Consider the following 44,735-nt stretch of genomic DNA (forward strand, 5'->3'; position numbering starts at 1 on the left):
GAGATGACCATGCTTGCCCTGCATCCGGTGCCTCCCGAGATCAGCGTCTGCCCCATCTCACAGCACCCATTGCACTGACCGGTTGAATCCGCCATCTCGTTCGCGCGGCGTAGCTCAGCGTTCTCCCTCTTCAACCGGCGGATCTCCTCGCCGGCATCCGAGGTCACGCCCGGCTTGGTACCGGTGTCGATCTCGGCCTGCTCGACCCAGCGGCGCAACGACTCGATCGAGATGTTCAGCTTCGGCGCGACCTGCTTGATCGCCTGGAACCGGGACAGGCCCTCTTCGGCCTCCAACCGTTCGACCACCATCCGCACGGCACGGTCCCGGAACGACTGCGGGTACTTGCTCGGCATCGTCCAATCCTCCTCATATCAGGATCGGAACGAAACCCAGGACGGTTCAGTTGGCGGCGGTCACGAGGCCGGGGCGGGCGCCGCGGGTGACCGTGACCGGTGCGGGTGGCCGCTCATCCGGCGGTCAGTCCGGAGTAGGAGTGCTTGCCGTTGATGATCAGGTTGACGACCGTGAAGTTGAACACCACGCAGGCGTAACCCACCAGCACGAACCAGGCGGCCTTGCGGCCGGCCCAGCCGCGCGTGGTGCGGGCGTGAAGGTAGGCCGCGTACACGACCCAGATGATGAAGCTCCACACCTCCTTGGGGTCCCAGCCCCAGTACCGGCCCCAGGCGCTCTCGGCCCAGATCGCTCCACCGATGAGGGTGAACGTCCAGGCCACGAAGCCGATGGCGTTGAGCCGGAACGACAGCGACTCGAGCGTGCCGGCGGGAGGAAGGTTCTCCAGCCAGCGCCACGCGCGACGCCCCGCCAGCGCACCGCCTTCGTCGCGGGAGTCGCGCAGGAGCTGCAGCGAGGAGAGGAGGAAGCTGACGGTGAAGATCCCGGCGGCACCGACGGCGACGCCGACATGGATGACCAGCCAGTAGGACTGCAGGGCCGGGAACAGGCCGGTTGCCGGTAGGTAGAACGCGTTGACGGCCAGCACCAGGAACAGTGCCGCGGTACCGGCAACGAAGGTGCCCAGGAAGCGCGCGTCGCGGCGCAGGTTGAGCAGGACGAACGCGAGCAGGGCCGCGCAGGTCCCCACCAGCGTGAACTCGTACATGTTCGACCACGGTGTACGGCCGGCCGCGACGCCGCGCAGCACGATGGCCAAGATGAGCAGGCTCGTGGCCAGCCACGTCGTAGACACGCCGACGGCCGCAGCACGCCGGGGCGCGACTATCGTGGACACGCCGGTGAAAGCAGGTACTGCGCGATGCTCGGCCTGTCGCGAGAGGTCGATCGCGAACGCGATGAGCGCCACCACCAGTGCGGTGGCCGCCGACCAGACAAGGAGCACGCTCAGAGCAGAGATTTCCATCCAGGGGTCCCTTCCAGGAATCAGCCCTGTCCGCTGCCATGGGCGGACAGGCGATGCAGTCATTAGTGGCGCGCCGACCGGCAGCGGTGTTGCCGGAAGGGCGCGCGGAGCGCCTGCGACGGCGTGTGCCGACGTTAGGCAGGAATCAGGCACAGACCAGGCCGCCCCTGAGTGCGGGGGCGGTTTCGGGTTCAGCGATGCGGGAGAGCGTTCACCATCGAAACGCTCGCGGCATCTACCGTCGGCACACGCCCCACGACAACGGGTCCGTCAAGGTCACCGGAGCGAAAACACGCATCGCGCGCGACGGCCACGCGGTCGCCTGGACACGTCGACGCAGCCTGTGCAGCGGCGCACCCCGGCTGGTGACGAGGAGGACACCGGCCGCGACAAGGGCGCACAGGCACAGCAGGCTGATCGCGTCATGGACATGGGCCCGGGCTTCTGACCCAGCGTCATGGGCAGAGATCACGCTCTCGCCGCCGGGCCACGCCACCGGGTCCAGACCCGGCACCGCCGGGACTGCAGTCGTCGTCGCCGGTGGGACGGACGACGCGCCTGCGCAAACACCGAGCACACCGGTCAGCGCGAGCAGCACGATCACGAGCACACGCTGCACAGCGCTCGAACCTGCTCGACGTCGGACCGGGACACCCATAGTGGGAGCATCCTAGAGGCACAGCCTTGACGCTCCGGGCGCAGCATGAGATCCAGCAACAGCGAAGCCCGTCATCGAGGCGCGTGCACCGCCAGGAGACCCGACCCGGTCGTGTCGGGGCGTGCTGCATCACAGCGCGGTGTTGCCCAGCACCGTGTCCGTTCCGTTACTGTTGGCTGGCCATGAGCCTGACACGTCGCCTCCGCTGCCTGCTCGCCGGTCCCCGGCGAGAGACTGCGAGCGTCCTGACGGTCATGCTCCTGGTACTCGCTGTCGTCAGTGTGCATGTCCTGTGCAACGTCCACCTGGGCGCGCCGCCCCAGAGCGCGGGGCACTCGCATCAGGCCGTGCTGGGCTCGGAGCAGGAGCCCGCGACCGCCCAGGCGCCCGGGGTCGAGTCGGCTCCCGCACCACTGGGTGGCGGATCACATGGCTGTTCCGACCACCATTCGGCGACGGCGCAGTGCGACCCGGTCACGCCCGCCCCTCCCGGGCCGGCCATGGCGTCCGACCTCGCCGTCCACTGGCTCGTGTCAGACATGGCGCACCCCGGGCCTGCGGCCCGGCCCATCGGGACTGTCGCGGCGGCGCCGTCGCTGACCGCCCTGGGGATCTCTCGGACGTAGACCACCGCATCCCGTCGACACCACCCCCTTCGGTGCCGACCGGTTCAGCGCACCTCGGGCCCCGGGGCGCGTGCGTGGTCCTACTGCGATCCGAAAGGTCCCAGCTTTCATGGAGCCCAGCTTCAACCCGACGACCACGTCCAGTCGTGGTCGTCACCGGGCGGTCCGCCGTCCCCTCCTGGCCAGCGTCGCCCAAGCCACGTCGGAGCACGTGACCGCGTTCGCCGGACGCACCGCAGTGGTCGCCGCGGCCGGTTCCGGTGTGCTGCTGTCCCTGGTCGCCGGCCCGGCACAAGCGGCCCCGGCCACTACGGCGGTCACCACCTCGCTGGCCGGTAAGCCCGTTCAGGGCACGCTCGACTCGGCAGGCCTGAACGCCCTGACTGCACAGGCCCGCCAGGCGGTTGCCGCGGCCCCCGTCGTGTCCGTCGCTCCCGATGCGGAGCTGAAGGTCGAGAGCACGGCCGTCTCGGTGACTTCCGCCTCGGAGAACGAGGAGTACCAGGCGCAGGCCGCCGCCAGGGAGGTCGCCGAACGGGGTTCGGCGGTGGTATCGATCGGGATGCGGTACCTCGGGGTGCCGTACCTCTGGGGCGGGTCGACCCCCGCGGGGATGGACTGCTCCGGGTTCACCTCGTACGTGTACGCACAGGTCGGGATCAACCTGCCCCGGACCTCGTCCGAGCAGCGGTACGCCGGTCCCGAAGTGCCCTGGCCCGAGGCGCAGCCCGGCGACCTGATCTGGTCGCCCGGGCACATCGCGATCTACGCCGGCGACGGCATGCAGATCGAGGCCCCCGTCCCGGGCCAGACCGTGCGGTACTCACAGATCTGGCAGTCCAACCCGACGTTCGTCCGGGTCGGCTGACCCGCTCGCGTGAGGGCCGGGCACCAGCTCGCCCTCACGCTCCTGCGGCGCGTCGGCTCGACGTGCCGCCCGATGCCTCCTGCACTTGAGATGAAAACCCGATGCACTCCCGCGAGACTCTCCACCCGACAACCGGCACGACACCGACACCGCGCCTCGGCTCGCAGCTACGACTGGTGGGAACCGCGCTGGTCACGCTGCTGCTACTCACCCTGGCCCAGGCACCGGCGTCCGCCCACGATCAGCTGCAGTCCTCCACCCCGGCCGACGGCACGGCCATCACCGCCCTGCCGCCCGAGATCATCCTGACTCTGTCCGACGCGCCGCTGGCCACCGGCGCGCAGGTCGTCATCACCGCGGCGGACGGCAGCATGGTCCCCACCGGCACGGCCCGTGTCGATGAGGCCACCGCGACGGTGACCATCCCCGTGACCGGGCAAGGACCAGCGGGTACCTACACGGTGGCTTGGCACGTGGTCTCCTCCGACGGGCACCCGATCGAGGGCGCCTTCGAGTTCAGCCTCGAGCCGGCGGCCCCCTCGACCGGCGAGGCGTCGTCCCCGGTACCCACCCGGACGACGCAGACCGACCCCGGTACGGCACCCACCAGCACCGCCCCAACCCAGGACGCGCGGGAGACACCCGCGGCAGGTCAGGGACAAGCAGCCGCGGCGGACTCGCACGACAACGGGCGAACCTCCGACCCGCTCGTGGTGGTGGCCGTCGGGATCGCCGTCGCAGTCGCGATCCTGGTCGTGGTCACGTACGCCACCCGACGCCGAGACCGCAGCGCCGAGCCGGCCGACTCCGCCAGCGGTCCCGACGCACAAGAATGATCCCGGCGAGCGCGTCGGCCGGAGCGACGACCCAGGCGATGAATGCAGTAGTGACCGGGCTCGGGACCCATGTCGACGGCCCGGTCTGGATCCCGACCGCGCCGCCGTCCTGGGAGACGTATCTGGCGCCCACACTCCAGCCGGTCCCGGTGATCCCGGTGATCGGGCTGGTCCTGGCTGTCCTGTACCTGGCGGGTGTGATCCGGGTCTGGGCCACGGGCAGGCGGTGGTCGCCGTGGGCGACGCTGTCGTTCCTGACCGGGTGCGCGGTCCTGGTGGTCGTCATGGGCGCCGGGGTGGAGGGGTACGGGCTGGAGATGTTCTCCGTGTTCATGTTCCAGCAGCTCACCTTGATGATGGCCATCCCGCCCCTGCTGGTGCTGGGCCGGCCCGGCACGCTCCTGCTACGCGCCGTGCCCCACCACGGACCTGGCAGGGCGGTGCTGGTCGCGGCCCGGTGGGGGCTGCGGTCGGGGGCCGGGCGTGTGCTGCTGCATCCGGCGCTGATGATCCCGGTGTTCCTGCTGTGCTTCTACGCCCTGTACTTCAGCTCGTTGGCCGGGCGTCTGCTCAGTACCTGGACTGGGCACCTGGGCCTGGAGCTGCTGTTCCTTGTCTCCGGGATCCTGTTCACGGTCCCGGTCCTGTCCCGTGATCCGCTGCCCAGCCCGCAGGGGCACCTCGGTCGGGCAGCCGATATGTTCATTGAGATGCCGACCCACGCCTTCTTCGGCGTCATCGTGATGATGTCCACCACGCCGATGGTCAGCGCCTTCACCCACCCACCGGCGTCCTGGGGCATCGACGTCCTGGCCGACCAGGTCACCGCCGGTGGCCTGGCCTGGTCCTACGGCGAGCTGCCCGCCCTGATCATCCTGCTGATCATCTTCGTCCGCTGGCGCAAGGACGAGTCCCGGCAGACCGCCGCCGCCGACCGCCGGACCCTGCACGACGATCCGGAACTGGATGCTTACAACGCCTACCTCGAGCATCTGGCCGAGCGTGACCAACGGCTCTGACCCCACGCTACGTGCCCACCCTGCAGGGCGCCCGGACGCGCCTCGGTCGGCGTCGGGCTCGTGGTTGCCGCTTGCCCCGCGCCTCTTGCCCCCGCCCCCTGAACCCGCCAGGTCTACGCCGCGAAGGTGAGGTAGAGCAGGGTGACGTTCAGCGCGACGATCACCCCGGCGACCGTCCAGGCCAGCACCTGGGTGGTCACGGCGTTGCGGTGCTCGCCCAGCAGCTCGCGGTCCCGGGTGAGTCGCACGAGCGGGATCATCGCGAAGGGGATGCCGAAGCTGAGTACCACCTGGCTCACCACGAGCAGCCAGGTGGGCGAGATCCCGGTCATGAGCAGCGCGATAGCGGGCAGCAGCGTGACCAGGCGGCGGGTGAGCAGCGGCACGCGGATGTGCAGGAGACCGGCCATGATCTCCGCGCCGGCGTAGGCGCCGACGGAGGTCGACGCCAGCCCCGAGGCCAGCAGCCCGACCGCGAACAGCACACCCACCACCGGCCCGAGCGTCCCGGCGATCGCGGCGTGCGCGCCCTCGATGGTGTCGGTCCCGGCCCGGCCGGGCAGGTTCGCGGCGGCGAGCACGAGCATGGCGATGTTCACGCTCCCGGCGAGCACCAGCGCCAGCACGACGTCGATGCGCGTGGCACGGATCACCCGCGGCACCGCCGTCGTGGCCGTGCGCACGTCGCCGCCGGCCAGCGCGGGGTGCAGGTGGTCACGGGCCAGCGCGGAGTGCAGGTAGATCGCGTGCGGCATCACCGTGGCGCCGAGCATGGAGGCGGCCAGGAGCACGGAGTCCGCGCCGGCCAGGCGCGGCACCAGGCCCGCCAGCATGCCCGCCGGGTCGGGCGGGGAGAAGAACAGGCCGGCGCAGAAGCCGACGGTGAGCACGGCGAGCATCGTGGTGACCACGCCCTCGAAGGCCCGCTGCCCGCGGGTCTGCTGTACCGCCAGGACCAGCAGGGACACGACTCCGGTGATGATCCCGCCGAGCACGAGCGGCACGCCGAACAGCAGGTAGAGGGCGATCGCGCCGCCGATCACCTCGGCGAGGTCGGTCGCGGCGGCGACGATCTCGGCCTGCACCCAGTACGCCAGGCGCGCCGGGCGGGGCAGCCGGTCCCCGAGCACCTCGGGCAGCGACCGGCCCGTGACCACGCCGAGCTTGGCCGAGAGGTACTGCACCAGCACGGCCATCGCATTGGCGGCCACCAGCACCCAAACGAGCAGGTAGCCGTACCGGGCACCGGCGGTGAGGTTCGCGGCCACGTTGCCGGGGTCCACGTAGGCGATGGACGCCACGAAGGCGGGGCCCAGCAGGGCGATGAGGCGGGCGCGGCCCATGCGTGGCTCTGCGACGGTGCGAGTCATCCGGATCTCCAGAAGTTCGGGTACCCAAACTCTAGCGCGCGGGTGACCGGACTTGTGCCTCTACCGACCGCGTCGTCGACGAATCAGCGCGAGCGACCCAGGCTCAAGATCGGGACTCCCACTGAACAGCCGTGAGGGACAGTGCCGCTCAAGACCGTCACTCTTGGACATCTCGTCGGATAGCGATAGCATCGGCACATGGCGATGAATCAGAAGGCTCAGGACTCAGTGGGGCTCGATGCCCCCCTGGATGAAGCCGCGACGGTGGCACCGGCTGCCGCGCTCTACCGGGCGCTGGGCGAGCCGACACGGTTGCTGATCGTGCAGCACCTGTTCTCGGGCGAGCACCGGGTGCGGGAGCTGACCGAGCATCTCGGCCTGGCGCAGAGCACCGTCAGCGCGCATCTGGCGTGCTTGCGCGAGTGCGGGCTCGTCACCTCGCGGGCCGAGGGCCGGGCCTCGGTGTTCTCGCTGGTCGAGCCCGAGCGGCTGGTCTCGCTGTTCGCCGTCACCGAGGGGCTGCTGGAGGCCACCGGTTCGGCCGTGACGTTGTGCACCCACCTCGGGCCGCAGGAGCGTGCCGAGCAGGAGCGTGTCGGATGAGTCACGACCACGACCACGTCGCCCTGGGCGCCGAGGACCACCGCGGACGGCTGGCGGTCGCGTTCTCGATCACCGCCGCGATCCTGGTCGCGCAGGCGATCGGTGCGCTGCTGACAGGCAGCCTGGCGCTGCTGGTGGACACCGCGCACATGCTCACCGACGCCTCGGGCCTGCTGCTGGCCCTGGTCACCGCGTCGCTGACCCTGCGGCCGGCCTCCTCCCACCGCACCTGGGGCTACCGGCGTGCAGAGGTCCTGGCCGCGCTCGGGCAGGCAGCGGTCCTGCTCGCGGTAGGGGTCTACGTCCTGGTCGAGGGTGTCCAGCGACTGTTCGGCCCACCGGAGATCCCGTCCACCGAGCTGCTCATCTTCGGCATCATCGGCCTGGTCGGCAACGTCGCGTCGATGCTGGTCCTTGCCAGCCGCCGCACGGCCAACTTCAACCTGCGGGCCGCGTTCCTGGAGGTCCTCAACGACGCGCTCGGATCGGTCGGCGTGATCATCGCGGCGATCGTGATCGCCACGACCGGCTGGCAGCAGGCCGACGCGATCGCCGGGCTGCTCATCGGCGCCCTGATCCTGCCTCGCGCCGTGAAGCTGCTGCGCGAGACGGCGTCGGTGCTGCTGGAGACGACACCACCCGGCCTGGACCTGGACCAGGTCAGGGCCCACCTGGTCGAGATCGACCACGTGCGCGAGGTGCACGACATGCACGCCTCGCTGATCGCCACCGGCCTGCCCATCATCAGCGCCCACGTCGTGGTCGAGGAAGGGTGCTTCAACGACGGCCACGCCCCACGGATCCTGGACGACCTCCAAGAATGCGTCGCCACCCACTTCGACGTCCCCGTCGAGCACTCGACCTTCCAGATCGAACCGGTCGCGCACCGCGACCACGAAGCCCCCAGCCACGCCTAGCCGACCACGGCCCCGCCGCGGGCTCCGCGCCACCGTGGCCGGACACCGTTGCCGCACTCGGGAGATGCCCTTGTCCGACCAGCACACCCTGACCATCCTCGTCGTGCCCGACTGCCCGCACGTGGATGCCTGAGGCGATCGCCGCCGATCACAGGGTCGTCGTGGTCGGCGGCGGACAGGCCGGACTGGCGATCAGCTACTACCTGACCCGCGCCGGCGTCCAGCACCTGGTGCTCGACGCTGACGACCAGGTCGGGGCGAGCTGGACGAACCGGTGGGACTCCCTACGTTTGTTCACCCCCGCCGCCTACAGCGCGCTTCCCGGCCTCCCGTTTCCCGGTCCGGGCGATCGGTACCCCGGCGGCAGGGATGTCGCCCGATACCTGATCGACTACGCCGAGCGCTTTGGCCTGCCCCTGCGCACCGCGTCACCGGTCCGATCGCTCGTGAAGGACGACACGTTCACGCTGGACACGCCCACCGGACCCATCACCGCGGCCCGGGTCGTCGTGGCGACCGGAGCCTTCGGCACCCCGGCCACGCCCGCGTTCGCCCACCACCTCGAACCCGACCTGCCGGCGTCGCACTCTCACGACTACCGACGACCGGACGACGTCCCTCAGGGCGTGGTCCTGGTCGTCGGCGCCGGAAACACCGGATACCAGCTCGAGCTCGCACGCGCCGGTCGGACCGTCCACCTGGCCCACGGCGCCACCGCCCGCACGGTCCCGCAACGGATCGCCGGCCGCGACATCTTCTGGTGGCTGACCCGTACCCGCCTGGTCAGCGCCCCGCCCGACACCCGCATCGGGCGGCGCCTGCGCGCGAACGACCCGATCATCGGCACCAGCCGCGCCGCGCTGCACGCTGCCGGCGTGCAGTTCCGGCCTCGCGCACTAGCCGGCGCCTGCCGGACCATCTCCTTCGCCGACGGGACCACCCTGCAGCCTGACGCGATCCTGTGGGCTACCGGCTACCGGCACGACGACCGCTGGATCCACATCCCCGGCGCCCTCGACGAACACGGCGCACTACAGACCACAGGGCTCAACACCCCCACTCGGGGTCTGCACGTGCTGGGCCGGCCCTGGCAACGCAGCCGCGGCTCCGCCCTGCTGGGATTCGTCGGCCAGGACGCGCACCGCCTGGCCACCCGCATCACCACGCAGGAGCAGCTGTCCGACCGTGGCGGACGTCGATCACAACCCAGGTAGGTCGTCGGACGCCGCACCCTCGGCACCACCCCCGATACGTCAGCGATCACTGTATAGTCATCCCATGCTGACTCTTGCTTCGAGGCTGGACGTGATGAACCGGCTGGGCCGGGCGATGGCCGACCCGACCCGCTCCCGGATCCTGCTGAGCCTGATCGACCAGCCGGGCTACCCGGCGCAGCTGGCCCGCGACCTGGACCTGACCCGGACGAACGTCTCCAACCACCTGGCGTGCCTGCGCGGCTGCGGCATCGTGGTCGCCACGCCGGAGGGCCGGCAGACCAGGTACGAGATCGCCGACCCGCACCTGACCCGGGCCATCGGCGTGCTGGTCGAGACCGTGCTCGCGGTCGACGACGGGGCGCCGTGCCTGGACGAGAACTGCGACGTGCCGCTGTGCTGCGGCCCCGGGGCCACCCAGGACACCGCCGACACGGCCGACACGGTGGGCGCGGCCCCGGGCGTGGAGCGGGAGGGCGTGCGGTGAACGACATCTGCTGCGGCCCCGACCCTGACGAGACGAAGCACCCGCTCACCCTCGCGGCTCGCAAGGCCGACGATCACGGCGACCAGCACCACGATGAGCACGGTCATGACGACGATCATGATGACGAGCACGAGCACGGTCATGGCGACGAGGACGCCGGCCCGTGGTGGCGCGACCCAGGCATCCTCCTGCCCCTGGGATCCGGTCTGCTCCTGCTCGTGGGCTACATCCTGGAGTGGACCGGCGTTACCCCTGCCGCGACCGTCGTGCTCGCTCTCTCCTTGGCCGCGGGTGCCTGGACGTTCGCGCCCGGTGCGGTCAAGCGCCTGGCCCGGGGACGGCTCGGCGTCGGCCTGCTGATGACGATCGCCGCCGTCGGCGCCGTCCTGCTCGGGCATGTCGGGGAGGCCGCCGCGCTGGCGTTCCTGTTCTCCATCGCCGAAGCCCTGGAGGACCGCGCGATGGACCGAGCCCGCAACGGCCTGCGCGCCCTGCTGTCGCTGATCCCGGAGACCGCGACGATCTCCAAGCTCTCGGGCAACGTCGAGGTCCCCGCCGCGCAGATCCAGGAGCTCGACATCCTCGTGGTCCGGCCCGGCGAACGCGTCGCCACCGACGGAGTCGTCATCACGGGGACCAGCAGCATCGATACCTCCGCGATCACCGGTGAGTCCATTCCTGTCGAGATCGGCCCCGGTGACCCCGTCCCGGCCGGATCGATCAACCGAACCGGGCCGCTCCAGATCGAGGCCACCTCGGGCGGCACGGACAACTCCCTGACCACCATCGTCAAGCTCGTCGAACAGGCAGGCGCCCGCAAGGGCGAACGCGCCCGCCTGGCCGACCGCATCGCCCGCCCGCTGGTTCCCGCCGTCCTGGTCCTGGCGGCTCTCGTCATGATCTTCGGGTTCGTCGTGGGCGACCCCGCGCTATGGACCGAGCGTGCCCTCGTCGTCCTCGTGGCGGCCTCTCCCTGCGCCCTGGCCATCGCCGTCCCCGTGACCGTGATCTCCGCGATCGGGGCCGCAAGCCGGTTCGGCGTCGTCATCAAGTCCGGCGAAGCCTTCGAACAGCTCGGCGCCGTCAGGACGGTGGCCCTCGACAAGACCGGCACCCTGACCCGCGGTCGACCGGAGGTCGTCACCGTCGAGACCACCGGGACGTATGACCCGGACCAGGTGCTGGCCGTTGCTGCCGGGCTCGAAGCACACAGCACCCACCCACTGGCCACCGCGATCCTCACCGCCGCACCCGAGACCGCCCAGCTCACCGAGGTCACCGAGCACTCCGGACAGGGCATCACCGGCCTCCTCGGAGACGACCGCGTCCGGGTCGGCTCACCCCGCTGGGTGGATCCCCGCACCCTGAGCGAGGCAGCACGCACCCTCGAGTCCGAGGGCATGACGATCGCCGTCCTCGAGGTCGCGGGCACGGTCGCGGGAGTGATAGGCATCCGCGACGAGCTCAAGCCTGAGGCCGCCGAAGCGATCCGCGACCTGACCGCAGCTGGCTACCAGACAGTGATGCTGACCGGTGACAACCAGCGCACCGCCGGTGCACTGGCCGCGCAGGCCGGCATCCAAGACGTGCGGGCCGAGCTCCTACCTGCCGACAAAGCGACCGCCATCGAATCACTCAGTGCCCAGGGCACGACCGCGATGATCGGCGACGGCATCAATGACGCACCCGCCCTCGCCGCGGCCGACGTCGGCATCGCCATGGGTGTCACCGGATCCGACGCCGCCATCGAGTCCGCCTCGGTCGCATTCACCGGCAACGACCTACGCCTCCTACCCGAGGCGATGGCCCACGCGCGACGCGGCCGACGCATCATGACCGGCAACATCGCACTGTCGCTCGCCATCATCGTCGTGCTGCTGCCCCTGGCCCTGCTCGGCGCCCTCGGGCTAGCCGGCGTCGTCCTGGTCCACGAGATCGCCGAGGTCGTCGTCATCCTCAACGGCATCCGCGCCGCACACCGACCCACCACGCAAACCAACCGGATCACGACCGCGCAAGCGGCAGTCGACGACGGCTCCAACGCCCTGGGCACCGCGCGGCCCTGACGCGACGCCTCGCGAGGAACGTCCGACGCCAGCCCGTACACCATCGCCATCGCCTGGCCCGAACCATCCCGCGCCCCGCACCTCGCCCAGCTCGTCCGCACCGCGACGCACCTCCACGCCACACAACGCATCGCGAGCTGACCCGCCCGGCGCCGCGGATCTCGGCGGGGTTGTCCTGTCCCCGCCCGGTACGCAAGAGTGTTGCGATGAGACTCGGGCTGGGCGGGCGCGGCGTGTGGTGGGCCTGGTCTGCCGGATTCGTCGCGTTCAGCGCGATCGAGGTCCTGGTCCTGCACCTGATCGGCGGGGCGCTGCTGCCCCGCCCGGCCGCACTGAAGCTCGACGTCGTGATCGGCGTGATCACGCTCGCCCTGCTGGTCGCGTTCGTCTCGCCGCTCTGGTCGGTTCATACGGTGGCCGATGACGGCACGGCTCGCCTCCGGTTCGGTCTGCTCGGCTCCATCGCGGTCCACCCGCGCGACGTCGCCCGAGCGCGGTCGTTCACACCGACCGCGACCCGCCCAGCGGAGGCCGGCGTCGGGTTAGACCAGGAGACCGGTCGCGTCACCCTGATCAGATCCCCGGGCTCACCGCTCGTGCTCGCCACTTTCGCCCGTCCGATCCCGGCCCGGGTCCAGCTCTTCCGTCGCGTACTCGCCGCCGAGTGCGTGGTCGGCACCGACGACGCACACCGCCTGGTCGCAGCCCTCGTGGATCGGCCTCGCGCCTGAAGCTCTTCGACCAGCACCCAGGGCAAAAGGCATATCACGCTCAAACTTTTATGAATCCTCATTCACGGTAAAATTTGTCCCTAACGGGTCCAAACCGGCATGGCGCACACGGGGGGCAGGTTTCGCGTGACGACCACGGGTGAGCTTCGCTCCGACGACGTGCTTTCCGTGCTGGACATCGACGGCAGGTCCGGTGTTGCCAGGGCTCCGGTCCCGCTGCCTGACCCGACGCAGGCTGCGCTTTGTCTGCTGCGACCAGCGTCCGGAGAGTCACGGCGCCCGAGTGCCGCTCGACCCGCGCTGCGATGCACGACTACCTCACCAGGCGCCTCCAACCCCGCCGCCAGCGTCGCTTCGAAACCCACTTGGACAGGTGCGCGGACTGCATCCGCGCGTTCATCGACATCCGCGAGATCTCCTGGAACCGTCAGACCGTGAGTCAGGCACCGCAAGGCGGGCGACCATCCCTAGTCGGCATGACACCAGTTCAGTGCGCCCGCCACCGTTGAGCAGCGCTACCAGCCGCGACTGGCCCCGTGGTCGCGTTGCCGATCTGCCTGATCTCGCCGGGCGCGCTCCTCGGCCTGGCGGCTCAGGTATTCGCTTCGGCTCCGTGCCTCGGCCAGTACGGTCGGCACGCGTTCGATGCGCCTCGGCCCTGGCGGGGCCGTCGGGGTGCTTTGGCCGGACTTGGCCGGGGTGATGGTCTGCAATGCTCGGGCGGCCTCCATGTACGCCTCCCCGTGTTCACCCTCAGCCTCGGGCCCGAGCGGGTCGGTGGGGTTGGTGATCTGGTAGCGGTCGCGATAGGCCAGCACCTGCCGCAGGGCCATCGCCCATGCTTCCCGTGCAGCGCCTTGTGGCGGTGGGGGCGTGATGTTCTCCATCCACAGTTCCGGTTCGAGGAGGGCCTGATCGACCAGGTGGTCCAGGCGGGTGGAGATGAGGTCGGCCTGCCGGTTGAGCCAGGCCTGAACGTGCGGATCGCTCTGCGCCTGTTCCCGGCTACTGGCTGCGCCGCTCGCCTCAGGCGCAAGGTCGGCCATCTGCTGGGGCTCGGTGTCGGTCTGGTTCAGGAGGCGTTCGGCGTAGTGCTCGACCATGACCCGCCGTACGTCACCAGTGGCCAACCGCTCCCGAGAAGTCGTGTCCATCACGCCCACGACCTGGGCGACGTGCTCGACCAAGCCGGGCCACTGCGCGGGCTCGATACGACCGTGGAGGTGGTCGACGAGAGCGCGCAGGAGGGAGATCTGCCGCTCGAAATGATCCAGCTCCCGGATCTGCTGCAGGTTGGGTTCCATCGCGAACCAGGACAGCGGAACGGTCTTGGCGAGCGCTGTTGCCAGAGCGTCAGGCGTATCGATGGCAGCCTCTGCGGGATCGGTCCCGGGCGGCAGGTCCAGTGCCCGGGCCTGGGTGGCTTCGTCGGGAGTGAGCATGTCCCATACGCGCGCGGCGGCGGTGCGGCCGGCGGTGTCCGAGTCCAATGCGACGATCAGATCCGTCAGGTCGCGTCTGGTCGCGTCGCGTAGGGCCCGGAGGTGCTGCCTGGTGATGCCGGTTCCGCACGCCGCCACGGGCACGATCTCGATCCCCGTCCGCTCAGCCAGTACAGCAGCGGCGAGCTGGAGCGCGGCATGGCCGGTGGGGCCCTCGACCAGGACCGGGCGTGCCCCCGCGGCAAGGCGCGCGATGGCGGCAGGGTCGAGGCCGAGCAGCAGTTCGCTCTTGCAGTACGTGGCAGTCTCGGGAGTGTTCAGATACTTCGGGGCGCGATGGTCCGTCTCGGCGGGGTTGATGCGCGCGGTGACACCGACGATCGCACCGGCCTGGTCACGGACGGGGAAGATGATCCGGTTACGGAACCGGTCGATCAGCCGCCCGTCCCTGGTCCGGGTCGTCACCCCGGCGTCGATGAGCTGGTCGGCGGTATAGCCGAGCGCCTGCAAGTGCTCGCTGAGCCCGGTCCAGGACGCGGTAGCAACACCCCACTCCGCTTCCGTAAGACCGCGCCTGGCCATATACCGGGCGGCCCACGACTCGGTGGCGCGCTGCCCCCTCCACCACGCCCATGCGTGTCCCGTGATCTCGACAACCAGTGACCGGACAGCTGGGTCGACGACCGCAGGCACTTCGGCCGGTCGCGTGGAAATAGCCTGGTGCGCCTCGACCAGGGGCGTGCTGGATGGCTGAGTGGTGGCCCATGCCTGCTCGTCGGTGGTCTCGGGCGCGGTCGTGATCCAGACCGGCAACCCCCGCCCATCCGGGTCCTGGGTTCGGGGTGGGCCGACGCGGTGGTGCAGGACCTTCGCGATCGACCGGGCACCCTGGAAGCCACCTTCGACCGCGCGTCGCACCACGATCGCTACGGCGGTGCCCGCGGCTTCGTGCTGGGACAGTCGCTTAGCCAGCGCGGGCCACGCCTCGTCCGTCAGCACCTGGTCCGCCATCCAGTCGGGCAGAGCCGACCGCACGGCCTGCGCCAGGCGTGCGGTGCGGTCGGGTTCGAGGAACGCGAGGTATGCGTCCTCGTACTCCGGAACTAGTCGGGCCAGGGAGTGCGCGTAGTCCCACTCCTCCTCGATCACGGTAGAGGCGGACTTCTCCTCGCCGTCGCGGTCCAGCACTCCCTTGAGCGCGTTCAGGACCGCGCGCTCAAGATCGGGCTGCCGGTGGGGGTCGAGGTCGAGGACGTCGTCGGTCTCCACGTACACGCGGTTCGAGCTCCTACCGCGGGTGATGGCGGTGTAGAGCTCGTTGCGGGTCATGCCGATCCCGACCATCGCGTGGCTGGTGTCCACGGTCATGCCCTGCACCCGGTGGATCGTGGCCGCGTACCCCAGTTCGACATGCGCGGCGACGTAGTCGGAAGGGAGCACCACGGTCGCCCCGGTGTCCAGGTGCCGGGCTTGCAAGGCGCCGTCACCACCGCGCGCCTCGACGCGCCACAGGTCGCCGTTGCGGACCCAGTCCCGGGCCCAGTCGATGTGCCCGTCGTCGTGCTCGGCATGCAGGTGACGGTTGTTCAGGCGGGTCACGATCACGTCACCGATCCCTGCGCGATTCTCGTCGTGCAGGGTCACGCCGTCTTCTTCGACGTCACCGCGGGTGACGCGGTGCAGGCGGGCCCTGGCCGAGAGTTCGGTGACCAGGGTGTTGGTCGCCGCGATCATCACCGTTGACAGGCCGTGGTCGGAGTCGGTCTGCCAGTTCGCGAACATCTCCTCCGCCATCGCCGCCGCGCTGCCGCCCTGGGTAAGGTGCCGGACAACGTAGAAGTCCAGGCCCCGGTGGTCCCCGTCTCGGATCTGGAGGGAGGCCTCGGCCTCCCCGGCGGTGTGGAACCGGTGGATATGCGTCAGCTCGACCGCACCCGCCTGCTCCGCGATCAGCCGCAGGGCGCCGCCGGCCGCGACGGCGCCGAGCTGCGCGGGGTCACCGAGCAACCGGACACTGCCGCCGGCGGCCTGGGTGATAGCCAGGACTTCGGCTAGGGCGAGAGTGCCGGCCAGGCTGGCCTCGTCCACCAGCACCACCGTGCCTTCCTCGACCGTGAGGGATTCGCGCAGGCGCTCCCCGCCCGCTCCCTGGTTGGCCAGGAGGAACATGTCCAAGGTCTCCGCGACGATCCCCTCGCCAAGGTCCGCGCCAAGGACCTCCGCGGCCGCAGCAGAAGGCGCGAGGGCGATGAGCTTGCCACCCGACTCCTGGACTGCGTGCGCGAAAGCGCGCATGGCGGTGGTCTTCCCGGTCCCGGCCGGACCGATCCCCGCCACCAGGCTCATGTTCGAGGCGAACGACGCGACCAGGTCCCGCTGCCCCGGGTTCAGCGCTCGGCCCGTGTCCACCCGGACCTGCTCTACCGCGCGGTCGACTGCGGTGGGGTCGATGATCAGGCCGCCGGGCGTGCGGGCGGCGGCTAGGAGCTGGTCCTCGGCCTCCAGTACCGCCAGAGACGTGTACCGGGTGGAGCCGTGCACGAAGTAGACGCTCTCGCCGTCCTTGCGGCGCATCACGTCCGGCGGCTCGTTCAGGTCCGGGGGCGTGATCTGAAGGCTGCCGGCCACGGCGTGCCCGGCGATGGTCGCGGCCAACGCGAGCAAGTCCGTGCCTGTGGGGGCGTGCTCCCTCGCGAGGCGGGTCGCTTCGGCCAGCAGGTGATAGGTCGTCCACGTCGCCCGCCTGCCTGCCACGTTCGTCAAGCAGGCGTCGACCAGGTCGCCCTGGGCCAGCACCTGCGCGGCCAGTGCTGCGAGCGCGGTCTGGCGGCCGGTGGTTGTCCTCCGCCGCAGCGGCCGGAAGACCTGCGCGCGCGGCGACGCCGCCGCGACACGCTCGACCGCGTCCCTGACGTCCTGCATCGCCCACCGGGCGATCCCACGCCCGGCGAGGTCCTGCGCAACAGCACGCCACAGGTCACTCGGCTCGTTCACCACGACCGGTCCGGTGCTCGGGCGGGGGTTGAGTGCGCGCGCGAGCATCCGCGTCACCGCGTCCGGGCCGCCCAAGACCGCGGCTGCGATCTGGGCCCACTGCGGCAGCCGGTGGCGTAGCCCAACCGGAGCGCCCTTGACCTGCCGGGTGTCCAGGTTGGCCTGTTGCGTCAACCCGTAGGCCGCCTTCGTGCCCGGCTCGTGCCCGTACTTGGCTCGGTAGGCGGCGCGGAGGGTCTCGTAGGATTCCTGGATCGCGGCGCGCCGTCGGGAGAACGCGTCCCGGAGCGTCTTGGGGATGCCGACGATCTCGCGGACGCCTTGCTTGCCTCGGCCCCGGGTCTCGGTGTGGAACGCGACCCCGAGGCGTTCGACCAGGAGCTGTTCGATGCGGGTGTTGTACCGCTCCGATGCCGCCACCTTCAGCGCCAGCAGCACCCGACCATCCAAGGCACGCCAGATCCCGTCGACGCCGAGAACCTTGGTGGAGACCGCGACGTGGGTGTGCAGGTTCGGGTCCCCGGCACGGGAGTCCAGGTGGTCGAACGCCACGGCGGTCAGTCCATGGGTGTCGATCTGCCGCACACCACCAGCACCGCCACGGGTGAGCGCCCCCTCGGTCTCGATCCACGCCAGCGTGTCCCGCCAGGCCTGGGTGTGCGCCCTCGTGACCGCGTCCCGAGTGGCTGCGTCACCCATTCCCCACAGCACGCTGATCGACTTGGCCGGCGTGAACACCAGGTCATACCCCGCAACCGCCTTGCGGGGCTGCTGCCCGCGCTTGGCCAACCATGCGGCGACGTCCTGGTCTGAGAGCTCGCCCGAGGCGTCCTTGTCGGTGTGCTCCTGCTGAGCGAGAGCGCGAGCGACGTTCCAACGGATCAAGTCCCGCTCGACCCCCGCCCCCGGCGGACGATCATGTTCATGAGCGAAGTGCGCGAACGCGGCTTCAAGCGCCGCTGTGTAGCCGTCGTCGGGCCGGGCCCTGAACTGCGGGAACGCCCGGCCCAGCCGGCCGGCACGCTCCGCATCCTGCTTCGACAAGCCGCGGGCCCAGGCCTCGACCTCGAGCCGGTCCGCGTCCGGGTGCCGACCCTGGCCGAACAACGACTTCATCTGCTTCTCGAGCACCTGACCCGAGACCCCGAGCTGTTCCAGACCCGACCCGACCCACTGCCCGGGCGGGTTACCGTGCTGCATGTAGTAGTCCGTCAACGACATGCCGCGGCCGCGCAGCACATCCCCGGAGGCGACCTGCTGGGTCAGGTATGTGTACCCGCTTCCCGCGCTCAGCACGTGGGCCGTCATCACGTCCCCCACCCCCTCCCTCACAGGGCTGGAGCGGGTCAACTCAGGGTTGACTCGGGACCGCTCACAGCGTTGTGCATTAGGTGTGTGGCCTTCACCAGAGGCGGTCCGCGGGACCTGCTGTTCATCCGCTCGGCTGCCATAAGGCCAGCAGCCGTGTCGGTCGTGCCGCCGTGCCTTTCGCGCGTCGTGCGTCGCCGCGTGTCTGTCCGCCGTCGCAACTCGTCGGTTACTTCGCGCTGCCATGTATCGGAGCGCGGGCGGCGGGGTGCCCCGAAGGCCGCGCTCCAATCTCCCCGAGGCATGCGAAGAGGCCGCCATCCCCCGCGGGAGGACCCAAGCGGCACGCGGGTAGACAGTGGCGCCACGACACGCCCGGACGGGCGGGCCGTACCGACGTACCCGGCACCCGATTTTCGTGTACTGTCACGGTGATGGGCGTCGGGTGCGCCCAAAAACCGGGAGCCCTGTGAAAGCACGGGGCTCTTTTTGTTGCTCTGTAAGGCTTGAACTCGACCCGATCGTGTCGGCCATGACGACTAAACGTCACAGTGTCACACTCAGATCGATGCCGATTCACGTTCACGACCTAGCCAAGCAGCTGGGCATCTCCTCGCAGCAGGTCCTCGAAGAGGCCCGACGCGCGGGCGCCTACGCCCGCTCGGCATCCTCCCTACTCTCAGATGAGGTCGTCGCAGCCGTTCGCGCTGCCACGGGATCAGTAGGTCCGGTCGAGCCGAGCGGCCAAGCACTTGCGCCCCCCGCAGGCCGCACTCGCCGGAGCGCTTGGCCGAATCCGTTCGCCATGCCCCGCCCGCCTCGCTCAGGAGATGACTGGTGGGACGACGAATGGGATCGACGCGACCCTGATGTCCTCCTCAGCGCACGCGAAGTGGCCCGCGAACTAGGAGTCACCGCCGCTGCAGTGCGGCAATGGGCAAGCCGCGGCTATCTTCAGGCCAGCTCGATGCAGGGTCGGAAAAAACTCTACCGCCGAGGCGACGCTATCTCGGCCCAAAGAACCGCCCACCGGAAAACTCTCCGGACACCAGCTCCGTTCCCTGTGCCCCCATCCCTGCTTCAGCGCCCCGTGACAACACGCGAGGCTGCGCGCATCTGCGGCGTTGCTGAGTCGACCATCCGCATCTGGGTACACCGGGGTCGACTCGCGCCACTGCCGAAGGGATCCGGCAGGGGCCATCGGTTCGATCCGATGGTCGTGCTCGCGACTGCTCGAGAGCTACCCGCACGCCGACCGAAGCGCAGTACCTGAATCGCAGCCTCGGTCGGCGATCTGAACACTTTCGCAGTCATCTGGCTGCGGTCCCCACCCAGCGCTTCTTGCTGGGTTACCCAGAGGGAGGTCGCGAGATGGAGATGCTCGGCAACGTGCTGGGCGGTCTGTTCGTGCCCGCTCTGCTGATCGGCGTCGGACGTTTCGTCCTGGCGCTGCTCCCCTTGGTAAGCGACCGCGTCAACGCGCGCGCCGTCGCACTCGCCAAGGCGAAGCGCAAGCAGAGCGAGTAGCGAAATCGCAGCCGACTAATGGGTAGGGAGAAGTCTGTCCAAAATCAGACGCGATCCGTCCGTAATGCGAACTATGCTGTGATTTTCTGTGGTCTGCAGGAGGCGGACACCCGATCTCGGGGCGGTCCGCGGGACGGACTGTCCGCTGCTTACCTGCCCTACCTACGCAGCTTTGTCAGCGGCGAGGCTGTGCCCGCCTCGCATGTCCGCCGTCGTCGCGGGCTCGTCAGCCGTGTGCTCTGCCGCCAAGTACGGGGGCGAGAGTTGGGGGTGGTTCCCCCCCCCCCCCCCCCGAGCATGCCGACCAGCAGTCGTCCATCCTTCGTTACGGGATCCGTCGCAGCGCGTCGTCGAGAGCCTGCTCGGCGGTGTGCGCGGCATCCATGACTTGCTCCACGGCTTCGAGCGGCAACGTCGCTTGTGTCACTGACGCGTCCAGGACAGTCGAGAGCGCCCGCCGGTTGGTGTCGGTCAGGGTCACAAGGGCGGCGCCGGCGGCGAGGAGGTCACGTGCTGTGTATCCGTCGGCTTGCGAGACGAGGCCGTCGACGATGCCGGTGAGCTGGTCTGCTCGGGCGGTCGTGTGCTGGAGCAGGAGGAGCGTCGCACGTATCCGGAAGACGACGAGTGCGGGTGCCGGATCGAGCGCTGTGATGAGCGCGACGAAGTCATCCAGGTCCAGATCCGCGAAACGCCCGGCGCTCGTGAGGCAGGCGTTGCGTAGGCAGGCCGCGACGGCGTGTTCCCAGGGTTCTTCGATACGTGTCTCGTCCAGGAGGTTGAGCGCCTGGTCGGGTTCGTGGGCGTCGAGCTGGGCGAGGATGGCGGCTTGTCGGCCGTCGAAGAGTCGGGCGCCGATTCCGCGGTGCTGTTCGGCGTAGCTGGTCGCTTCGGCCCACCGGCCGGCGCTGGTCAGGGCTCGGGTGCCGTCGGCGAGCAGGGTGGTCCAGGTGAACCGTGCGACCTCGGGTGCCGCGCCGGGTACGGCGAGTTGGTCGACGTCGAGGGGTACTCCGTCGATGACCACGGCGCCCGGGTGCGTGGCGGCGTGGTGGAGGCTGCGCAGAATGGCGTGAGCCTGCTCGCCTTGCCCGGCGCGGATAAGCAGGCGGGCGATGTTCACGACGGGTTGCAGCGCCCATGTCACCTGGGTTCCGGGTAGTGGTGCGTGCTGGCGGAAGATCTCGAACTGGCGCCAGCACAGGTCGCGGGCGTCGTCAGGATGACCTGTATCGCTCAGCAGCAGAGCCGCCTTGTTCAGGACAGCGGTGGCTGCAGCGAGGTCCCCGTGGTCTTGCTGGGCGCGTTCGGCGCCGGCCTGGAGGGCGGCGATGCGGTCGGTGACCGGCAGCGCGACGGGTCGCGGGCGGGGCACGAGCGGGAACCAGTGAGCGAACGTCGTCAGGCTGGTCTCGGTGGTGGTCATGGCCGGGTCTCCTGTGTTAGCAGGTTCAGTCGTTGAAAACGGCGGCGGCTGCGGTGTGCGCGATGCGTGCTTGGGCCTGGGGGTCGAGACCGATGCGGTTCCAGGCGAACAGCGCGTGATGGGCTAGGACCGCGCGGATGCCCCGGGTGAGCTCTCCGCGCTGGTGGTGCGCGCGCAGCCTGTTCCCCGTAGCCGTGTGGGAGGCGGCCCAGGACGCGAGCCAGCCGAGGGCTTCGTTGTTCTCGACCAGGCGTGCGGTGTCGACGGTCAGGAGCCGTCGCGTCGCGGTGATGTCATCGACGGTCGGCGCGGTCGTGGTGGCGCGGTGGTGGGCGATGCGGTCCCAGACGTCGCCTTGCTCGTACCAGTCGAGCCCGGCGGCGCGGTGCAGAAGCGCTGCCAGCAGAATCGACACGTGTTCACGTTGGTCAGGCCCGGTCGGCCGAGCCCGTCGATGGGCGAGGTAGGCCAGAACGTGGGTCGTGTCACGGGCGAAGTGGTCGTGCGCCACGTGCATGCCGCCCTCGCCACCGAACGCTCGGGTCTCCGGCTCGTAGACCGACGGCGTCCAGCACTGGATCTGCCCGCGAGCAGCGAGGGCGTCGAGCGTCTTGTTGACGCAGGTGGCGGTGGCCGGGTCGGTGTGGAACCGGATCCGCCAGTGCGGCGTCTTGCGGACGAAGAACCAGTCGTCCACGTCGAGGTCGCGCAGTGCGGGCGCGAGGACCGTCACCGCGGTCTGCTCGACGGCGGTCGGGTCCGCGAACTGGATGTTGGTCTGCCGCCACTCGACGGGCCCATCGTTCGATGAATCCAGGTCGGCGACGTGGTGGGCCTCTCTGGTCAGTTCAGGAGCAGGCAGGTGTCCCACTGCGCCTCCCGGTGGTCCGTCGTGGTGGTGTGCAGGGCGAGTGCGGTACCGGCGAGGCCGTCGAGGAACTCGGTCTCCTCCGACAGTGGATCGGTTCTCGCGACGACTGCTTGGACGAGCTGGGTCACCTCGTCGCTGAGGTCTGGTGTGGCGGCGTCGATGCCGGCGCGCCACGTGGTTGCCAGGACGCCAGCCAAGCCGTGGCAGAGGCCGACGTCGGTCAGGGTGGCCACGCTCCGCGTACTGCGCACCTCGTTCAGGAGCGCGTTCTCCGCGGTCAGGCGTCGTTCCTCGTTGCCGGTCGCGAGTGCGGCGAGCTGGAGGGCGCGGGCGATGCCGGGTGTGCCGTAGCACCACGACGGGCGTTGCCGTGACGGTAGCGGTTCGTGGCCACGGACCTGGGCCAACGTCAGGATGCTGGGCCACCAGGTGCCCGTCTCGTCGTTCTGTTCCCAGGTGTCGTACCAGGAGCAGACCCGTTCGATCGCGGCCTCGTGCCCACGGACTCGCGTTCCCTGCCGTAGCGCGAGCGCGAGGACGGTCAGGGCGGCGGCGATGCCGTGGGACATGCTCAGGTTGGCGTGCCCGTGGGCGAACCGGGCGGTGCCCGCGGTCTGCTTGGTGGGCGCGGTGTGGGTCCACCACCCGGGCAGGTCCTCACGCCCGGGCAGTGGTTCGGTGAGCCGGACCAGGTAGTCCAGGACCTGGGTGGTCACCTCGTGGTCGGGGTACCGGTGCAGGTGGTAGGCGCCCAGGCCGGCCAGGCCACGGACGAGGTCGTGCTCCCCCATCGGTGGCGTGGATGCCGCGCGCCAGCGGGCGCGGGCCTGGTCGAGGCGTCGGCGCGTGATCGCCGTGACCGCTCGGTCCAACTGGGACAAGCCGCCGGAGGCGTCGGTCGTGGTGTGCAGGGCCATGGCCAGGGCGGGTGCGCCATAGAACAAGCCGGCATTGGCTCCGGCGCTGACGGGTTCGTGGGCGGCTTCTCGCAGCCAGTCGTGGGCGGTGCTCCAGTCGCCGTGGCCGGTGCGGGCCCGTTCGATGTGGAGCAGCGCGATCCCGACGGCGCCTCCGCCGAGCGACTGCCTCCGGGCGCGCCCGGTGCCGTGCTGGAGTTTCGCCGGGTTTGCGAGCCGCTGCACGATCGCGGCGACCAGATCGTCCGCGGCGTTGGTGAGCGACGGGGTCTGGGTGGCGCTCGGTGCCGTCATGCGCGGGTTCCCCGGTGGGGGCGTCGGGCGTTCCAAGCCAGGGCGCCCGTGCGGGCCAGGTGGAGACATTCCTCGTCGGCGCCGGGCAGCAGACCGAGCATGCGGATGACGTGGAGGTGCAGCAGGTCTGGAATCCAGACCAGCGGGTCGGCGCCCAGGTTGAGGAGTACTGAACGGTACTCGGCCAGGGCAGCGTGCCGGGTCTGCCATGCCGCCGCGCTCTGGGGATCGGGTCGCGACATATCCGGACTCACATGGTCGTCGAGTGCTTGCTGGGTCCAGGTGATCGCGTGGACGCGGGTTGCGCGGTCGGGTGCTTGCGGTGGTGTTCTGGGGACGTTCGACAGCAGCCAGGACACGGCCGCGTCCGGACCGCCGGCCAGCACCTCGGTGATGCCCACCAGGCTCACGGCGGTCATGGCCTTGCGTACCCGGAGCGGCACCCCGGTGGTGGCGGTGCGCTGAAGCCGTGCGACGGCCGAGTCGGCGGCGAAGAATCGCTCGGCGGTCGCGAGGGTGGCGCCGGCGCCGAAGCGGCCGGACTCGGGCTGGTAGGTGTCGAGCACGAGATGGCTGACCAGGCCGCGGTCTCGGAGGTCCTGCGCCCACCGGCTGGTCTCCTGGGCGATGTGTGCGGCGGTCGCCTCGGTGGTCTGGAGGCGGAGACGCAGGTGCGGGTCGGGGTCGGTGTAGGGCAGGTACCACCACTGGGTGCCGTGCCCGAGGCGTTCCAGCAGGGCCGGTAGGTGGTTGATCAGGACGGGGTCGATCTTGTCGGGGTGGCCGTAGAGCTTGGTGTTGAGCCAGTCTCCGGTCAGCGGCATGCGGGGCTCTGCGACGGTCGCGTGGTCGGAGGCCCGCATCGGGCGGAGGTTCAGCGCCCGAGGTGCGGCTTCGGAACCGAGTGGCACCACCAGCTCGTGGACGCGGTTCTCGATCCAGCCGTACGCTCCGTCCGGCGGTGCCTCGTGCAGGACCGCCCGGCCGTTCTCCGCCACGTGCTCCAGCAGCACGGCCCGATCGACGTCCCGATCGAGGTCTAGACGGAGCCGCCGGTCTAGGTCGACCAGCAGCACGCCGGAGGGCACCATCATCCGGTCACACCATGAGCTCAAGGCCGCTCGTGCGTCGGCGGATTCGGAAGCGCCGACGTCGTCGGTCGTCAGGATCCAGCGTGCGGGCGCCAGGACGATGCGGCCTCGTCGGACGCGGGGCAGGAACGGCAGTACGGCAGCGGTGCCCCAGTCGAAGGGCGTGCAGGCGGCGGCACGTGCGGTCGGGAGCTGGCACAGGAACCGCATCAGGGGGTGGGCAGCCTGGGTCAGCTCGATGGCGGTGAAGGTGACCGGCTCGACCGCTACGTCGCGGCTGGTCCAGATCAGGGTCAGGCCGTACCGGTCCGCGGTGACGGCCAGGTCGTCGAGCCGGATCGGTTCCACCCCGGGTGGGGTTACGTCGTCGGGGCAGATGACGTGGGGCAGGAGGATCGGGTTGGCCGAGACGTTCTCTGCTCGGATGTTCAGGGGGCGCACGAGGACCTGTGCTGTGACGGCGTCGCGGGTGGAGGCCGGCAGGGACCGGTAGGTGTCCCGGATCGCGGTGGTGTCGGTCAGGAGGTGCCAGAAGCGTCCGGTGGTCGTCCCGGCCGCGCGGGACGCCCCAGCGACGGTGAGCGTGAAGTCTCCGGCGTCGATCTGTTCGGCGGTCGTGGCGTGAAGCTCGAACCGCAGCTCGGTGTGCGGCTGCGCCGCGCGCAGTTCCTGGGGTGCCAGGAGCTCGATCAGGGTGTCGTCCAGGTCCACCTCCAGCCGGCGTCCGAGGGCGGCTCGCTGCGCGACGGCGGCCAGGACGCCGTCGCGGTCTCGGACCGGCTCGGGCCGGGGTGCGGGCAGGCGGGTGCCGCGGAAGGTGGCCGGGTATCCCAGGCCGGTGTCCCCCAGGAGATCGAGCAGTGGCACGACGGCGTGCGGCCCGTATCGCTCCAGGAACCGGAAGTGGTAATCGCGCCATTCGGCGTGCCCGTCCGGCTCCGGCGCCAGTCGGGCCAACAGGTCAGCCGCTTGTTCGGCTGCCTCGATCACCTGTGCGGGGACCGTCAGGTCGACGTCGGCCAGGGTGTCGGCCCCGACCAGTCGTTCGTGGGGCTGGATGGTGCGCAAGTGGTCGACGAGTGCGTGCCACGGGTCATCGTCAGCAAGGACGGGCACAGCCTGGAACCGCGCGGCCAGGTCACGTACCTCGGTCGCCAGCGGTCCAGGTTCCGCGTCGTCGAGGTGTGCGGCGATGTGGGTGACCGGGTTAGTAGCGGCAGCGCTCGGGCGCAGGCTCGTGGCCAGGAATCCCCGCTCGACCAACGTGACGGTCAGGTGCTCGGCGTCCGTGCGCCGGGCGCCCGGGGTCGTGTCGGTGATGGTCTGCACGAGGTCGGTGAACCGGACCGGTTCGCGTGCGGCGGTCATGGCCTGCCGGACGGGCTCGGTCAGGGCGATGGAGACTTCTGTGAGCGTGGGGTGGCGCGGGTTGCCGCCGTCGGGTCGGTGGTCGATGACCAGGCGGTCGTCGCGGACGAAGGCCAGCTCGTTCGCCTGGACCGTCTGACGGGGCAGGAGGGCCGGTTCGGATGCCAGGCGGTCCACGACGGCGGCCACCCACTGGCCGTCCGGGCGAGGATAGGCGGTGTGCTCCTCGCCGAGCCGTACCTTCGTCGTCGGACCGGCCACGACCGGTGCGACACCGGCGAACAGCCCGAACGGGGTAACGCGGCTCGCGGCTCGCCGCGCGTACCGGCCCAGTGCGCGCGCAACACGGTCCAGGTCGCCGGCAGTCGCGTCAGGGTCGCGAAGGGTCTTGCTGGTCTGATCGGCCAGCGACGGGCTGGCCAGGGCGACGGCCGTGGAGAAGGGCTCTCGCCACGCCTCGGTCAGCCAGGCACGCACGTCGGTGTCTGGGGCATCGGCGGCTGGTGGCGGGGAGGGAGCGGTGCAGGTTCCGATCCGGATGAACGCCGCGTTCATCGCCTTGAACATGGTTCGCTCCCTTCGCGGGCGTGGGAGCCGGTCTGGGTCCGGCTCCCACGGAGAGCGGTCGACTAACCGGTCAGTGCGGGCCTACTGCGGTCACGCTGGGGTGAGGACTTACTTGGGGCAGCTCGTGCAGGCGGTCTCGCAGGTCGTGCCGCAGTTGTCGTTGGTGAGCTGGTACAGGTCCTCGACGATCGGGCCGGACTCCACGACCCGGATGTCCAGGTCGAACCCGTTGCTGGCCACCGGGGTGACCGGGGTGCCGCTCAGCGGGGCGTAGGCAGGGGTCAGGGGCATCACCATGGTTGGTTCCTCCTTGTTACTGGTTCGGTGCTACTTGTCGGGTGGTGCTCGCGCAGGCGCCCGGGTCAGGACTCCTGCGGCGTGGGCCAGGTGATGACCACACGGTTACGGGGCCGGTCCAGCATCCGGCCGCGACCACTGGCGCCGATCGCGTCGTCGGGGGTACCGGCCGGGTAGACGGCGATGGTCGCGTCGAGGTTGGTCTCGTCCCAGGAGCCGATCAGAGCGACCAGGCGGTCAGCCATCTCCTGACCGCGGGGTCCGTGGCCGAGGCCACCGAACCGCAGGCCGTCGTCGAACCGGCGCAGCGAGAGGTAGGCGAAGGAGGAACTCGTCTCGTCCAGGATCGTGGGCAGTCCCAGCGGCCAGGCATGCGCGATGGTCCCGGCCTCGGCGGCGGCCTTGGTCGCGGTGATGACACCGAACGTCGGGGTGTTGACCATGAGCCACAGGTGCAGCCCGTCGAACCGCTCCACGCCGGTCACCTCGCCCCACGCTTCGACCCGGGGATGTGCCAGGGCGTCGCGAAGTGCCTCCGGGTCAATCGGGAGGTCGGAGTCGATCAGGAGCGTCACGCCGTCGGCCAACTGCAGGTACCGCTCGGCGGGGCTGGCGGCTCCACGCATCGGCACGAAGTGGGCTAGTTCGTACTGGTCGCTGATCAAACCAGCGCCCTGCCGGTGCAGCACGACCACCCGGGTGATGCCCCGCATCCGCAGCGGCACCACGACCCGCCCGTCGGGTGCGAGCTGTTCGATCCACGACGGCGGCAGGTCTGCGACCGAGGTGGTCACGACGATCCGGTCGTACGGCGCATGCTCGGGGACACCAGCGTCGGCGTCGGCCAGGACCACGTTGACCTGCTCGTATCCGGCTCGGGCGAGGTACTGGACGCTGCGCTCGGTAACCCGTGGGTCGATGTCGACCGTGGTGACCTGGCCTTCGGGGCCGACGATCTCGGCCAGCAGAGCGGCGTTGTACCCGCCTGAGCCGACTTCCAGGACCCGCATGCCCGGAGCGATCTTGGCCTGTTCGAGCATCATCGCCTGGACGTCGACGGCGGAGATCATGCTGACCGCGACACCCGTCTCGTCCAGAGTGCGGTGCAGCACCGTGCGCAGCGCGTATGCCGATTCCAAGGTGTCCTTCGGCCCGAACACGTGGCGCGGCACCGCACGCAGCGCAGCGGTCACCTCCGGGCTGCGCAGCACACCAGACGCCTGCAACGCGGCGATCATGGCCTCCCGCAGTTCCTGGGCCTGCTCGCTGTCCACCGGTTCGTCGGACACGTACGTCTGCTCCGTCATCTCGTCCCTCTCGTGATCGCGGTTCATGGCTGCTGGCGTGGTCCGTGTGGACCCGTGGTCAAGGGTGGCCGTCGTCCGAGCACTGCGCCTGCCTGCGAACCGGTCTCGTGGGTCGCGGGTCACAGGTCGCTCAGGGGTAGCTCGAACCCGGCCGGGCCGTCACCGGTCACGCTGCGCCACTGCGCGCGACGGCGGCCCTCGTCCCCTCGGGGGTAGGGCAACCCGGCCTCCAGGGCGGCGGCTTCGATGGCGCGCATCGTGGTCCCGACGCCGGACGGGATCGGTGCATGTCGCACCCAGCGCCCGTCCCGGAGGGACCATGCCTCGCACCGCGTCAGGTCCGGCCCAGGGCCGTGCCAGACCCGCAGCACGACCGGGCCGGGCGCGGTCCGTCCAGCGGTAGAGATCTGTGCGGCCAGCGGCGACAACGCGCCGTCCACGACCGGGACCAGGGAAGCCAGCACCGACAGCACTCCGCGTTCCTCCATGGTGCCCGTCGTCTGGTCGGCGGCGGTGCGCACGATCGCGGGCGCCTGCCCCATCGCAACCCCACGACCGGCCCACGCCAGCATCTCCAGGTCGTTGACGCCATCACCGACCGCCACGGTGTGACCGGCAGGGATGCTCAGGTGGGCGCGTATCTCTTCCAGGGCGGCGGCCTTGCTCACGCCCGGCGCGGTCAGGTCGAGCCAGTCGGCACCCTGGGGGAGAACCGTAGCCCCGGTGGCGTGCAGGGCGTCGACGTACCGGCGGATGCCCGGAGCAGCCAAGGCAACCCGGGTGGCGGGCTCGGCCATCAGGTCGGCGAGCAGCATCGTCTTCTGCTGCCCGTTCAGCTCGTCAGCCTGGAACCGGCCGGCGGTCCTCCAGCCCCATCCGATCTCCTCGACGGCGACACGGACGTTACCGGTGAGGTCCAGGGCGCGTCGGAGCACGGGGGCGGGGTCGAACATCCGGGCCTCGACCACGTCGTAGCCCGACGGCGCGGCCGGGTCCAGGTGGACGGTCAGCGCGCCGTTGGAGCACACCGCCCACCCACGGGTCAAGCCCAGCCTGGTGGCGATCGGCAGCAGACCGGCCAGCGACCTTCCGGTGGCGAGCACGACCTCATGGCCCGCTGCGCGAACCAGGTCCAGAGCTTCGACCGTCCCGGACGGAATTCGCCGCTCGCCGTCGACCAGCGTGCCGTCCACATCCAGAGCGACCAGGGTCCTGGTGCATGTCGTCGTGCTCATCGCGCCACCGCCTGACGGAGAGCGGACCGCACTTGGATCTCCAGGTCCCCGATCAGCCCGGTCCAGAGCGTGTGCCCGGGGACGAACATGCGGTGATCCAGCGGAAAGTCGCAACCCAAGACCTGGGCGATCTGCTCGCCCTCGTTGAGGTCCATTGGCTGTAGACAGATCCGCCCACGGGTGAATGTCACGATCTCGATGCGATCTGCCCCGACGGCGTGAAGCACTCGCGCGGTGGTATCCATCGCTGCTTCCAGCCGCGAAGCCATGGCGGCTCCGTCCTTCTCACTGGATGTGCTCATGGTGCTCTCCAGAACGTGTTGTGGCCTCGTTGCCGGGAACGCTATGACTGACGGCTGCGCGCCAACCCCGCCTCGTGCGCATGACTTGTATGCGCGCCCCGCATCCGTGCTTCTTCCGCGCGTACGCTGGCACCAGTCCAGTGACTGCCGTCACAGAGGGGGTGGGCCCGTTGCCGGCTACGACCACGGCGCTCGCGCGCTACTGCACCGGCTGCGCCGCGCGCATCGCGACGGACAACCCTTCCTCGATGTGCTCGACCTGTGCTCGTTCGGCTCAGTCGAGTCCCGGAGGCGCCCCGCAACTGGATCGCTCGTTCTGGGAAACGGACCTCATGCGCGACGCCCTGGCGAGCCAGGACATGGGTGCGGTCGTGGCTGCGTACCGGCGCCACCCTCGGCACGGACGACGTCCGCTCGCGCAGAGCCTCGTGGCCGGATGGCTGGGGATCACCCAGGGCCAGCTCAGCCGCGTCGAGTCCGGCCGTAACAAGATCCGAGACCTCGACCGGCTCCGGGACTACGCGTCCGTTCTGCACATCCCCCACGAGCTGCTCTGGTTCGCCGCCATCGACCCGTCGCCGTCACGCGAACGTCGCCCGAAGCCGATAAGTCTCCCTGGTGGGGTACCTCGCCCTGCGACCAGCCACGCCACCGACGCCGCACTGGCAGACTCGCTGCTGGCGACACTGCGGCAGTACTCGACCACCGACAACATGACCGGGCCCGCCCCGATGCTTCCGCTGGCCGAGGCGCAGGCCACCTTCATCAACTCGCTCCTGGCCGAAGCCGGCCCGGCGCGCAAGCAGCTGCTGTACGTCGGCGCGAGGTTCGCCGAGTTCATCGGCTGGCTGAACCAGGACAGCGGGAACATCCGGGCCGCCATGGCGTGGTCGAACCGGGCCCTGGACATGGCGACGGAGATCAAGCGTCCGGGCCTCATCTCCTACATTCTGATGCGCAAGAGCAACATCGCTTTCGACGCGGGCCGGCCCGACCTTGTGCTCGAACTGGCGCGGGCATCCGCGGAGGTGCCCGGTGAGCTCACCTCGCGGATGCGCGCTCTCGCGGCCCGCCAGGAAGCGCACGCTCATGCCTTGTTCGGCAACCAGGACGCCACCGCGCACGCGCTCAACCGCGCCTTCGAGCTGGCTGCCGTCCCGGCTCAGGAGCGTGACATCGCGCGCTACTGCACACCGAGCTACATCGAAATGGAGGCTGCGCACTGCTGGGTCGAGCTAGGAAAGCCGGAAAGAGCACTCGGGGCACTCCAACAGGGACTGGCGCAGTGGCGACCCGAGTTCCGCCGAGACCTCGGACTCGGGTTGGCACGGTTCGCCGTCGCCCATGCCCGCACCGGGGAGCCTGACGATGCACTCGACATCGCCATGGAGTCCGTCCGGATTGTCAGTGAGACAGGATCGGTCCGCACCGCGAAGCAGCTGTACCGGGCATCATCGATCCTGCACACCAACGGTGCTCGCAGCGAGGGGGCTGACCTGCGGCATTCTCTTCAGACAACGTTGCGTCTGAGAGGATGACGCGAACCCCACGAGAGGATCGCAGCAGTGAGCTTCATGCCCCGGGTAACCGCGACCGACGCCGCTCGCCAGGACGCCCGGATCGCAGTTCTGCCGATCGGTAGCTTCGAGCAGCACGGAGACCACCTCCCCCTGGCTACGGACACGATGGTCGCAACCCTGATCGCCGAACGGGTCTGCGAACGGTACGGGCTCTTGAACCTGCCGCCGGTAACCATCTCCTGCTCGCACGAGCACGAGGACATGCCGGGGCTGGCGGGCACGGTGAGTGTCAGCCCGACCACGCTGCTGGCGATCGTCAACGACGTACGTCAGTCGCTGCAGCGCGCTGGCATCCACCACCTGGTCCTGGTCAACGCGCACGGCGGCAACTACGCCCTGTCCAACCTCGCCCAGGAGGCGAACGTCGAGGGCGCCGCAGTGGCACTGTTCCCCGGGAACGAGGACTGGAAGGCAGCCCGGACAACGGCTGGGATCGTGACCGGCGGTCGTGCTGACATGCACGCCGGAGAGCTGGAGACCTCGATCCTGATGCACGCGTTCCCTGATGCCGTCGGAGAGACGTACGTTAAGAACGACCACGACGCCCCGTCACGCAACCACCTCACGATCTTGGGGATGAAGGCTTACACGACCTCCGGCGTCATCGGCATGCCCTCCCTGGCCACCGCAGCCAAGGGCGAAGCCGTCATCGACGCACTGGTGGATCTGTTCGCCGACTGCATCAGCCTGTTCGACGACAACTCCCCCGCCCGGAAGGCAAGCGATGACTGAACGCCGACCGTTCGTTCTCCTCTCCGTCGCGGTATCGCTTGACGGGTACATCGACGACAACCACCCCGAGCGCCTGCGGCTGTCGAACGCTGCCGACTTCGACCGCGTGGACGAAGAACGCCAGAACGTGGACGCGATCCTCATCGGCGCCAACACGGTGCGACGTGACAACCCGCGCCTGGTGGTCAAGTCCGAAGAGCGCCGCGCCCAGCGGGTCGCCAACGGCAAACCCGCCTACCCGACGAAGGTGACAATCACTGCCAGCGGCGACCTCGATCCCGGCTCCAAGTTCTTCGGCGCCGAAGGCGCCGAGAAGATCGTCTACACGACCGATGGATCCCAGACCACGGCCAAGGAACGTCTCGGTGACGTCGCCACCATCGTCGCGCTCGGAGAAACGGTCACACCGGCCGCCGTCCTCGCGAACCTCGCCTCACGTGGGGTGGAACGGGTCATGGTTGAGGGCGGTGGGCACATCCACACGATGTTCCTCACCGCGGATCTTGTCGACGAGCTCCAGGTGGTGTTCGCACCGATCTTCGTCGGTCAGAACAGCGCTCCCCGCTTCGTCTACGAAGGCGTCTTCCCGCAGGACTTCCGCAACCGCATGGAGCTCATCGAGACACGCGCCGTCGGTGACTGCGCCCTCCTGCGCTACCGGCCGATCCGATGACCGCCGTCGACGCCGCCGACGACCGTCGGCACCTTGAAGGGGCCATCGCGCTGGCGAGCAACTGCACGCCGAAGCCGACGTCGTTCTGCGTCGGGGCCACAATCGTGGACGCCGACGGGGTGGTACTTGCCACCGGCTACTCGGGGCAGAACGACCCTCACGAACATGCTGAAGAGGCCGCGTTAAACGCGCTCAACGACGGGGACCGAGCCCGACTCACCACCGCGACGCTCTACACGTCGCTGGAACCCTGCAGCAAGCGAGCAAGCAGACCTGTCACGTGCACCGAACACATCCTGCGTGCCCGCATACCCCGAGTTGTCTTCGCTCTGTCCGAGCCCGATCTCTTCGTGGACTGTGTCGGCGCCGAAACCCTGCGAGCTGCCGGGGTTGAGGTTGTGCAGCTCGATGAACTCGCGAACGCTGCGTGGGACGCCAACCGGCATCTCGACCACTGACGCGGCAGCGCAGTTCAGAGCGTGGGCCCTTCCATGCCACCCTCTTCTCTTCGTCGCGGCGGGCCTGCTGGGGCAGGCCACGGCTCAGCCTTCGACGGCTCGGGCTTGGTTCGCCGTGGCGTTTCCTGGGGTGATCCCGCGAAGGCGGTAGCGGGTCGGGTGAGGTCGGGCGGAGTCCAGCGGACGTCCGGAGCGTCCTGGAGGTAGAACGGCGTGGCTCCGGGCTTAGGTGCACCGATGGTCAGCACTCCGTGGACGTACGGCCGCTGGAACGGGTCTTCGATGTATCCGAGGGGTGGCGTGGCGGCAGTGTGCTCGACCAGCTCGCGTTCCTGGGCACCGACCACAGGCCGGGTGTCGTTCACCTTGGCGGCGAGCCGCTGGTGAGTGGTGATCGCTTCGAGTGCCCAGCGGGCGAGGTCGTAGACCTCCATCCGCAAGACGCTCATGAACACGGCAGGCTCGGGGGCCCCGACGTGCTCAGCCCTGGCCGCCAGGGTGCCGTCCTGTTCTTCGTCGACGAGCATCGCCAGGAGCTCGATGCGGGCCTCGAACTTGCCGTATGCGGTCAAGGCTGCCAGGCGTGCTTCCAGGACTCGCCCGTACCCGCCGGTGAACCACGCCGCAGCGGCCGGGGCCCGCTCGGCACGGCCGGGCAGGACCTGGGTGCTGGTGTTCCTCAGCACGCCACGCTGGATCACCCCGACGGGCGTGGGCATGGAGGTCGGGACGGTCGTGACGTCCAGCGGGTACAGGATCTCCACCGGCGAGACACCCAGCGCAGCGGCGAGCACCGTGACGTCTTGCAGGTAGATCTTCTCCCGGGGCCTGGTCTCCAGGTTCGCGATGCTCGCCCGCGCCATCGGGTACCCCAACGCCCCGGTCCGGTCGGCAACCTCCTGCACCGTCAAACCGGCGGCCCGGCGGGCGGCCCGAAGCCGCTCACCAATGCCCGCCGTCCACGAACGCGACCATGCCACACCGTCACGCTCCGTGACGGCGTCCTGGTGCTGGCCCGGCACGGTGCCTGAATCGGTGCGGTCGGGCTCGGTGGGGTGTCCCATGCGCGCCACACTATCCCCAAGCGCACGATCACAACACCCAAGCCAGGCGTGTGCAGGTATTGCACATCCGCACCTTTCGCTCTACTCTCATACACATGCCGTAGCCGACGCGTGCCACGGCCGGGGACTGATGATGAGCGATCAGAGCACGGGAGCGGTTCGGACGGCAGGGCCGAACCACCACCCCGACCACCGACCCGCCACCGTTTCGTCGCGCCCAAGCCCTGCTAACACTCGTCCGGAGTTCACGACTCCTGAGGGACTGCGGACACTGCTCGATCGCCTGGCCGAAGCCGGCAGCGACGCCTGGTCGACCGATCCGGAGGTGGCGGAGCTGCTGCGGTTCTGTGGTGACCGGTACCGGGACCTGGCGCGCAAGCACCACCTGACCGAGCACGACGCCGTCGTCGCGGCGTTCGAAGCCCTCCGCCAGGATTCCGTACGCCATGCAGAGAACCCTTGGGCGGTGGTCACTACCGCGGTCCAGCGCGCTCTGGGGGCCGAGGCCCGCGCCGATCAGCTCCTGTGCTCCCCGGGCCGTGCCCGCCACCTGATGACCCGCACCGACCTCCCGCCAGCCCTGCGCATCGGCGACCCGTCCGCACCGACCACGACCCCCGACGGCGACCCCGCTCCATGGCTCGAACTCGCCCTGACCACCATGAGCGCGCGTACGGCCGGGACCGACGACCTCGACCCGGTGACAGTCGCGATCCTCGCCAAGGTCCGCGCTGCGACTCGGGCGACGATCACGGTACTGGTCGCGGTCGGCTGGCCAAGCGACGTCGCCCAGGCCGGCCTGGACTACATCACCACGACCCTGACTACCGCCAATGGTGTGCCTGCCGCGCGGGACCGGCTGCGCAAGGACCGCCACCCCGTCGTCGAGCTCGACATCGACAAAGCCACCTGGACCCGCCTCATCTCCGCGGTGCTCGGCACCCCGACCCGCGACGGCCTCCTGCGCCGGCTCCTGGCCGGGCACTCGCCACGCGAGGTGATCATGCAGGACGCCCACGACCTGACCCCACCCCATCACCCAGGCGCCCGGGAGGCTGACCATGCCGCATGACGACACCGACGGCCTGCGGATGGACCGCGCCGTCGACTCCATCACCGTCGGCCACCGGCACCGCCGCGATCTCGGTGATCTCCAAGCCCTGTGCGACTCGATCCGCAGGATCGGCCTGCTGTGCCCGCTGACGGTCACACCGGACGGTCTGCTGCTGTGCGGGTGGCGTCGCCTGGAAGCCGTCAAACAGCTCGGCTGGAAGACGGTGCCGGTGTTCGTGCGCCGGGCCTCGGCCGGGCTGCGAGACCTGATCGCCGAGCACGACGAGAACACCATTCGCGAGCCGTTGCCCTTGGAGACCGCCGAAGAGCTGTACCGCGAGTACAAGACGGCCGAGACCGAACAAGCCACCCTCCGCCAGCACGCCACCCGCTTCCGGGCCGACAAGAACACGACGAACGCCGGCTGGAAAGACACCAACCCAACCGACGGCGACGCGGGCGGCCTTGATGCGAACAGCGTGAAGGGTGGGGGCAAAAGGGACGACAACGGCTCCGCCGAATCGGCGGCACCGCACGGCGAACCTGTGCCCGGTCGGCACGGTGACGCACGCGCCAAGGCCGCTCAGATGGTGACCGGCACCAAGTCCTACACCCGCCTCGAACACACCGGAAGGATCAAGGACACCCGCGACGACCCCACCATGCCCGAGGACATCCGCAGCATGGCCCAGGCCGCCTGGCACGACATCACCACCAACAACGCTTCCCCAGAGAAGGAATGGAAGAGGATCCGCGCAGCGATCGACGGGCACCACGACACCGGGGCCACGCCGGTCGAAGCCGACGGGCAGGAGGATCCCGCCGACCTGGCCGCCGTCGCCCAGGCTGCGCTCGCCGGACCACGTACTCCACGCCGCAAGACATCCGCGTCAGACGACACCGGCACAACACCCACGCCGGGCACGGCACGGTCGCTTGCTGCACTTATCGCTGCCCTCGACGAGCAAGTCGACCACGCCGACGCCGCCGCTCTCGCCACGGACGCGAACAGCAGCGACTTCACACGCCTACACCGCGTGACCGAGCAGCTCGACCGCCTGTGCGCCGAGATCCACGCCGCCCGCCACAAGCGTCACCCTGCGCTCCGACGGCAGAAGCCCGCCGGAGCGCAGGGTGCCCCCGTCAGCGAAGAGCAGCCTCCACTCTGGTAGCTGCCGGGTTCGCCAGCCGCCTACCAGCCCGTACCGGAACGGTCGTCAGCCGTCGGCGCCGGACCGGCCGACGCATCCCCTGCAGCCTTCTCCTGCCGTCGACGCTCCCGCTCCCATGTCTCGTCGCCGATCTCGACCATGGCCTGCAGAACCGCCGACGTATCGGGCGCGAGGCGTAGTTGCTCGATGTAGTGCCGCGCCGTGATCCCAGTGTCGATCTTGTGCCCGAGCAGAGCAGCAGCATCGGCCGGCTTCATCTTCCGCGCGACCTCGGTCGCGACCGTGGACCGGAGCTTGTGCGGGTGCACCTGCCCGGTCATCTTCGCGTTCTCCAGCGCCGCCCGCAGACTGCGGCGCATGTTGTGCGTGGTCTGCGGCCGATCCACGTTGCGCCCGTCCTTGAACATCCGCGACGGGAACACCGGCGCATCCGCGTTCGCACCCGCCGGGCGAACCATCTCCAGCGACTCCACGACGAACGGCGGGACGATGATGGTGCGCCCGCCAGCGTCGGTCTTGGGCTGCTCCTGCCGGACCGTGCCCTGCCCCTTGATGTCGACGAGCGTGGCCTCGACCTGGACCGTGGGCTGGTCGGTGCCGGACAGGTCGACCGCGCCCCATCGCAGCGCCATCACCTCCCCGATCCGCAGCCCGGTCCCGAGCATCAGATCCACGGCGGCGGGCAGATGTCCGGTCGGCTTCGGCCCGGGCAGTCCCTTGCGCTGCTTCTCCCATGACCGCACCGCCCACCGCAGTTGGCCGACCGTCATCACGGTCAGCGCCACCGGTCGCGGCGTCTTCGGCTTGGGTGTCTTGACCTTGCGCACCGGGTTGTCTCGCAGTGCGTCGTGGACCACGGCGCGGTCGATGACGTCCGCGAACCGGCCGTGCGCCTGGATCGCCGTCGCCACCATGTCGTGCCCGCCCTCCTTGCCGCGCCGGACGATGCCGTCGACCCATGCCTGGCAGATCGCCGGTGTGAGCTGGTTGAGCCGGTAGTGCCCCAGGTAGGGGTCCACGTGGTTGCCGAGCAGCCGTTCGTACTCGTCCACCGTCTGCGGCCGCACCGGCGGGTCCGGCCACTGCGACCGCTCCCGCAGATCGTCGATCCACTGTCGGCATGCCAGACCGACCTTGCTGTTCGGCGCCAACGCCTCCGATCCACGCGCCGCACCGATCCGCTCGGTGATCGCCTTCTGCAGCTTGGACAGCGCGACGCTGTCGTTCTTCCCGATCCGCGTCACCTGCACCACGGAGTTGTCCAGCAGGCACACGCGGGCACGGGCCCGCACCTGCCCGTCCGGCGTCGGCGCGAACGAGAACTTGCCGTGCTCGCCGGGCTTGAGCTGTTCCCTGGGCATGGGGTCACCACCCCGTCCCGTGCTGAGCGTCCCCGCGCCTGCGGGACGCGGACCCGCCGCGGATCTCGTGCGCCTTGATCCAGGCGCGCACGTCGGCCTCCTCGAACAGCACGTGCCGCCCGATCTTGTAGGCCCGCGGTCCGGTCCCGTTCTTGCGCCACGACCGGACCGTCTCCGGCGAGGCGTGCAGCTTCTCGCACAGTTCCTCGACCGTCCACATCGGGGTACGGTCCAGGCGCCTGTCGTGCTCGTCGGGGCTCCCTGCGCGGTTCTCGCTCATGCCCCATACGAGTCGGGGAGGTACCAGCCCTGCCGGGCGGAAGGGGTCCCTCGCGGTCGTCCCCGGTGAGTCAAACCGAGGCAGAAACCGAGGCAGCATGCGTCTCATCAGTCAGCACCGTTCTTTCCGGTCGGTGCCTTCCTGCACGAGAAAGGCCGCTGAACTGGGCTGACGCCCGGCCAACGGCCTTTCAATCGGTGGAGCTAGGGGGATTCGAACCCCCGACCTTCTCATTGCGAACGAGACGCGCTACCAACTGCGCCATAGCCCCTCGGACTGCAGAAGAGTAGCACTTCACCGCAGGTGATCCGCAACTTGGCACCGTGTCGCGCAGGTCACCGCGGTACGGCCCGGCCTCACCCGGCCGCGCGACGACGCGCCAGGATCTCCTCCAGCGGCGTGGCCAGCGTCTCGGACTTCATGCGTGGCGGTTCACCGCGCAGCAGCTCGTCCTCGGCCGTCGAGCCGCCCGGTGCACCGGCGTCGTCGGCCGTGGTCCGGACCGGCACCGGGATGGACGGCGGGAGCGCGCCCGACCCCGGCCGAGCCGGGACGCTGCCCGCCGGAGCGGCAGGGGCAGACGAGCCGGCCGGGAGCGGGGCAGGCTGACGCTGGGGCGCCGCCGGCTTGGTCACGTACGTCGGCAGCGGCACGGGCACGGGATCCCAGGCGCGCCCGCTCGGCGTCTCGTCCGCGGGGACGGTCACCGCCGGCTCGTCGCCGGCGCCCTCGGCGGGCTCCGGCGAGGACTCCGCGGCGACCTCGATCACCTGGGGCTTGGCCGGACCGTCCAGGATCTCGTCCAGCACGTCCTTGCGCGTCACCCGCGGGATCGCCTGCGTCTCCGTGCTCGAACCGCGCGTGGCCAGGCCGGTCACCTGTGCCCGGTTGCGCGGCGCGTAGGGGCCGCCGTTGGCGAGCGCACGGGCCTGCGTGGCACGCTGCCGCGCGGCACGCACGGTGGCCTGCCAGCGGGCATCCGCACGCCGGGCCGCCCGCGCTGCGCGCCGACCCAGGAACAGCACGAACAGCAGCATGGCCGACGACGCCGCGGCGACACCCCAGTGCACCAGGCCGAACGCGACGAGCACCCAGGCCACCACGCTGCACACGAGCAGGATCGCCGACACGATGAGACGACGGCGCGCCCGTGCCGCCCGTCGTGCCCGCCGCTCGACCCGGCGGATGCGCTCCGCCGTGAGCGGGCGGCCGCGAACCATGATCTGGAGCGGGTAGCCCTTCGGGGTCGGGTGGGCGACGCGCGGCACGCCTTGCCCGGCACCCCGCTTGCTGTCAGTCATCGCCCCTCCCTTCCTGCCTGTGCCGCTCATCGCGACGATGCGCAGCCCTACCGAGAACCTGTCGGCCACCCGTGCGTCGCCGAGCTCCGACCTTCGGCGGACCATGCTCGGCAGCCAGTAGCCCAGCCACAGGACGAACAGCGCCACGGCCGTGAGTCCTGCGGTCGATTCCACGACACGACGTTAGGCGAGCGTCAGCGGGTCCCGCCGCACCACGTGCGGCGTGTCCCGGCGTCAGAGCGCTTCCCGCAGACGCTGCCAGCGTGCCAGCAGCCCCTCGGGAACCTCCTCTGCGGTGACGGCGAACGTGCGGTGATCACGCCACTGGCCCTGGATGTGGAGAAAGCGTTCCCGCACTCCCTCGTCCCGCAGGCCGAGCTTCTCGACCACGCGCAGGCTGGGCTTGTTCTCCGGCCTGATGTTGATCTCGATGCGGTGCAGGCCCAGGAAGAAGGCGTAGTCCGTGGCCATGGCCACGGACGTGGGGATCACGCCCCGCCCCGCGACGTGCTCGCTCACCCAGTACCCGATGCTCGCCGAGCACATCGACCCCCAGGTGATGGACGAGACGGTGAGCTGTCCCACCAGTGCACCGTCCAGCTCCACGCCGAAGGGCAGCGACGTCCCGGCGCGGGCCTGCGCCGAGAGCGAGCGCACGTACTCCCCGAACGTCGAGGCGATGTACCGGTTCGCACCGGGCGCCGTCGCCTCCCAACGCTCGAGCCATGCTGCGTTCTCCGCCCGCAGGCGGGCCCAGTCGGTCGCGTCCCGACGCCGCAGCGGTCGCAGCACGACCGCTCCGGCCGGCGTGTCCTCACGCAGCGTCACCGGCCATGGCTTGGCCACCGTCCACCCCTTCACGAACTTCCCTGTCGTGCCCTCCGGCACGTCCGACCTGCTCGACGGCATCTTCGTTCGCCCCTTGCCACGTCCCACGGCGAATCCCCGTGCTGGAGAGGGTCTACCACGCCCGGCGGTCTTGGACCCGTCGAGCAGCCGCTCGGTCATGTTCTCGCCTTCTTCGTACGCTGTTCGTAACAATCCAGTCTCGGAGTCTTGGCACAATAGCGGTCATGAGCGGCATCTCCGTCCCGACGCCACAGCCGTATCCCGTCCTTCCGGGAATGGAGACAGGTGACGCCAAGGAGGAGCTCCGCCGCGCGATCCGCGCCCAGCGCGGCCATCGGTCCGCCCGGCAGCGCGCGCAGGCCGCCGAGGCGTTCGCCGACGTCATCGAGTCGATCCCCGAGGTGCGCGACGCCGGATGCGTCGCCGCCTACGCGGCACGCAGCGCGGAGCCCGGGATGCTCCCGCTGCTGGAACGACTGTCGGGCCGCGGCGTCCGCACGCTGCTCCCCGTGCTCGGAGCGGGCCTGGCCCGCGACTGGGCCGACTACACGGGCCCGGACGACCTGCTGGAGCGCGCCCCCGGCCGCCCGCCCGAGCCGGGCGGGAGCACCCTGGGCACCGACGCGATCAGGCTCGCCGACATCGTGCTGGCGCCGGCCCTCGCCGTCGACTCCCGCGGGGTGCGGCTGGGTCAGGGCGGCGGCTGGTACGACCGCGCGCTCACGCACCTGCGGCCGGGCGCGAAGGTCGTCGCCGTCGTCTTCCCGGAAGAGGTGTACGACGCCGCGGAGCACCCTCTGCCCCGCGAGGAGCACGACATCCTCGTCCACGCCGTCGCGACCACGACCGACTGGCGGTGGCTCGGCTGACCCGGCAGGGGCTGCCGTCCGGCGCGTGCGGGCCGGGCCCGTCGTGACGGACCCGGCCCGCGACGCCGGTCTCACGGCGTGAGGATCAGCTCGTCCTCCTGCGCGGCGGCTACCGCGTCCCTGCTGAACGGCCAGGGGAAGGTCTCCCCCGCCGCCCAGGCGGCGAGCTGGTCGTCGTAGTGGGCGGACGCCGGGTGCGCCGACGTGCCGGTCACCACCACCCAGGTGGAGGCGTCGAGGTCGGCGAGGTCGACGACCATGCGCATCGAGGGCCCGCTGGTCACCTCGAAGCTGTCGCTGGAGGCGTCCCAGGCCGTGGCGTTGACGATCGACGAGCCGCCCCCGACCTTGGTCGGCGCCGGGTTCATGTAGAACGCGATCGGGGCCGGGACGCCGGACCCGCCGAGCACCAGGTGCTCCAGGCGGAGCTGGTGCAGGGTGCCCCACTCCCAGTCGCTCGTGTCCTTGCCCAGCTCGACCGTCAGGTCCTGACGGGCGCTGGTCAGGGCCTCGGTGAGCACCTGGTCGCGGCTCTCCACCACGGCCACCGTCGACTTGTCGTCCCAGAACTCGTCGTTCGGGTTGTCGAGCATGCCCTGGATCACGGCGAGCCAGCGGCTGCCGCCGTCGGGCCACATGGACTCCGGCAGCTCGTCGTTGAAGGTGATCTGCAGGAGGTTGCGCCACACGGCCGCGAAGTACGCCGCGGGTGCGGAGTCGGCATCCATCGACCGGTCCCAGTCGGCCAGCAGGTCCTGACCGTCTGACTCGTACCCGTCGGGCAGGTCGACCTCCAGCAGCACCGGCACCAGGGTGTCGGCGAACACGCTCCACTGGTCCGTCTGGATCGTGGTCATGTCGGCCGCCGTCAGCTTGCGGCCCTCCGCGATCTGGTCGCCGAGCAGCTTGCGGATCCGCTCCGACCGGTAGCCGTAGTCCCAGTCCCGGGTGAGGAACGGGCCCTCGCCGCCGGGCAGCACGGCCTGGTTGGCCGCCACGATGTACCCCTCGGCCGGGTCCACGACACCGGGCATCTGCTCCTGCGGCACGAAGCCGGTCCAGTCGTACCGGGCGTCCCAGCCCGGTCGTGGCCAGGAGCCGTCGGACTCCACGGCACCCGGCACGCTGGCCCGGACCGGGATCTTGCCCGGCGCCTGGTAGCCGATGTGCCCGTCCGTGGTGGCGTACACGATGTTCTGCGCGGGTACCTCGAACAGCGCGGCCGCGGCCTTCATGTCCGCCGGGGTCTTCGCCGTGTTCAACGCGAAGACGGCGTCGGCGGTGCGGCCGGGCTGGAGCGCCGTCCACTGCAACGAGATCTCGTACTGGCCCAGCTCGGTGCCCGTCTCGGTGGGCGACCGGCGGACCGCGTCCATGTCGGCCTCGTCCATCACCGAGGAGATGATCGGCCCGTGCACCGTGCGCCGGACCTCCAGGTCGATCGGGCTGCCGCCGTCGACCCGGATCACCTCGGTCTCCTTCTCCATGGGCACCCACTCGTCGGCGCCGCGCAGGTACGTGTCGTTGCGGACCCGCTCGATGAAGAAGTCGGTGACGTCAGCACCCATGTTGGTCAGGCCCCAGGCGAGGTCGGCGTTGTGCCCGATGACCACACCGGGGAACCCGGAGAACGAGAACCCGGACACGTCGAACGGGCACTCCGGTCCCACCTGGTTGCAGTGCAGGCCCACCTGCGCCCAGATGCCGGGTGCGGCCAGGTCGAGGTGCGGGTCGTTGGCCAGGAGCGGCTTGCCCGACTCCGTGTACCTGCCCGACACGGCCCACGAGTTCGAGCCGGTGCCCTCGCCGCGCGCGATCTGCACGGGCACCGAGTCCAGCGCGCGCTGCGCCGCCTCCATCGCCTCTGCCAGCTCCGGGCTGCCGTACACGTCCCCGGTGGCCGACGCCGTCTGGGTCGCCTGGCTCTGCTGCGTCGCCTGCCCGGTCCCCACGTCGGCGGGGTCGAGGATGGGCGTGTTGCCCGTGCCCGAGAAGGCGGGGAAGAGCTCCGCGACCCGCGACGCGTCACCGAGCGTGCTGTAGGCCAGCGCCCGGTCGAGCTCGTCGTCGTAGTTGCCGCGCAGGTCCCACGCCATCGCCTTGAGCCAGGCGAGCGAGTCGATCGGGTCCCACGGCTCCGGCTCGTTCACCTCGACGCTGACGTCGAGCACCGTGTACTCGACGGCGGTCTCCGACGGGCTGCGGCCCGCGAGGTAGGCGTTGACGCCGTCGGCATAGGCCTGGAGGTACTGCCGGGTGGAGTCGTCCAGGACGTTGAACTCCTCCTCGGCCACGTGCCGCCAGCCGAAGGTCCGGATGACCATGTCCGCCTGGATCGCGTCCTCGTTGTTGCCCACCAGCTCGGCCAGCCGGCCCGCCGTCACGTGGCGGCGGTAGTCCATCTCGAAGAACCGGTCCTGCGCGTGCACGTAGCCCTGCGCACGGAAGAGGTCCTCGGCCGAGTCGGCGTAGATCTGCGGCACGCCCTGGGCGTCCCGGCTGACCCGCACGTCGGAGCCGAGGCCCTCGAGCTGCACCTCTCCGGAGAGCTCCGGGAGGGGGCGGCGCGCGGTGAACCAGCCGAAGGTCGTGAGGGCGACGAGCACCAGCACCACGACGACGGCGGTACCCACCAGGAACTGGCGAACCATGGAGGTACGGGTCCGCCGACGGCGGGGACGCGGAGCGTCGGAGGGGGCGGTCTCGGCAGGCTCGACGGGATCGGCGGAAGTGGTCGCGGACACGCACTGGAGACTACCGCCAGCCCCAGACATTGAGTGAACGCGCACAGGTGAACGGCGTCGGGAGATCCTGGGACTATCCGTCGCCGCAGGACCGTTAGTATTGGCACTCGGAAACCCCGAGTGCCAGGCCCGGCCCCGGTGAGCGCACGCAGCTCCAGCCGGTCTGACGTCCCAGAGGAGTGCACGTGCCCACCTATGCGTACCGGTGTGCCGACTGCGGCCACGCGTTCGACATCCACCAGGAGTTCAGCGACGAGTCGCTGACGGTCTGCCCGGAGTGCCAGGGCAAGCTGCGAAAGGTCTTCAGCTCGGTCGGGGTCACGTTCAAGGGCTCCGGCTTCTACCGCACGGACTCGCGCAGCACGTCGACGACCAGCACGGTGAAGGCCGGAGGGTCGGACTCCTCCGGGTCCTCGTCGGGATCGTCGTCGAGCTCCTCCGGCGGTTCGTCGTCGAGCGGTTCCTCCACGTCCACCTCGTCGTCGAGCTCGTCGTCGAGCAGCTCCGGCACGAAGGCCGCGTCGGCCTGAGCCGGCTGCTTGCTGGTGGCTGGCTTGGCCGGCGGCCGGCCACTGGCTTGGCTGGCGCGGCCGACGACTGGCTCAGCTGGCGCGGCTGGCGACTGGCGCGGCTGGCTTGGCTGACGACTGGCCAGATTTAGCTGCGGCTGGCCGGGGTTGGCTGCGGCTGCCGGGGCTAGCCGGCGACCGGCCGAGCCTGGCTGCGGCACCGCAGGCTCCACCCCGCCGCGCGCGTTCGGGGGCCGGCCCCCGGGGGGGGGGGGGGGGGGGCCCCCGCCCGGGGGGGGGGCCCCCCCCCGCGGGGGGGGGGGGGCGCGGGGGGCGCGGGCCCCCCCCCCCGGGGCGGCCCCCCC

Annotated in this window: 39 protein-coding genes, 1 tRNA gene and 1 pseudogene; 20 read left to right on the forward strand and 21 right to left on the reverse strand. The window is 70.2% G+C overall.

Translation table 11 applies throughout. The annotated features are described in order from the left end of the window. The 3 genes from ACIBBF_RS25175 to ACIBBF_RS25185 form a co-directional block, all read right to left on the reverse strand. Window positions 1-356 (reverse strand): transposase (locus ACIBBF_RS25175; RefSeq protein ID WP_397418930.1); only part of this gene is annotated, 356 nt, incomplete at its 3' end. Window positions 357-469: 113 nt separating this feature from the next. Further along, window positions 470-1,384 carry a c-type cytochrome biogenesis protein CcsB gene (gene ccsB, locus ACIBBF_RS25180; protein WP_397418932.1) on the reverse strand — a complete coding sequence of 305 codons (915 nt, stop codon included), beginning with the start codon at window positions 1,382-1,384 and terminating at the stop codon, window positions 470-472. Between the two features lie 235 nt (window positions 1,385-1,619). Beyond that, window positions 1,620-1,988 carry a hypothetical protein gene (locus tag ACIBBF_RS25185; RefSeq protein ID WP_397418934.1) on the reverse strand — a complete coding sequence of 123 codons (369 nt, stop codon included), beginning with the start codon at window positions 1,986-1,988 and terminating at the stop codon, window positions 1,620-1,622. A gap of 789 nt (window positions 1,989-2,777) precedes the next feature. On the opposite strand from ACIBBF_RS25185, the gene ACIBBF_RS25190 reads away from it, so the two are divergent. The 3 genes from ACIBBF_RS25190 to ACIBBF_RS25200 all read left to right on the forward strand — a co-directional run bounded on the left by ACIBBF_RS25190 (window position 2,778) and on the right by ACIBBF_RS25200 (window position 5,391). After that, the gene (locus ACIBBF_RS25190) at window positions 2,778-3,536 is read left to right on the forward strand and encodes a C40 family peptidase (protein WP_397418936.1); all 759 of its coding nucleotides are present in this window, start codon (window positions 2,778-2,780) and stop codon (window positions 3,534-3,536) included. Window positions 3,537-3,712: 176 nt separating this feature from the next. Then, on the forward strand, window positions 3,713-4,372 hold the full coding sequence (locus ACIBBF_RS25195; RefSeq protein WP_397418938.1) for a copper resistance protein CopC: 660 nt from the start codon (window positions 3,713-3,715) through the stop codon (window positions 4,370-4,372). 50 nt (window positions 4,373-4,422) lie between these two features. Then, window positions 4,423-5,391, forward strand: a complete 969-nt coding sequence (locus tag ACIBBF_RS25200; protein WP_397418940.1) for a cytochrome c oxidase assembly protein — start codon at window positions 4,423-4,425, stop codon at window positions 5,389-5,391. Between the two features lie 113 nt (window positions 5,392-5,504). Here ACIBBF_RS25200 and ACIBBF_RS25205 read toward each other — a convergent pair whose 3' ends face one another. Continuing rightward, on the reverse strand, window positions 5,505-6,761 hold the full coding sequence (locus ACIBBF_RS25205) for an Nramp family divalent metal transporter (RefSeq protein WP_397418942.1): 1,257 nt from the start codon (window positions 6,759-6,761) through the stop codon (window positions 5,505-5,507). 204 nt (window positions 6,762-6,965) lie between these two features. On the opposite strand from ACIBBF_RS25205, the gene ACIBBF_RS25210 reads away from it, so the two are divergent. The 7 genes from ACIBBF_RS25210 (at window position 6,966) to ACIBBF_RS25240 (ending at window position 13,288) form a co-directional block, all read left to right on the forward strand. Next, window positions 6,966-7,364: an ArsR/SmtB family transcription factor gene (locus ACIBBF_RS25210; RefSeq protein WP_397418995.1), complete on the forward strand. Its 399-nt coding sequence runs from the start codon at window positions 6,966-6,968 to the stop codon at window positions 7,362-7,364. After that, the gene (locus tag ACIBBF_RS25215) at window positions 7,361-8,281 is read left to right on the forward strand and encodes a cation diffusion facilitator family transporter (RefSeq protein ID WP_397418944.1); all 921 of its coding nucleotides are present in this window, start codon (window positions 7,361-7,363) and stop codon (window positions 8,279-8,281) included. The genes ACIBBF_RS25210 and ACIBBF_RS25215 overlap by 4 nt, the downstream gene beginning before the upstream one ends. 125 nt (window positions 8,282-8,406) lie before the next feature. Next, window positions 8,407-9,495: a flavin-containing monooxygenase gene (locus tag ACIBBF_RS25220; RefSeq protein WP_397418946.1), complete on the forward strand. Its 1,089-nt coding sequence runs from the start codon at window positions 8,407-8,409 to the stop codon at window positions 9,493-9,495. Between the two features lie 64 nt (window positions 9,496-9,559). After that, window positions 9,560-9,982: an ArsR/SmtB family transcription factor gene (locus ACIBBF_RS25225; RefSeq protein ID WP_397418948.1), complete on the forward strand. Its 423-nt coding sequence runs from the start codon at window positions 9,560-9,562 to the stop codon at window positions 9,980-9,982. Next, window positions 9,979-12,048, forward strand: coding sequence for a heavy metal translocating P-type ATPase (locus ACIBBF_RS25230; RefSeq protein WP_397418950.1), 2,070 nt, complete (start codon window positions 9,979-9,981; stop codon window positions 12,046-12,048). The genes ACIBBF_RS25225 and ACIBBF_RS25230 overlap by 4 nt, the downstream gene beginning before the upstream one ends. A 206-nt stretch (window positions 12,049-12,254) precedes the next feature. Then, a complete protein-coding gene (locus tag ACIBBF_RS25235) occupies window positions 12,255-12,779 on the forward strand; it encodes a hypothetical protein (RefSeq protein ID WP_397418952.1) in 525 nt (174 codons plus the stop codon). A gap of 242 nt (window positions 12,780-13,021) precedes the next feature. Continuing rightward, window positions 13,022-13,288 (forward strand): zf-HC2 domain-containing protein, encoded by a 267-nt coding sequence (locus ACIBBF_RS25240; protein WP_397418954.1) that lies wholly within the window; start codon window positions 13,022-13,024, stop codon window positions 13,286-13,288. 6 nt (window positions 13,289-13,294) lie between these two features. Here ACIBBF_RS25240 and mobF read toward each other — a convergent pair whose 3' ends face one another. Continuing rightward, entirely contained in the window at window positions 13,295-18,523 is a 5,229-nt protein-coding gene (gene mobF, locus ACIBBF_RS25245; RefSeq protein ID WP_397418997.1) for a MobF family relaxase, read from the reverse strand. 568 nt (window positions 18,524-19,091) lie between these two features. On the opposite strand from mobF, the gene ACIBBF_RS25250 reads away from it, so the two are divergent. Together ACIBBF_RS25250 and ACIBBF_RS25255 are read left to right on the forward strand one after the other, a co-directional pair. Next, window positions 19,092-19,796: a translation initiation factor IF-2 N-terminal domain-containing protein gene (locus ACIBBF_RS25250; protein WP_397418956.1), complete on the forward strand. Its 705-nt coding sequence runs from the start codon at window positions 19,092-19,094 to the stop codon at window positions 19,794-19,796. Between the two features lie 98 nt (window positions 19,797-19,894). Further along, complete coding sequence (locus ACIBBF_RS25255) at window positions 19,895-20,050, forward strand: hypothetical protein (protein ID WP_397418958.1); 156 nt, start codon at window positions 19,895-19,897, stop codon at window positions 20,048-20,050. A gap of 325 nt (window positions 20,051-20,375) precedes the next feature. Here the strand turns inward: ACIBBF_RS25255 and ACIBBF_RS25260 are convergent, their stop codons facing one another. The 8 genes from ACIBBF_RS25260 to ACIBBF_RS25295 all read right to left on the reverse strand — a co-directional run bounded on the left by ACIBBF_RS25260 (window position 20,376) and on the right by ACIBBF_RS25295 (window position 29,725). After that, a complete protein-coding gene (locus ACIBBF_RS25260) occupies window positions 20,376-21,476 on the reverse strand; it encodes a hypothetical protein (protein WP_397418960.1) in 1,101 nt (366 codons plus the stop codon). A gap of 25 nt (window positions 21,477-21,501) precedes the next feature. Beyond that, window positions 21,502-22,347, reverse strand: coding sequence for a thiopeptide-type bacteriocin biosynthesis protein (locus ACIBBF_RS25265; RefSeq protein ID WP_397418962.1), 846 nt, complete (start codon window positions 22,345-22,347; stop codon window positions 21,502-21,504). Further along, window positions 22,320-23,558, reverse strand: coding sequence for a lanthionine synthetase C family protein (locus tag ACIBBF_RS25270; RefSeq protein ID WP_397418964.1), 1,239 nt, complete (start codon window positions 23,556-23,558; stop codon window positions 22,320-22,322). The genes ACIBBF_RS25265 and ACIBBF_RS25270 overlap by 28 nt, the downstream gene beginning before the upstream one ends. After that, entirely contained in the window at window positions 23,555-26,584 is a 3,030-nt protein-coding gene (locus tag ACIBBF_RS25275) for a lantibiotic dehydratase (protein WP_397418966.1), read from the reverse strand. The genes ACIBBF_RS25270 and ACIBBF_RS25275 overlap by 4 nt, the downstream gene beginning before the upstream one ends. A gap of 108 nt (window positions 26,585-26,692) precedes the next feature. Continuing rightward, a complete protein-coding gene (locus tag ACIBBF_RS25280) occupies window positions 26,693-26,881 on the reverse strand; it encodes an FxLD family lanthipeptide (RefSeq protein WP_397418968.1) in 189 nt (62 codons plus the stop codon). 65 nt (window positions 26,882-26,946) lie between these two features. Then, window positions 26,947-28,188, reverse strand: a complete 1,242-nt coding sequence (gene fxlM / locus ACIBBF_RS25285; RefSeq protein WP_397418970.1) for a methyltransferase, FxLD system — start codon at window positions 28,186-28,188, stop codon at window positions 26,947-26,949. Window positions 28,189-28,307: 119 nt separating this feature from the next. Continuing rightward, complete coding sequence (locus ACIBBF_RS25290; protein WP_397418972.1) at window positions 28,308-29,423, reverse strand: HAD family hydrolase; 1,116 nt, start codon at window positions 29,421-29,423, stop codon at window positions 28,308-28,310. Continuing rightward, the gene (locus tag ACIBBF_RS25295) at window positions 29,420-29,725 is read right to left on the reverse strand and encodes a hypothetical protein (protein ID WP_397418974.1); all 306 of its coding nucleotides are present in this window, start codon (window positions 29,723-29,725) and stop codon (window positions 29,420-29,422) included. Before ACIBBF_RS25295 ends, ACIBBF_RS25290 begins: the two co-directional genes overlap by 4 nt. Before the next feature lie 140 nt (window positions 29,726-29,865). On the opposite strand from ACIBBF_RS25295, the gene ACIBBF_RS25300 reads away from it, so the two are divergent. From ACIBBF_RS25300 to ACIBBF_RS25315, 4 genes are read left to right on the forward strand one after another with little or no spacing between them, the layout of a single operon-like run. Beyond that, the gene (locus ACIBBF_RS25300; RefSeq protein ID WP_397418976.1) at window positions 29,866-31,263 is read left to right on the forward strand and encodes a hypothetical protein; all 1,398 of its coding nucleotides are present in this window, start codon (window positions 29,866-29,868) and stop codon (window positions 31,261-31,263) included. A gap of 36 nt (window positions 31,264-31,299) precedes the next feature. Further along, window positions 31,300-32,037 (forward strand): creatininase family protein, encoded by a 738-nt coding sequence (locus tag ACIBBF_RS25305; protein WP_397418999.1) that lies wholly within the window; start codon window positions 31,300-31,302, stop codon window positions 32,035-32,037. Further along, window positions 32,030-32,710, forward strand: a complete 681-nt coding sequence (locus ACIBBF_RS25310; protein WP_397418978.1) for a RibD family protein — start codon at window positions 32,030-32,032, stop codon at window positions 32,708-32,710. The genes ACIBBF_RS25305 and ACIBBF_RS25310 overlap by 8 nt, the downstream gene beginning before the upstream one ends. Then, window positions 32,707-33,168, forward strand: a complete 462-nt coding sequence (locus ACIBBF_RS25315; protein WP_397418980.1) for a deaminase — start codon at window positions 32,707-32,709, stop codon at window positions 33,166-33,168. The genes ACIBBF_RS25310 and ACIBBF_RS25315 overlap by 4 nt, the downstream gene beginning before the upstream one ends. 14 nt (window positions 33,169-33,182) lie before the next feature. On the opposite strand, the gene ACIBBF_RS25320 is transcribed toward ACIBBF_RS25315, so the two are convergent. Then, on the reverse strand, window positions 33,183-34,232 hold the full coding sequence (locus ACIBBF_RS25320; protein ID WP_397419001.1) for a helix-turn-helix domain-containing protein: 1,050 nt from the start codon (window positions 34,230-34,232) through the stop codon (window positions 33,183-33,185). Between the two features lie 133 nt (window positions 34,233-34,365). On the opposite strand from ACIBBF_RS25320, the gene ACIBBF_RS25325 reads away from it, so the two are divergent. Together ACIBBF_RS25325 and ACIBBF_RS25330 are read left to right on the forward strand one after the other, a co-directional pair. After that, complete coding sequence (locus tag ACIBBF_RS25325) at window positions 34,366-35,304, forward strand: hypothetical protein (protein WP_397418982.1); 939 nt, start codon at window positions 34,366-34,368, stop codon at window positions 35,302-35,304. Then, entirely contained in the window at window positions 35,294-36,457 is a 1,164-nt protein-coding gene (locus tag ACIBBF_RS25330; protein WP_397418983.1) for a ParB N-terminal domain-containing protein, read from the forward strand. The genes ACIBBF_RS25325 and ACIBBF_RS25330 overlap by 11 nt, the downstream gene beginning before the upstream one ends. A gap of 20 nt (window positions 36,458-36,477) precedes the next feature. Here ACIBBF_RS25330 and ACIBBF_RS25335 read toward each other — a convergent pair whose 3' ends face one another. The 5 genes from ACIBBF_RS25335 to ACIBBF_RS25355 all read right to left on the reverse strand — a co-directional run bounded on the left by ACIBBF_RS25335 (window position 36,478) and on the right by ACIBBF_RS25355 (window position 40,245). Continuing rightward, complete coding sequence (locus ACIBBF_RS25335; RefSeq protein ID WP_397418985.1) at window positions 36,478-37,818, reverse strand: tyrosine-type recombinase/integrase; 1,341 nt, start codon at window positions 37,816-37,818, stop codon at window positions 36,478-36,480. A 4-nt stretch (window positions 37,819-37,822) separates the two neighbouring features. Beyond that, window positions 37,823-38,098 carry a helix-turn-helix domain-containing protein gene (locus ACIBBF_RS25340; RefSeq protein WP_397418987.1) on the reverse strand — a complete coding sequence of 92 codons (276 nt, stop codon included), beginning with the start codon at window positions 38,096-38,098 and terminating at the stop codon, window positions 37,823-37,825. Window positions 38,099-38,296: 198 nt separating this feature from the next. Further along, window positions 38,297-38,369 (reverse strand) — tRNA-Ala (locus ACIBBF_RS25345). A gap of 85 nt (window positions 38,370-38,454) precedes the next feature. Beyond that, window positions 38,455-39,573, reverse strand: coding sequence for a hypothetical protein (locus ACIBBF_RS25350; protein ID WP_397418989.1), 1,119 nt, complete (start codon window positions 39,571-39,573; stop codon window positions 38,455-38,457). Between the two features lie 60 nt (window positions 39,574-39,633). Continuing rightward, on the reverse strand, window positions 39,634-40,245 hold the full coding sequence (locus ACIBBF_RS25355) for a GNAT family N-acetyltransferase (RefSeq protein WP_397418991.1): 612 nt from the start codon (window positions 40,243-40,245) through the stop codon (window positions 39,634-39,636). 227 nt (window positions 40,246-40,472) lie between these two features. On the opposite strand from ACIBBF_RS25355, the gene ACIBBF_RS25360 reads away from it, so the two are divergent. Beyond that, a complete protein-coding gene (locus ACIBBF_RS25360) occupies window positions 40,473-41,117 on the forward strand; it encodes a 5-formyltetrahydrofolate cyclo-ligase (RefSeq protein ID WP_397418993.1) in 645 nt (214 codons plus the stop codon). Window positions 41,118-41,188: 71 nt separating this feature from the next. Here ACIBBF_RS25360 and ACIBBF_RS25365 read toward each other — a convergent pair whose 3' ends face one another. Continuing rightward, window positions 41,189-43,768, reverse strand: a complete 2,580-nt coding sequence (locus ACIBBF_RS25365; protein ID WP_397419002.1) for a penicillin acylase family protein — start codon at window positions 43,766-43,768, stop codon at window positions 41,189-41,191. Between the two features lie 278 nt (window positions 43,769-44,046). Here ACIBBF_RS25365 and ACIBBF_RS25370 point away from each other — a divergent pair. After that, window positions 44,047-44,187 (forward strand): annotated as a pseudogene (locus ACIBBF_RS25370) (FmdB family zinc ribbon protein); the annotation flags it as partial. A gap of 14 nt (window positions 44,188-44,201) precedes the next feature. Here ACIBBF_RS25370 and ACIBBF_RS25375 read toward each other — a convergent pair. After that, window positions 44,202-44,372 (reverse strand): hypothetical protein, encoded by a 171-nt coding sequence (locus ACIBBF_RS25375; RefSeq protein ID WP_397419004.1) that lies wholly within the window; start codon window positions 44,370-44,372, stop codon window positions 44,202-44,204. Window positions 44,373-44,735 lie beyond the last annotated feature (363 nt).

The sequence above is a fragment of the Promicromonospora sp. NPDC050880 genome (assembly GCF_044456525.1).
Taxonomy (GTDB): Bacteria; Actinomycetota; Actinomycetes; order Actinomycetales; family Cellulomonadaceae; genus Promicromonospora.

Excerpts from the sequence above, each read along its gene's own strand:
- ACIBBF_RS25315 (WP_397418980.1), top strand. The coding sequence starts at position 32,707 with ATGACCGCCGTCGACGCCGCCGACGACCGTCGGCACCTTGAAGGGGCC.
- ACIBBF_RS25205 (WP_397418942.1), bottom strand. The coding sequence starts at position 6,761 with ATGACTCGCACCGTCGCAGAGCCACGCATGGGCCGCGCCCGCCTCATC.
- ACIBBF_RS25220 (WP_397418946.1), top strand. The coding sequence starts at position 8,407 with ATGCCTGAGGCGATCGCCGCCGATCACAGGGTCGTCGTGGTCGGCGGC.
- ACIBBF_RS25305 (WP_397418999.1), top strand. The coding sequence starts at position 31,300 with ATGCCCCGGGTAACCGCGACCGACGCCGCTCGCCAGGACGCCCGGATC.
- ACIBBF_RS25210 (WP_397418995.1), top strand. The coding sequence starts at position 6,966 with ATGAATCAGAAGGCTCAGGACTCAGTGGGGCTCGATGCCCCCCTGGAT.
- ACIBBF_RS25365 (WP_397419002.1), bottom strand. The coding sequence starts at position 43,768 with ATGGTTCGCCAGTTCCTGGTGGGTACCGCCGTCGTCGTGGTGCTGGTG.
- ACIBBF_RS25325 (WP_397418982.1), top strand. The coding sequence starts at position 34,366 with ATGAGCGATCAGAGCACGGGAGCGGTTCGGACGGCAGGGCCGAACCAC.
- ACIBBF_RS25295 (WP_397418974.1), bottom strand. The coding sequence starts at position 29,725 with ATGAGCACATCCAGTGAGAAGGACGGAGCCGCCATGGCTTCGCGGCTG.
- ACIBBF_RS25280 (WP_397418968.1), bottom strand. The coding sequence starts at position 26,881 with ATGGTGATGCCCCTGACCCCTGCCTACGCCCCGCTGAGCGGCACCCCG.
- ACIBBF_RS25330 (WP_397418983.1), top strand. The coding sequence starts at position 35,294 with ATGCCGCATGACGACACCGACGGCCTGCGGATGGACCGCGCCGTCGAC.
- ACIBBF_RS25270 (WP_397418964.1), bottom strand. The coding sequence starts at position 23,558 with ATGACGGCACCGAGCGCCACCCAGACCCCGTCGCTCACCAACGCCGCG.
- ACIBBF_RS25250 (WP_397418956.1), top strand. The coding sequence starts at position 19,092 with ATGCCGATTCACGTTCACGACCTAGCCAAGCAGCTGGGCATCTCCTCG.
- ACIBBF_RS25275 (WP_397418966.1), bottom strand. The coding sequence starts at position 26,584 with ATGTTCAAGGCGATGAACGCGGCGTTCATCCGGATCGGAACCTGCACC.
- ACIBBF_RS25290 (WP_397418972.1), bottom strand. The coding sequence starts at position 29,423 with ATGAGCACGACGACATGCACCAGGACCCTGGTCGCTCTGGATGTGGAC.
- ACIBBF_RS25215 (WP_397418944.1), top strand. The coding sequence starts at position 7,361 with ATGAGTCACGACCACGACCACGTCGCCCTGGGCGCCGAGGACCACCGC.
- ACIBBF_RS25225 (WP_397418948.1), top strand. The coding sequence starts at position 9,560 with ATGCTGACTCTTGCTTCGAGGCTGGACGTGATGAACCGGCTGGGCCGG.
- ACIBBF_RS25255 (WP_397418958.1), top strand. The coding sequence starts at position 19,895 with ATGGAGATGCTCGGCAACGTGCTGGGCGGTCTGTTCGTGCCCGCTCTG.
- ACIBBF_RS25335 (WP_397418985.1), bottom strand. The coding sequence starts at position 37,818 with ATGCCCAGGGAACAGCTCAAGCCCGGCGAGCACGGCAAGTTCTCGTTC.
- ACIBBF_RS25260 (WP_397418960.1), bottom strand. The coding sequence starts at position 21,476 with ATGACCACCACCGAGACCAGCCTGACGACGTTCGCTCACTGGTTCCCG.
- ACIBBF_RS25320 (WP_397419001.1), bottom strand. The coding sequence starts at position 34,232 with ATGGGACACCCCACCGAGCCCGACCGCACCGATTCAGGCACCGTGCCG.
- fxlM (WP_397418970.1), bottom strand. The coding sequence starts at position 28,188 with ATGACGGAGCAGACGTACGTGTCCGACGAACCGGTGGACAGCGAGCAG.
- ccsB (WP_397418932.1), bottom strand. The coding sequence starts at position 1,384 with ATGGAAATCTCTGCTCTGAGCGTGCTCCTTGTCTGGTCGGCGGCCACC.
- ACIBBF_RS25340 (WP_397418987.1), bottom strand. The coding sequence starts at position 38,098 with ATGAGCGAGAACCGCGCAGGGAGCCCCGACGAGCACGACAGGCGCCTG.
- ACIBBF_RS25190 (WP_397418936.1), top strand. The coding sequence starts at position 2,778 with ATGGAGCCCAGCTTCAACCCGACGACCACGTCCAGTCGTGGTCGTCAC.
- ACIBBF_RS25310 (WP_397418978.1), top strand. The coding sequence starts at position 32,030 with ATGACTGAACGCCGACCGTTCGTTCTCCTCTCCGTCGCGGTATCGCTT.
- ACIBBF_RS25235 (WP_397418952.1), top strand. The coding sequence starts at position 12,255 with ATGAGACTCGGGCTGGGCGGGCGCGGCGTGTGGTGGGCCTGGTCTGCC.
- ACIBBF_RS25360 (WP_397418993.1), top strand. The coding sequence starts at position 40,473 with ATGAGCGGCATCTCCGTCCCGACGCCACAGCCGTATCCCGTCCTTCCG.
- mobF (WP_397418997.1), bottom strand. The coding sequence starts at position 18,523 with ATGACGGCCCACGTGCTGAGCGCGGGAAGCGGGTACACATACCTGACC.